Genomic DNA, 57671 nt, shown 5'->3' on the forward strand with positions numbered 1-57671 from the left:
CTTATGTAATTAACCTGAATTCTGGATAAGAAATTGACGAGAGGCCTGTTCCAGGAGCAAAGTTTTGGTGAAAGCCTAAAACGACTCCGGGGAGGAACAGGCCATGGACAAGTTAGTTGAAATTTTCTGCGATGTCGACGACTTTTGTCGTCTTTTCATCCCCCAGTGGGCGCAGTTTTGTCTCGATAACGGATACCGCCTGCGCCGCAGACAAGGCCGCATGTATCCCAGTGAAATCATGACAATTTTAATCCTCTTTCAGCGGTCGCATTACCGTGATTTTAAAAACTTTTATTTGGAGCATATCTGGCAATACCATCACCGCGACTTCCCCTCCTTGCTCAGTTATACCCGTTTTATCAGCGTTGCCCCGTCCGTTTTGGTCCCCTTATCCAGTTATCTGACTCAATTAAAAGGAAAACCGACAGGCATTGCTTTTATCGACTCCACGAGTTTGCGCGTTTGTCATAACATCCGTATTCCTCGTCATAAGGTCTTTCAGGGCATAGCGCAACGCGGAAAAACCTCAATGGGATGGTTCTATGGGTTCAAATTACACCTGATTATTAACCATCTGGGCGAAATTTTAGCGCTTAAAGTGACCCCGGGTAATGTGGATGATAGGGAGCCTGTACGCGAATTATCAAAAGATCTCACGGGTTCTCTTTACGGCGACAAAGGATATCTGAGTCAGGAATTGGCGGATGATTTAGCTAAAACGGATATCACCTTTATCACGAAAAAGCGCCGCAACATGAAAGCGCTTGCACTGGCTGAGTGGGATAAGGTTATGCTTAAAAAGCGTTTTATCATTGAAACGATTAATGGACAATTAAAAAACGGCTCTCAATTAGAACATTCTCGTCACCGAAGTATAACCGGTTTTTTGTTAACCATTTTAACGGGATTGATTGCTTACTGCCTTAAAGAGAAAAAGCCATCACTGAAAATTTTCTACTCAGAAGAAGATATTTCAGTAATAGCTTAAGCGGAATTGGGGTTAATTAAGCTTAGTGTTGCCTTTTTCGTCAAGCCCAACATAGCTGATAAAGTTATCACCCGCGTATAGATTGTCGTAATCGGCTGACAATTTATAATATCCGCTCTGTTCACGCTCTAACTGTCCAAAACATAGTTGTTTCTTATAAATGTCTTTGTCATCGTCGGTCACAAACCCGATGATGAAATCACCGGCTTTCGCGCCCGGGTAATTTGGAATCATGAAATGGAAATTATCCGTTTGGTCCGGCCTTGTTAAATTAGAAGATGAGTATGTTTCCTCAATAACAGGCGGTTCAAAGCTATCGGATGTATTAAGCTTAACAGTGTTAATAAATATGGTTTCTTTTTGACTGTATTCTATCTGGCTGAAGATCGTCTCAATCCCGACGAACCGACTGATACTTTGAGTTGCGTATATTTTTAGGTTAACAGCATCAATTGATGGTTTATTAACCAGATAGTAATAATATTGTTTTTCCAGATCAACCTCATAAGCAGGAATTTCTTTCATGTCCTCCGCAGTGAATATTCGCAGGGGCGCTGTTGCACGAAGAGGAATATCATAGCTTGAAATTGCTCCTCCCTTTTTCATCATCGGATTGATTGACGCTGAAATGAATGGGTTGGTTGTTGGGGCTGGACCAGTAAACGCAACGGGACTTGGATCGTACAAATAATCCGAGGCTCCTCTCAGTACACAAGTGTCTCGTATCATCTCTGGATTGTCGATAGAGTGATAGGTCACCTCCCCTTTTAGTTTGCTCGGAGAATTTGTGGTAAAGCTGATTTGATGATCCTTGCTGCTTTCATCGGCCAGGAATATCAATTGCTGGGAAAATACTTTCTTATAAACTGAGCCAGGGAATGTCTTTATTAGTTTCAGACCCAGTGAAGAAACAATACTGACCGTCACCGCATCCGTAATATTTGATTCACCAGTTATCGTAAAAACTACACTGAATGGTTGCCCTTTGATAATATTTTTCTTATCATTAGGAACTGTCGTGATTTGTCCAGCCATTATATTATCCTTTCTATAAAGTTTACTCTTAACTGAATAACCACTCCTATGGGTGGTATTCAACAATAGGTTTTAACTATTTTTCGAAAGAAACAAAAATTACAGCATTTATATCTAATACCGCTTTATGAGAAGGCTATTTTTACTGGGATTTCCAAGCCAGATTACATTCAAACAAATAAATGTCAATATACATTACATAAAAAATATTATTATATTTAACCTCCTTTAATACTACCTATGAAAAAATATCTTTCTTAGAGATAATTACAGTCAATTTTAAATTAACGTCATATAAATAAATAACTTATAACACTTTATCTTTTAATTCATCACGCTCATATGATTCCCACAGTAAATTAAGAATAATATTTGCAACTGTCTTTTCAAGAAAACGTTCGTCAGCATGTTAATTCGGTTCGCTTATTATATTTATGATCAATAAGATTCCCTGGTAAAAAAACAACTATTCAATAGCTACTATTAAATTAATTTGATTTTGGAATAATTTATTTTGTTATTAGTACACTCATCAAATGAAAGCAAACCTTTCATGTAAGTAAGTCTTACTTACAGCACATTCTGAAACAATGGTAAAAAAGAGTCAAGAGTAAAAATGTATAAAAATTATGTTGCCTAAAAGATTGATATTTGCGAGAAAAAACAAGGGGCTATCTCAAGTAGAATTAGCAAAATTGCTCGCACTGGAGACAGAAGACATAGGAACAGTTCGTATCAAGATCTCTAGCTATGAGAGAGGAGTTCATGTTCCAACTTATGAGATGGCTTGCAGGATAGCTAAATTTTTAGATATCCCAGAATGCTATTTATACACGTATGATGATATTTTCGCTGAAAAAATCTTAAACTTACATAAAAAAGATAATACCTCTAATATAGAAGATTTTTTAGCAAAAGAATTAAATGATGCAAAAAATAAACTTTCAAAATATGAACAGGCTATGGACGCATTTAAAAAGATAATTTCAGATAAGTTAATTAACTATCAATACGTAAAAATATTATAAATCATTAAGAAACAAACTTCTTGTCATCTATTAACACCGAACAGCATAGTCAGACTAGGACAAGTGGGTCTAAATTATACTGACGTAAAACCTACCGTGAAAACTTTCAGCATATAGTCATTATTTTATTTTGCTTTCTGACGTTTGTTCTTCACCCCCACCTTAACTATTTTCTCATCTTTTAGCAGGTTTAAAGTCTATTTAATTCATTAATGCTATATTTTCAACGACATGACCACTTCTCTAATGCTGTGCAAAAACATTGCCATTTAGCCCTTTTGGTATTATATTGATAGCTATCAGGTAGCTGAATAGTCAGCAGCCATCAACCCCAAGAGGATGAGAAATGTCAACCATCACTATGAATACACACAATGCAATTAAATCTCTAAAAGAATCAGGCATGAATGAAGTTCAAGCAGAGAAAATTGTAGAAATTATTGCTGATTTACAAAATGTGAGCGCAGCGACAAAAGAGGATTTAAAACAAACTGAAAATACTCTAAAAACTGATCTTGTGTCTATCAAAAGTGATCTGGATTGGTTGAAAAAATTGATTTTTGCTGTTGGGGTTGCCGTTGTTATCGCAGCGATAAAGTATATTTTTGTAGGTTGATACACACATGGGGCAAATTGCCCCATTTTTCTAAATGGTATACATTTATGCGGCTAATTGAAAATTATATTCCTCCGTCAACAAACGATTTGGCAGACTTGAAATTCAGATTAAATTCAACAGGTCAACAAATGGCTGAACTGGCAGGAGTGTCTAATGGTAACCAATGGCGAAAATATACAGGCGGTGAAAAACCCAGAGAACTAAATCAACATATACTATTCTTCATAGCGGCTCAATTGACACTTGATGATAAAACTTTATCCCGTATTTTAAATGAAATGATAAAGTTGGGTGCTGAATTTGAAAGTCATAAGTTTAATTATTTGGAGAGACAAAAATGATGAATAAAGTTAATAATCATGCACTAAATCATACGACCATTCCAGAAATGACTCCGCATGATCGTTTTTTTTTCATGCTTGCCGATAAATCCCAATAAATAAAATAGGAAAATAATATATGAGTGTATTAACGTTAAAAGAAAAAGAATGGTTAGATCAACTGCAAAAAGTGTTAGATGAATGTCCATCAGAGAGATTGGGATTTTATACAGTTGGAGATAATTATCTCTCTAGTTATGATTTAACACATTATGAAGAAATATCTAAACAAGTGAATGAAACGGGAAAAAGTTGGTCTAGAGTTGTTTATGAACTGCAAGCTGAATTTAGTTATTTTTTAAAATTTCCGGCACCTGTAGATAATGCGAAAGAATAGACACTCATCGTAAACGGATTACCGATCTCCAAGCGCACCCCTAATGTCATTTTCACTACACTGGATGATTGGTAACATAGCTCCAGCAATCGAGTGTAGACGACTTTTGACATTCCGTGCAATCGTCTTCTGAAAATGACAAGCCGGTGATATGCGATCTTTTACAAAGTGAGTTGCCCGTACTGTTGTGGTCAACAAAAATTGGTCACTGGCTTAGCGTTTTTCCAAAATAATCGTTCTGACTCATTGGGTGTTAACCCGTTGTTATACCAGTGAGGACGAAGCTGACTGTAATAACCTGTTATATATTGGGTAATAGAGTGGTGAGCCTCCCTAAAATTTGCCTATCCCGCCAAAGGGACCCATTCGCTTTTTAAGCGCCGGAAAAAACGTTCCATCGGGCTATTATCCCCGCAATTTCCCCGCCGGCTCAGGCTTTGTCTGATACTATAACGCTGCAATAATCGTCTGAACGCTTTGCTCGTATAGTGACTACCTTGGATGCCCTTCTAAGTGTCAAGTCATTATTTGTATGCTATTGATCTGACGATTGCGGTTACGCAATAGCGTAAAGACCTCCCTTGATATATAGCGTTTTAAGCAACGTATTGGGGGTTTGGGTGAGAGAGCTGTCCGGTCACCCAGACAGCCCCCTCCTCAGAACCGGACGTGCGGAACTACCGCATCCGGCTCCCGACAGACCTGTGCCCCTACACCTATTCAGCGAGAATTGAACATTGAATGTGTTTTCCATCGGGATGGATAATTCAGCATTTTCAGGATTAGATTTAGCTTTTCCCACGTTAGCCGGTGACGCCCACCTTTCCGGTTAAACCATCGATAAATTATCCACTTGCTTTGGTAGATAAATTGCTCAACTCTTCTCTGGTTGTCAGAAACACTGTGATAGTTTATCCAGCCTCTGACTACCCTGATGACAGTATTCAGGATTAGCCTTATATCAGTCGTGTTCAGGTTCTTCCGGAGAAAATCCCTGAGTCCCTTCAATTTAGCTGCGAAACGGTCTTTTCGGCTGGTCAATTTCAACCGCCAGTATCCTTTTCGCGTTTTACCCCAATAGCAGGTAAAGCCCAGAAAGTTAAACGTGGGTAACCGTTTTCCTGACAAATCGGCTCTCATTGCTGCAACGTGTCCCGCAGAAATTAACTGCGATTTGTCATCGTGCAACTCCAAACCATATTTATTCAGTCTTTTCGGTAAAACTTCATAGAAACGCTTTGCTTCTTTGGGATACTGAAAGGTAAACACCATGTCATCGGCATATCTTGGACTAGCGGGAGCATTCGCGCAGAAACTTACGGTTTAACCTTTTTGGGGCGTTATATAACGTATGAAATTTTACTGATCTGAAACTACTTTGTTTTCATTCTCAAAACTCTCATAGAGGGAAAGTAATCGAGAATATAATTTCGAGAATGGATTTTGATAATTGTAATGCCTGAACGAAGCGTAGTAAAAATCCAACTCAAGCAGTTCTCATAATCCACCGTTTTTGCGAAAGAATTACATGGCATGGAGGGTTTAAAATCCCAAACCGTAAGTTTCTGCGCGAATGCTCCCGCTAGTCCTATAAGTGTACAATGTAATGATGCAGGATATTTTTTAGCGATTTTTTCAGGGAGATCTACTAAATCAACTAAACATAGAGCTAAAGAGTAGAATCCTTTGATTTGAGATTCATTCTGAGATGTAGTTAGGACAAATGTACGAGCTAAATCTTTTTCATTGTGTTGTCCTGACACTGTTCTTAAGTAATTGTTTAGTGCATACTGGGGTCCGCTTGGAAAACGGAAAATATCCTACGCTAAGCCTATTTATTGCACAGTTCCGCATCAATACTAAAACTCATTATGTGCATTTCGGCGTTTCCGGCGTGCAACCCCACTAAATTTCTTGATTACACCCATTCATCAACATTCTCCCAGACGGTGCGAAAAGTCCCTGTTGTAGGAACTCTGAACTCAAACCAATTTGTTTGAAAAACTGCCTGTTGGTCGATATCAACACTTCCCAAAGGAGATATAACGACTTCACTACCTGGAGCTTTAGTTTGTTGGTTAACAACTATTGAATTTAATGGTGGTAAATCATTCAACAAGCACAAATTTCCAATAATGCCTAATTGACGACCTAATGTCCTTCCTGCTTGCCTTGAGCTATGCCCCATTTGTTCAGCTAACTCGCCATAAGTAATGGTAGATAAACCATTAGATTTATTATGCTCAACGAACGCCACAAGAATCAGCCAGATTTGTTGTGCTTGTACATAAAGGCGATCTCCGCGTTCAAATTTTTTAATCGTTGGCTTACTTTGCATTAAAATCCTCCGTATTGTTCATTTCTGCGCAATCAGTTCAATAAAGAGCGCGTGGTTCACAATGGCATGGATTGCTCAAAAATGCAATGTGTAAACATTGGCATGACATTTATGTATAAAATGCAATGTGTAAACATTGGCATGACATTTATGTATACTTTAATGTCATGGACTTAAATTCCCCCTCCATTATTTAATGACATAACTTAAATGACATAGGATAATATGTCATAACTCTAATGTCCTATTAAGGCTATCTTGTGTACATATTTGGATATCTTCGCGCTTCTACACATGATCAAGATGCTCTACGTGCAAAAGAGCGTCTGAAATCTTTCGCTTTAGAATACGGCCACCGTGTAGCTGGTTGGTACATTGAAAACGCTTCAGGAGCATCACTTCATCGCCCAGAGCTAATTCGATTGCTGAATGACGCAGAATCAGGCGACCTTATTCTGGTCGAGCAGGTAGACAGATTATCTCGACTTGATGACACAGGATGGTCTTGCCTGAAAAATATGATCCAGGAAAAAAAACTGGCGATTATCAGCTTGGATTTACCGACAAGTCATATGGCACTGACTCAGCACGGGGCCGATGACTTTACACGCAGTATGCTTTCTGCCATTAATAGCATGATGCTAGATATGCTGGCTGCGATTGCTAGAAAAGACTTCGAAGATCGCAGACGCCGTCAACAAGAGGGAATAATTAAAGCAAAGCAAGCAGGAAAATATCAGGGCCGTTCTCCAAATTTACAAAAGCACGAGCTTATTAGAGTATTACGTGCTCAAGGTAAGTCTATCAGCGAAACAGCCCGTCTTGTTGGTGTTTCTGACCGAACAGTCACGCGAGTGAGTAAAAGAAGTAATTAATTAATGGCTAAGTCTTAGGTTATGTTCACCCATAAATACACTAATCCGTTAAATCGCAGGCACCTTTAAGGCTATCTATGAAAAAAGAAAATTTAATTTAGTTTTGATGCGATGAAATTGCATTTATTAAACTTTATCACTTCAACACGATTTTTTGCATCCAGCATGAGATAAGATGCAATCACTTCAAATTTATATGCCACATCATCATTTAGCATTTCCCATGTTTCTTTTTCTTAGTCTAATACGCCATCCTTTATAGATGAATATAATATATGTATACATATTATGCAGATATCATTACTACACTCATTAAACGAATGAATAATATCTATGATTTTTTTATATAGTGTAGATATTTGGTCTTCTTTCCATGAAAGAGACATTATTCTTTCTTTAATTACATCATCAATATGAAAATTTTTTTCGCTCATAGTAAGCCTTAAAAAAAACCTTATAGAAGGGATATAGGTAGCGATAGTGTTATTTTGTTATTATTCAGTATGTATTATTCCCTGATGTTACAGACATAATTAGGTGAAAAATTAGGCTTTGAAGATGAGGATGTAGCTAAAGCTATTATATCTAGATATGAGCGTAGGATTATTGCCCCGGCTTACAATACTGCTTGTCAAATGGCAGCCATTCTAAACGTTCCTCCATGCTACTTTTACATAGATGATGATATTTTTGCTGAAGAAGTTCTAAAGTTACACAGAAAAGACAATACACCATTAGAAGAAGAATTGATGTTAGCTAAAAAAAGAATATTGCAATATGAAAGCGCTTTAGAAACAGTATTAAAAACAACGGAAAACGTAATGCTACAGCTAAAAAAAGGGGCGTAAGCCCCTTTTTGTTACTTATGTTTTTTGATATTTGCTGGCAGATCAATAGTAATGATTAAAGAGTTTATATCTATAGATATGTTGAACATATCAGATTTTAAGCGTTGTGTATCAGAGGTTCTCTGAAAGTAGCTTTCAGTGCATCATTAAAATCATTTTCATTTGTAATCTAGTTAACTTTATTCATTATTTTTTCCTCTCCAATTAAATTATTTTTTTATGGGCTATTCTTTCTACTACATAAATTTGTTGTAGCAGGAGAAATTGATGAAAAAAAGTATCGATTGGCATCCGGCTGATATTATTGCTAAAATACGTAAATCAGGAACATCATTAAGTGCGTTATCTCGTCAAGCTGGACTAGGTTCAAGTACTTTACGGAATGCCTTAAAACTTCCTTATACTAAAGGTGAATTTATAATTGCCGATCATCTAGGTTTGCACCCGTCGGAGATCTGGCCTAGTAGATATTTTGATAAGAACGGTAATCAGAAAAAAAGAATACCGAATTCTCAGAAATAGGGGTTATCGGATCGCGCAAGGGAACTTCCCCCCTGCGCTCCCACGAAATATGACTGGCTATACAGTCCATTGCTGACCGATAAAAGCGCCCATAGTACTTAACCCAGCCTCGCAACATGGGATTGAGCCAATGGGCCATTACTTCCAGCGACAACGGGGTTTTGTGACTCAAATCCCAGCCCCGTACTGTCTGCCGGGTTGCCTTCGCAGCTCTGGCGCTCATCGCTGGCAGGAAATTCACCGATAGTTTTCCTTCTTTCGAGACCGACTTTCTTGGCCTGAACGTGTAGCCCAAAAAGTCAAAGTTGATTTCAGGATATGTCTCCGTTCTTTCCCTGTCCTTGCAGTAGACGACTTTCGTCTTACCCGGGCTTATCTCCAGTTTACACTCAGCCAGACGCTTTTCGAGCTTGTCACGCAACATTATTGCCTGCGCATGACTCTTGGGAGAGCGTAAAAAAATGTGGGGCATGGATTCGATGAAAGCTGGATAAAATAGTTTAACCACTCAGGTTACGGGGAATTGTGACGATTGAGTGGTTCTCACCGCTATCTGATAAGCACGCTTAATTGCTTAATTTATAGTGAGTTAAAAAAGTGCCCCACACTAATGAGCAACTGTCTTTCGCTTTAAACCGTGTGGAAAGATTGATCCCACGGTTTATTTGTTTTTATCATTGCATTGAGAATGACCAGTAACTTACGCATACAAGCAACGATAGCGACTTTATTTGGCTTGCCTGCTTGAATTTGGTATCAGCATGCCCAAGGGGATTGCCGTGATAAAACGGCTCTCTGCTGTGCTGGCTGAACATGAACTTCCCCCTTATTTGGTGCAGGTATTACTGCGGTTACAGGCACATTATCACTATCTGGTTGAGCAAATCACCGAGATTGAAACTGCTCTATCACAGGAGGTTGCTCAGGATGATATCGGACAACGGCTGATGACGATCCCCGGCATTGGCCCCATCACGGCGAGTGTGCTTTCCTCACAACTGGGCGATGGGAAACAATACGCCCACAGCCGGGATTTTGCAGCCTCGACGGGATTGGTGCCCCGCCAGTACAGTACCGGAGGAAAGACAACCTTATTGGGGATCAGTAAACGGGGTAACAAGACACTCCGACAACTGTTGGTGCTCTGTGCCCGAACGTTCATACTGCATATCGAGCATAGAAAGGGCAAACTGGCTGACTGGGTTAAGCAGCAACTTGAACGAAAACATTCTAATATTGTAGCCTGTGCATTGGCTAATAAACTTGCCCGGATAGCATGGGCTATTACAACACAACACACGGTATTTGAAGCTTAAATCAAGCCTGTTGTGAACAAATTTGAAACGAGACCCCACAGGTTTTGCGAAGACTGATAATTGATGACATGAACGGCCTACCGGCCTGATGAGAAACCTCGCGTAAAAATTGGCTCCTTGAAGCCGGCACACTTTTAAGGTTCATCAGGCGCGGAACTCATCGAGGCGCAGGCTCCTTGCCTATAGTGACGCCGGATAGATTTAAGCAAGCCCAAAATTCATCAAAATGAGTGTTGCAAAAACGAGGGCTACCATAGATTTTACGCTCTCCAGGATTATCCAGACCTAAGAAAGTATAGCTGATTTAGTCAACGGGTGAGTGGTACTGCGAGTTATCGGCACATCAGGGATGCTTATGAGGGTAATGACTCGAAGGATAAGATGTACTAGTCGCGACTTGATCTGACAGTTACCCACTTTGTTATCGGCGACTGTCAGATTATATTTGGGTCAGATTTTTTTCTGCCCAAATAGATTTCCCATCCTGAAGGGTTTCTATTGGTGTCCGGCCGCAACACATTTTTCCTTGATGAGTGCGGTGATTGTTGTAATTGTCCAGCCATTTGTCCAGATCTTTTTGTAACTCATCCAATGAGCCATACAATTTCTTTCTGAACGTCACTTGGTAAAATTCATTCAGGATGGTTTTGTGAAACCGTTCACAGATGCCATTGGTTTGCGGTGACATCGCCTTTGTCTTGGTATGGTCGATATCATTGACAGCCAGATACAGTTGGTAATCATGGTGCTCAACACGCCCGCAATATTCGGTGCCTCTGTCTGTCAGAATACGTAACATCGGCAATCTATGAGCGCTGAAGAACGGCAGCACACGGTCATTCAGTAAATCCGCCGCCGTAATGGGCGTTTTACTCGTATAGAGTTTCGCGAAAGCCACTTTACTGTAAGTATCGACGAAAGTTTGTTGGTACAAGCGTCCCACGCCTTTAAGATTACCGACATAAAAGGTATCTTGCGACCCTAAATAGCCAGGATGAGCGGTTTCAATTTCGCCACAAGCTTCGTCATCATGCTGCTTACGTTCAAGGGCGGCAACCTGCTCGTCAGTCAGGATAATGCCTTCGTCAGCCACTTTCTTTTCAAGGGCTGCCAGACGCTTTTTGAAGTTCTCAAGATGATGTCTGAGCCAGATAGAACGGACACCACTGGCAGACACAAAGATGCCTGCTTTTCTGAGTTCATTACTTGTTCTGGCTTGCCCATAGGCCGGGAATTCGATGGCCGAGTTGATAACGGCGTGTTCAGTCTCCGCATCCACACGGTTCTTCAAATTAGGGGTTTTTCTGCTTTGGTTGATTAACGCATCAATCCCGCCTGTTTCAACGAGTTCCTGATAACGATAAAACGTATCTCTGGATACACCCATCACTTTACAGGCTCTTGAGACATTACTGAGTTCTTCAGCGAGATTAAGCAGACCCGCCTTGTGTTTGATGATTGGATTGCTAGTATAAAGCATGAGAGTTACCTCTTAATCTTTGATTATGGATTCATCACCTTTAATCAAAGTCGGTAACTCTCTTCTTTTCAAATCGAAGTGTCAGATCTAGTCTGAACTAATACACGTAAAACTACCCCATGTCACACCGTCAAAATCCCGACATCTCAACATTAAAGTCATATTAAGTATCCCTACTTTATCAAAGCCTAATTTTTTCCAAATTGGATAAGTTTGCATACTATTGATTTGCACTGTTTCAATCGGAAAACCCGCGCACTCAATACAGGCCCGGAGATACCCTTTCTGACGCTCCGGTTTTGGGAAACCAGCAAACATTATAGAATGGAAAAGTATATGTCCATTTTTATCGCGCCAGGCATCGGTGATCACCCCGCCTTCAACATCCTCTACATAAATCAAATGCAACGTTTCAGGGCGAGATACATTTAGGCGCTCATCACCAAAACCGTCACCGTCCTGATTATAAATATCAACGATACGCTGTGCCTTGCTGATAAAATCGGGGTGTTTTCCCGTGATAACCTGCACTTTCATTAAACTATCCTCACAAAGGGTAACAGACATGTTTTTTACTATAAATCACAGAGAACAAAAACACTTAATAAACAACGCCAGAGCAACGGGGTATTTTAAAGCAAAGTAATTTGATGATTTGAGTGCAAAGTTTTGTACTCATTCCCCTGATTTTTCACATACCTACCAATCATATTTTCATCACCATGCTTACCTACGGTGCTTGCAAAGTATCCATCTGTCCAAAACTCACCTCCCAATAATATCTTTTTCACTTCTGGGCACCTTTTGAAGATTTCGCGCGCTGTGAGTGATACTTTTTTTCAAGTTCGGTGCATACATCTTTCAAAGCTGCATCGACTTGAGAATCAAAAACAGACCGCCGATATTTAGCTGATAAAACAATATTATAAGTCAGCACCATAACGTTATGGCTTTTATTTTATGAAGATAAATACTTTTCATAATAAGGGGTTTCGGGAGCAACGGAACAATAAACGCCGTTAAGCGGTCAATTTAAATAGCCAAAAATTGGGCAGCCAACTTACATCGTGCATTGCTATTGTTAGCTAGTCCTTCTACGATAGCCAAATGACCTATACTCATTTTGACCAAGGTTACGGCGAGAGCATCATAAAACTTATAACAATCTGTTTTTAATGATATTGCCTACTCTATTTAACCACTTAACCGTATTTACTGTTCCATTGCTCCCCAAACCCCTAATAACTAAATATCTTCGAATAAGTATGAATATCTTCTGGATATCTGAACTCTGGATATACCCGTAATTCTCGCCACCTCAGTTTTGCTTACTTTTTTTCCAATACGTTTCAACGTAGCAATGGATTCAGTAATTTTCTTTTCACTTTCTGATGTGCGTAATTCGTGAACTCTGTAAGCAGATGCCTGTGGATTCAGTAATTTTCTTTTCACTTTCTGATGTGCGTAATTCGTGAACTCTGTAAGCAGATGCCTGTCTTTTTGTCAGATTTTCATCTGTCGTTATTTGAGTAACCGTTTCCCTGTTGGCTATTTTTGCCCATCCCCCGATAAGGTTCAAAGTTGATGAGGAAAAAAATGGGTACTCAGTTAGCGCTAAGATTTTAATACTCTTTTGCCGTGTTCCCTGAGTTCCCCATCTGGCCCTACATACTTATAGAGAGCCTGTCTGCTAATCCCAAGCTCTTCACATAATTCAGATACGCTACAATCTCTACTCTTCATGGAAGCTTGTGCCAGGCGAACCTGAGATTTTGTGAGTTTAAAAGAACGTCCGCCTTCACGTCCTCTTGCTCTGGCCGCTGCCAGCCCTGCTTTTGTTCGTTCACTGATCAACTCCCGTTCAAATTCGGCCAGCGCGGCAAAAATCCCAAAGACCAATTTGCCACTGGCCGTCGTCGTATCAATTTCTGCACCTTGCCCGGTCAGTACCTTAAATCCGATTTTTCGATCCGCCAGATCATGGATAGTATTCACCAGGTGTTTTAAGCTTCGGCCAAGCCTGTCAAGCTTCCATACCATTAACACATCGCCGGCCCTGAGCGCTTTCAAACAGGCATCCAATCCAGGACGTTTGTCTGACTTCCCTGATATTTCATCCTGATAAATGTTTTCTTTATTAACACCGGCAGCAAGTAAAGCATCCAGTTGGAGATCCTGCACCTGACTTCCATCAGATTTGGAGACACGGGTATACCCAATTCGCATGAATGACCTATTTTAATTGTTTAAGTTTTTCAATGGATTTGTTTTCTATCAGGATCTTCATTTGACTGACCGCAACGCGATTCAGCTTTTGGAACCTGTCGTTTGCAGAGAGGCCTTGCTCGATAAGTTCAGCATTGAAGCTTTCTAAATTAGATAACACGACAAGCTGTTCCAGTGTGGCATAGTCCCGTATATTGCCTTTTAGTTCCGGGTTCTCTTTACGCCAGTCGCTGGCTGTCTTGCCAAACAAAGCCAGATTCAATATATCGGCCTCATTAGCGTAAGCAAAGTTTCTTGCTTTTGGGTTAAGCTCCAGGGCGGGAATAATGTTCGTTTTTATTGACTCTGTATGAATATGATAGTTGACCTTGGCCAGAGTGCGCGAAACATTCCATTCCAGATTTTTCTGTTCATTTTCTGCTTGTTTGAGCCGTTGGAATTCTTTTAATAGATAGAGCTTAAACTCCGCGCTGATCCAGGAAGCAAACTCAAAAGCAATATCCCGATGCGCATAAGTTCCGCCATATCTGCCCGCTTTCGAGATGATCCCGATTGCATTGGTGGTTGAGATCCAGCGTTTTGGCGTGAGAGAGAAACTGTTTGCACCCGCTTCATGTTTAAATCCATCGAATTCGATGGATTTAAAATCGGGATTATGGAGCTGTTCCCACAAACCGATAAACTCAATGGTACTGCGGTTTCTCATCCAGTTTTGCAGAATGTAATCACCGCGGTCGCCATCTTTGTACTTAGCGATGTCAGATAGCGATATATAGTCATCTTGTTTGTCGGAAAAGACAGAGACTTTTATACCCCGAACATCAATTTTTTGCGCCATAAACCTTTCTTCTCGCTTTTGGTGTGTCAGTTAAACGAAGGTTTAAATGACCGCCTTGTTTTAGCCTAAATACGGATGGAAAGATGTAATATAAACTGTATATAAATCTATGTCCATTAAAGGTGGTAAGGAAAAGATAAAGTGACATACTCAATGTCACCCTGCCATATTAAGAATTAAAAAAATGAATACCAATAAAAAGCGCCTGACTATACTGACTCAACCTGAAATTCAGGACTATTTTGTCCTGCCTCGATTTACTTTGGAGGAGCGAGAATACTATTTCACCTTATCCGATAAGGAGCATCAGATAATACCGCAAGGTTGGTCTGTTAACTCCAGAGTGAACTTCATTCTTATGCTTGGGTATTTTAAATCCAGGAAAATATTCTTTACCTACACGCGGGAAGATGTTATCACGGATATCTCTTATATTCTGGCTTGCCATTTCCCTGATCATTCTGCCGCCAATATAAAAGTTCCAGGCAAGACGACCCGGATACAATTGCAAAGACTTATTTGCCAGCATCTGAATTATCAACGCTATGGCAGTGTCATGGCAGAACAATTAGCTGAACTGGCCGCACGGGTTGTTAAAAGGTCAGCTAAGCCTGTGTTTATCTTGCGGGCATTGTTAAGTCACCTCAATAAAAATCAGATCATTCCCCCTGCGTACAGTACTTTTCAGGATTTGATTGGACGATGTTTATCGGATGAGAGGAGGCGTATCTGTGAGCAATTAAAATCAGATCTTAATCCTGATGTGGAAGAGGCACTCACAAATTTATTATCTGAAGAATCAGGGGGTCTGCACTGGATAACCCAACTAAAAAAGGCACTAAGGGACTTTAGTTATACCGAAATTGTCAGAGAATCCACCTGGGTAAAGCAACTCAGTCCCCTTTATGAATTTGCCTGTCAGTGGTTACCCTCACTTTGCATATCAAATGAAAGCATCCGCTATTACGCAACACTGATTGAATATTATTCAGTTTATAAACTTCGGCGATTTGACCCTTTGATCGCTTATTTTTATCTTCTTTGCTACACCTACCATCGAACGCATGTCATCAATGACAATCTGGTCGAAGCCTTTATTTGCCATGTCCGCCAGTATGAAGAAGCCGCTAAACTGTTTGCTAAAGATATGGTGTATAAAAGGAAGTCTCAAGCGAATGAAGATATCAAGGCCACGGGTAAAATATTGGGCTTTTTCTTGAACCCCGATATCACTGACAATGTCTCTTTTGGTGAGATACGAACCAAAGCATTTCAGTTGTTGAACAGGGAACAAATGGAGATAGTAGCCCTCTTTATCGGGTCATCAGGCTTTGATGAAGAGGAGTTTCATTGGCAACACTTGGATACCTTATCAGCCGCCTTTAAAAAGAATCTGCGTCAAATTATCCGGGTACTGGACTTTAGTAGTCATACCGATGAGTCAGGACTTCTTGAAGCCGCAATCTTTGTCCAGACTTGTCTTAGGGACGGAAAAATTTTGCGGCGAATACCCGACAAAGATTTCCCTGTTAATTTTTTAACTAACCTGAATTCTGCGGAATTGGGGTTAACTAAATCACTTCAAAAATACCTTTACAGCCGGGCAAAATCACCTCAACTCATTCCTGATCGATATGAATTTGCCGTATACAGGATGCTTAAAACAGCCTTTGAATCAGGGGACATTTTTAACCAGAACACCACTAAATATCGAAGTTTTACAGACGACTTAATTCCCATGAACAGGTGGGAAGCCGACAAAGAAAGTGTCCTGAATGACCTAGATCTGTCCGTATTACAGAGACCAATATCCCAAACTTTGCAAGAACTTAAAGATGAGCTTGAAGAAAAACTACAACATGTAAATCAAAGGATAATTAGCCGAAAAAATAAGGACGTTAAATTTAACAATTACCGTAAAGGCCGTACCGTTAACTGGACTCTGCCTTATAAAAAGGAAGAAGACGAAGATAATCATCGTTTTTATCATCTTGTGCCAACGATCAGCATCGCTAATTTATTAAGCTATGTGGACAAAAAGACAGGATTTTTAGCGGGTTTCAATCATGTTTTAGGCAGATATACTAAAGGCAACCAGGATAAAAAGTCACTTATTGCCTGTATTATTGCCCTTGGCACCAATATGAGCCTGGGCAGGATGGGCGAGATTTCTGACATAAGTCATCAGGTGCTACAAATGACATATCAAAACTTCTTCCGACTGGAAACGTTAAAGGAGTCCAATGATATGGTCGCTAATGCGACCGCCAAATTATCTATTTTCCGACACTACGATATTGAGTCGGATGTGATCCACTCCAGCAGTGATGGGCAACGGTTTGAGACCCAAAGAAATACAGCCAACGCAAGATATGCATCAAAATACTTCGGTCTTAAAAAAGGAATTTCAGCGTTAACACTGGTCGGTAATCATGTGCCAATCAATGCAAAAGTAATAGGCACCCACGAGCACGAGAGTTATTTTGTGTTCGACCTCCTTTACAATAATACGACAGAGATAGATCCCGATCGCCACTCTGTAGATACCCACGGCACTAATCAGGTTAACTTTTGGATTTTATACGCGTTTGGCTATCAGTTTGCTCCACGTTATAAAAATTTTCCAACAAAAACAGAGGGTATCATTGGGTTTGAGCCGCCAGGGAAATACAGTGAAGAGTTCCTTATTAAGCCTATTCGTAAAGTGAATGAAGAACGGATTATCGAAGAATGGCCAAATATTCAACATATAATGGCTTCTCTTGGTCAGAAGGAAACGACGCAATCATCCATTGTTAGGAAATTAAGCTCTTATGCCCGACAAAATAAAACAAAAAAAGCGTTGTGGGAGCTGGATAATATTATAAGAAGCATCTATATGCTCGACTATATTGATAATAAATCCCTGCGCCAATACGTTGCCAAAGCATTAAACCGTGGTGAAGCTTACCACCGATTGAAAAAAGCGATAGCGCATGTCAACGGGGGCAAAATGAATGTAAAAAGTGAAAATGAACAACATATTAGCCACGAATGTACCCGACTCATAGCCAATGCAGTTATTTATTTCAACGCAGAACTCTTGTCCAGTTTGCTTGAGAGAGGTGATCCTGACGGTTTATTTGAGATGGGACAGATGGGTAAAAAGCTGGGTAAAATATCGCCGGTGGCGTGGCAACACATTAATTTCTACGGTCGATTTGAGTTTAATGACATAGCGACAACATTTAGCGTTGGTGAGTTCGTCAAGTCGGTTGACCTGACGACATTATTGACAGATTAAAGTCATAAACAGTGGAAGGGCTTGAAAAGTAACTTTGAACCTTATCGGGGGATGGGCAAAAATAGCCATTCTCGAAATTATATTCTCGATTACTTTCCCTCTATGAGAGTTTTGAGAATGAAAACAAAGTAGTTTCAGATCAGTAAAATTTCATACGTTATATAACGCCCCAAAAAGGTTAAACCGTAAGTTTCTGCGCGAATGCTCCCGCTAGTCCTGTCCATTTCATTAATTAAGGAAGGCATCAAAAGTTTGAGCGCCAGAGTATTGTCCGTAAAACTTATGGACTTTGATCTCGTAGCGGCAGAGCCAAAACCTGTTTCTGACCACCTCCGCAGGAGGTGGTTTTCAGTTAAGAATAAAATCAAATTTTATTTGATTTATAAAATAAGAAATTAACATGCTTGATTTATTTATATAAACTATAAATGACTAAAAATAGAATGGTAGATAACCAAAATAATGAAAAATTAGATTTGGCTTACCTTCTTAAATTGACAATAGAACCCGTAAGATAAAATGAGGTAAATAATATGACAGATGGTTATAAAGTTCCAATTAGCAATATAGAATCAACAATGAGTAAATGTGATGTGACACAAATAGAAATTAATTCGAAAACAGGAAATGCTACCGTTGTAGTGAAAAATTCAGACTTAAGTAAAACAGTTACTATCATTGATCTTTCTGGCATAGGTATGTCAAAATACATAACATTCTTATCTTGTTTTCACAATAACAAAAAGTTAGATATACACTTGGCTGACAATGTAGTTAGCAACGTAAGTCTAAATATGGATCAATAAATATTTTCAAATTTCAATACACTTTACAATACTAATTGTTGTGTGTATTTTGAAAAAAACACCTGGTAGACATGGAAGAGTAAATTTTCTCCTATGTCTACACTGTAGTAGTTCAGACTTGATCTGATGAGATGGACGTCCCGTATGGCGTCAATTGTACCAAAATGAAATAAGTATATTCATTTTATGGGAGCGTCCATCATGTATCATAAAATTCTCGGTATTGATCTCGCTAAATCTGTTTTTCAGCTTTGTTTGCTTAACGATAATCACATTATATTTAATAAAAAAATGACCCGAAGTCGATTACTGGATGCTGTTAGACAAATGGAATCAGGGACTTTGATTGCTATGGAAGCTTGTAGTACCGCCCACTATTGGGAGAGCATAAAAATCTATGGTAGCCCTCGTTTTTGGGGTTTTGTGCACATTCCCTCGAAAAGTTCACTGGTCTTCATAGTCAGAGTTTTGAGTATCATAATTTGTAAGTTTTTTATGATACCTGATAGTGTCAATATCGATTTTTGATACCGAGAGCGCTGCAAATGGCATTACTTGTAGCGGCTCGCGTTTATAATCCGGCGGACTCACGTTAACTGCAAATGAGCTTGCATTTATCTTTTCCGGCTTGCAATCCATTTCATCCGGCTCACACTAACTGAAAATGAATTTCATCATATCGGCAGTCCAACCGCCAACATTCTGTCACGCAAGCCGGACGGTTTTTTTCGTCGCCGGGGATTTTTTTTCTGTGAGAAAATTTATAAAAATAAGATGTTCGTCACAATTTCGTGACGAAGCTGATTTGTGGGTGATGCCGTGCATAATTATTCATTCTTTAAAAAATGTCTGTGCGCGTTTTTGCGCGTTTTGGGGGCAGGAGAGAGGGACTTAGGTGAAAACTGTTCTGAAGGGCGTACAGGTGGTTCTGGCAACAGGTGTTATGTTGAATAAGGTGCTTGTACGCCTTAAATGTTATCTTCTGTTTGAACGACAAACCCGCCCAGTATCATCGGATCAATCACATCATTACGTTACTTTTGTGACGTAAAGAGTTGAGATAAATAAATTAATATTGTTTGTTCGGTGTATGAAGGATGCCCTTTAGGGCATAGAAGTCCGGCTAAAGTTGAAAAGTACAAAAAACAGGCTTAACGTACAATAGTTTCCGGCCTCCAAGCTGACCCCTACATTTTCAATCAGCAATATGTCATGTTGGGGCACCGTGGGAATTTCTGCAACAATACACGGTAACAAAAGTTGGCTCACAGAAATTCAATGAGTTAACCAGATCCGATCCTAAACATTCGAGGTTATGCTGAATCTGAAATGTACGGAAAACGTCAGAAATCAGTTTGTCGTACCATTCGATTATCCGATGGTGTTTGTCGCATACAAAAACGCCATATTTGGGCAAGAATATTCATCTCATTAGCCCTTGAACGGAAAACAGGTGATTTCCGTCAGGGTGAAAATCGCTTAGCTGGTGTTATTGCAGAAATGACCACGGAACCCCTTGCCGATAATCTTTCAGAAAACGAAAGAATTCAAGGCTCTTAAACCGTGAACTTGATTCATTTTCAATATAGTAATTATGCGTTCACTGGTGAAAGCATCAATGGTTCCGTGTGCACGTGTTGTGTCCTGTTCAGACATTAAAGCCTGTAGATATGCAAGGATAAATGATAATAAGCGCGGTAAAATTCTGGACAATTCCGGCTTACAACCTCAAATTGCAGCGTAAAGATTGTTGGTTTTTTTATGCCCGTTAGGACATGGGAGGCTACTCTTTGGAGCATTAAAGATCAATCAGTTGATGAAAAGGGGAACTAAATGGGAGCACTTTAACTCTTCTTCGTCCTGCTAAGCTGTGAGTGTTGACTCCAAACCCCATTTTATGGGGTTGATTTGCGAAGCAAATATAAGGGGCGAAAGAATGCCTAAGAATCATTAGGAGTTGGATCGCCCCGAAGCGGAGCATTAGACACTCTTGCGTAAGAAAGTGTGTCTAATGCGACTACAAGAGTTATAGGGGGCATCGAACCCTTTCCGGTTCCTATAGAGCCATCGTAATTCAGTGTGTTAAGGGTGGTTGATTTGAGCCTTCAAAGAACGCAGTTAGCCGACAGAATAGCGTTAGCTATGAATGTCGGATGTACTGCGAGTGTGAGCGTAAGCGAGCTACGGGCGAGACTGTAGTTACTAGACTTATCACTAGTCTGAGCGGCAGCGGTAAAACCGCTTGCAAGCGAAGTCATCTTTTTTATTTTTTGGAGTAGCAGGGGGAATAAATACCCCTGCTAACTCCCTATTTATAGGGTCGTTTAGTTCAGAAATAAACTTCGAATTTAATAGATTTCAAGTAAATTAAACCGAAGTTAAAAGAATGCTATTTATACAGCTCGAATTTAATTGTATGTTTTAACAGCAATCCTATGAAAGATACTCTCAATATAGAAATTATTCTCTCTGAACTTAGTTAATTAAGTTTAAAAAACGACCAGATATTTAGTTTTAATAACACGAAAGCCGCCAGTCAAGGCGGTAATTCAAGAATAAGAGAATTTACCTATCAGGAAGGTGCTCTACATATACCTGATATAGTTCTTCATTTGAAAGTTCAGGATATTTGCTTTTAATATTGTTTTCAAAAGATAATCTTTGGGCTAATGGCTGTTGTTGCACCCAATTTTGGTATTTCTGCCAATAAATTCTTTTTTCATCAGGAACAGGCTCTGTCGCTTCAATCAGTTCCTTTCGTTGTTCTGCTGATTTTATAGCATGCTGACGTTCATTCTCTAACTCTTCATCATTTCCTATCACTAATCGTTTTAGTTTTTGAAGTAGCTTCTTTAGAGAGTGTTTATTATCAAGCGATGCCACATTAGAACGAGCTAGACGTAAAACATGTTGAGCATAGACCTGATCATAAGACTTTCGTAGCCCTTTTTTCTCCATCCAGCGCTTAAAGCGTTTGAGAATTTCCTTCATTTCAGGTGGAGAAAATCCAAGCCCCATAAAAAATTCAGGTCGAATCCATATACGCATGGCTTTATGCTGTCTACTTTCATGATCAAAATCACGATCTATGGTAATTAACTCGGCTTTTTCCCAATCATTCAGGGCGTGTAATATTGGATCATAGCTCTTACGGCCGCTATCATAACGGTAAAGTTGGCCGCAAAGTTCAGCCAGCTTTTCAACTGAACACATGACCTCAAAGAGATATTCATGATTTGGATTGTAGTCAGCATACGCAACCATTGCTAAAGCTAACTCAGAAAAGGTTTCTCGACGTTCAGAACGTATAGAAATACGCTGATTACGATTATAACGTAATTTACGCAAGAAGGAATTACGATTCCAATCGTGCACTTTTAAAGCTCCCGCCAGACGGCGAACAGGAACTATATTAGGTAATCCCCCTGAATACTTAGGTGTAAAGTGGCGATGGACTTTTGCTTTTTTATATTGATGATTTTGTTTTTCAATCATATACACCGACACTTAAGGCGGTGGAAAAGGGTTGTGTTAGAAAATACATTTGCTATAATCCCTCACAAGCACGTCGCATTTATCGAATATCGAACGTAGCCTGCTTTATGACCCCCTGAATATCCTTCGTTCCGCCAAGTTCGTCAGGATTTCAGGGGGTTTTGCATTCTGGGGTTCGGCTTTCACTCTCTACCCCATTCCTGGACGCTATTACCGGGAACGTCCCCCCCGTATGAATTTGTAAACCAACATAATTTATCACGCTCGGTTAAAAGGATCAATTCATACAATTCTTTTCTGGCAGTGCTAACAAGTTGTTTTAACACACTAATTCTCATTTTTCATAAGAATTACTATTCATAAATCTTATTTTTGCGCCAGTTTCGGCAACTTCAACACGTCGCAAAAGATCCTCATACACTTTTACCGGTACGCAATAGAAAACAGGCTCATTACGGTTCATTATGGTAATGACTTCTCCCTGACCGGCTTCAACTGTACCCATTGGGTTACGTTTTAGCTCGGTAATAGTCGCCACCCTCTTACTATGAATCACATGTGCCATCAATTTTCCCCATTGCTACAGTCTTAATGGTGCTGAGTATAGACCACTAAAGAATGTTATTTCAAGATCAAAGATCGGTGCTTCGTCAAAAAAACAAAAAAGGCTAGGTAGATACCCGGCCCTTGAAATAAGTTGAAATGGGTAACTTTTACGCCAGTTCCGGTTCGTTTGTGTTGTTGCCCAAAACCGGTTTCTTGTTCGTCTTACTCTTGCTACTTGGGATGGTAGACAGCTTGGTTGCTTCCCATACGTTACGAACGGCATCACGAATAGAGACATTACCATTTTCGTCCCTTGTTCGAACTTGCACCGGCTTAGACTCTTTCAAATCCAACGCCACTTCCTGCCCCCTCCGGAAACCTTTCAACGCTTCTTTCAGGCCAACACCCCACAGTGTAGTTTCTTTTCCATCTTTTCCTTTCAGAACAACATAGTAATTGTCGCTATTTCCTTCCTTGTGAAGATACGGGGCTGCACCATGTTTAACGATCTTACCTTCAAGTTGAGCGACTGAACGGTATAAAGGTTCGTCGTTCACTGTTGACTTATTTTCTGTCCCATCACTATACGATTTATCGTTGACCGGCATATCGGCATCGTGAGAAGCCCTATTGATAGCAGTTTCAGCCCCCTCTATGGTAAATGCCGTCTCTCTATCAGCATTGTTGGATTGGCGTTCCTTAGCCTTCAATAACTCTTCACGCCGTAGTTCAAGGGCCTCATTCATCTTTTTATCAGTAAAGTGAATGTCCAGACCTTTCTCCGCGACGACATTAACAACCATTTCTTTAAATGCTTTTGAACCCTTAATGTTAAGGGTGCTGCCAAACCGTCCTTGAGCAAGCTCCAGCGCAATGGCAACACTATCGGTTCTTAAGCCGTTTTTACGCATCGTTATCAGCTTGCCGGTATCGACGAACAGGGTTTTATCACTCGTCTTATCAAGATAGTGAACATGACTCTTACGGGTTCTTTTGGTGTAGATTTTGCTGGCATCGAGTTGCTTTTCTACTGACTTCCTTGACTCATCAGCAGCTTTAGAATATTCGACAGGATTCCTGATTTTCTCCATTACACGTGCAAAACGATTTTTAGCCCCTTGATTTTTTTCTGGCTCAGGGGCGCTGATAGTAAACCCTGACATTTTTTTATTATTACTGCTCATCAATTTCCGAATTTCTTTACTACCCATAATATAACCCTCATTCTTATTCAAAGCCGCATTCTTCCTTTTCAGTCGCTCAAAATGAATGACTGAAATAAGTTGGTTCTTTTCTTCATGGCTAAATCGTTTATCGGATAGTACCTCCCGTTTGATATCATGAAAATCTTGGTCAATTGTCTTCAGCAATTTATTAATGCCTTGATGCGGAGAGTTGTCTTTAATTCTCCGAATTAACCAAGCGGACAATGAAGATGAATTAACGTCTGCATTAATGGGTTTAGAAAAAACACCCTTTGGTTTATTAGTCGTAATTATCCCCGCCGAAAAAAGAAAATCCGCTCTCTTATTTACATCAGCAAGTGTTGGTATCTTGTTTTTAAATCGTGGAATTACAGGGTAGGGGGTTAGTTGTAATTTTCCTGATCGCTTGCGACTCCCGGCCACATATCGTTGCTGATACCCTGTTCTTCCTGGCTCGGCATAAGCATAACTTGAGCTGGAAACTCTTCCTCTTCCGCCTGATAAAGCGCGTCGCAATCCAGAATTTCTGACGGTCTGCTTGTTTCCCACGAGAAAGCGTGCATCACCCGGCAATAGCACTTGATCTCCTTGCCGGCTGCGTGAACTTGCCACATTGCCATCGGACAGGCTTTGCAAGCTATCGGAAGATGGGGAAGTAATTCCTCTTTGAGTTTCAACAACACTTCGCTGGTTATTTGTCTGTCGTTTATTTCGTATGCCATTGGAACCTCGATATGCGTTATAAAATTCATTGATGCTTGAGTTCAGTAACTTGGATTTCATATCATCACCGGATTCATAATATTTATCCCTGAATCGAGGCGATGCAATTTTATCTATATACTTAATTTCTGCTGAACGTCGTTCCCATTCAGAGAATCGACTTTTAATTATATTCTGTTCAAGCGGAGGTTTTGTTATCCTTCGATGAACAATGAAATCATCACTGAAAATACTTTCTTTTAAATTAGTAAATTTTTTATCACCGTCTAATTTTACCGCAATATACTCATTAAGCTTACCGGCGTTTCTAATTTTAATTTTCCCATATTGAGAAACGAGATCATAAAAAAATTGCCTAGACTTGATATCTTCATTATAAACCCGTTGTAATATTTGTTTTTTAAAGTCTTTATTTTTCGGCATGAAATCATCCCCTTTATAGCGGGAAAGCATATCAGCATAACTGGTTGGTGTAGCTCGCATATTATCCCTAGGTGATTCCAGTTCATATTTTTGATTGATGTATTCTTGAAAAGCCTCTAAGTATTTCTCATTCTGCTTGTAGTTTCCTACAGGATTCATTTCATTTCCAGACAACAAGTTTTTTCTGGGGATAACGATATGAATATGAGGTTTCCGGTCTACTATTTCCCCCGTCTTACGGTCTTTCATCGTTTTTATCTTTGGAAGATGAGCTTCTGCGTAGAAATTAAATTCATCAGGAGAGTACGCCTTCATCAAAAATGATTTAAATTCTTGTGTAATAGAAGAAAGCATTTCCTCATCAACCAAGTCTTCCTTGAAGGATAGCGTAAAGGTAAGATAGCGATCTTGGCCTTTATCTGGAATGCTTTTATAAACCATTTCAGTTAAATCAAGATTGCCATCTAATATGACACGTTCATCCAGTTCATCACGAGAAAATTCACGTCCAGTCTTTTGACCTTCTTCTAAATATTCTTTTACGCCGGAATTATAGCCCCGGCACCTAATCAGCATCTTCCACCGCCTTTTTCATCAGTGATTCGATATTGAGAAGGGCATTAAGAAACAACGTATATTTTTTATCTGATATTGTCCCATTTTTATGAGCCACGTTAACTTTAAAAGCCAACTGGTTTATATTATTGCTGGACTTATTAAAAAGGTATAATAGTTGTCGGGTATCTTTTATTTCTATATTGATAAAATCTCTTTTATCCAACACCAATTTTCTAAAAAATGCTGAACGACTGAGTTTGGATTCATTTATCTTTTTTTCAAATAGGGAAAACTCATCGAGAGTAATACGCAGTGAAATTACGATCTCTTTATTCTGTTTAGCAGCCATAAAGTACCTTCCAGTACTGGTAACGATGTTCCCGCTATTCGGGGTTTCAAAGGGGTTTCCCCTTTGGCACGCGACGTATGCAAAGACCGCAGGCATTTGTATACAGTCGGTAACGTGCCTCTGTCGGGTTTTGCATATTGCATTGAATTGCATTATATTGCATTAAATTTCACAAATAAGCTTGACTATTGCACTAAATTTCATTAAATTGCATTATAAAAGGATGGATATTGCACTGATTTGCATTGAGTTGCATCAGAAAGCAGTAACCATCTACAATGGAGCCATTCTCAACACATGGGGTAAATCATGTCAGACTGGCGTACAAATCCTAGACAGGGGAGAAGTCAATTTTTGCCGTTACTGGACGAAATAAAAAAGCGTCTAACTCTCGGTGAAACTATTAAGATGATTTTTGAATCATACCCTGAACTTAAAATGAGCTATCCACAGTTCACACGTTATATAAAGAAATACTGCGTAGATGAAAGTAAATTGGTGGCTCATGAAACAAGATCCAAGAAATCAGTTAACAAAGCCGAATCGATGGTAGTTCCGACAGTAGAAGCAGTACGAAAGTCAGTACAAAACCCTGCTGATTTAAAAAGGCTGAGAAACCAACCCATTGACTTAGAAGAACTCAGAGACTCACTAGGAGATAAAAATGAAAGTAGCAATTCTTAACTATACAGGAACTGTTGGCAAAACTACCGTTGCTGCACATTTACTGTCACCAAGAATGAATAATGCGCCAATCTTTGCCATTGAATCAATCAATGAAACAGCAGAAGGATTAGGAGTTGACGTTGAAAAGATGAACGGAAATAAATTCCGTGATCTGTTCAAAAAAATAATGCTTGAAGATGATGCTATCATTGATGTTGGTGCATCAAACATCGAAGACTTCATGAATAACATGATCAAATTCGATGATTCCCATGAAGAGTTCGATTTTTTTGTCATTCCTGTCACATCTGGCACTAAAGAGCAAAAAGAGACAATATTAATGTTGGATACACTCGCAAGTATCGGCATTCCGCAAGAAAAAATAAAAATAGTATTCAATAGAGTTGATTGTGATGTTGATGAAGAATTTCCGTTCATTTTAGCTCGTCATAAAAAAGAAAAAAGCTTCACACTAAATAAAGAGTGTGCAATTTTCGAAAATGAATTATTTGATGCGCTATCAATTAAAGGTTTAACGGTTGACGCTTTACTTTCTGATACAACTGACTATAAATCTCTGTTGAAAAATAATAAGGATGCAAGCACTAAAGAACGTAATACTTGGGCTGATATGTTTGGATTAAAATCACTAGCTAAAGGCGTGAAGCGTAATCTTGATGATGTTTACATTAATCTATTTTGAGGAACTATATGCAAGATGAAGAAAGAATCCCCAGAACAGCTCGTGACGCATTAATAATTGAACTTCTGGGTGATCTAGGTATTGTCCACGACAAGATAAAAAATTTACCAGAAGATATCGATAAAGCCATAAGTGGGTCACTTAATCTTGTAGCAAAAGCCGTAGAAGATGCGGAGAATACCGCATCTTTACTGGCAAAAGGTATCGATACAAAAAAAGAATCAGTAATTAAAGATATTGACACAGCAGTTAAAAACTGCCTCGATAAACATGCTGCTAAAACCTTTTCTGATATAGATGAAAAGGTCAAATCTTTACAGCATAAAATTAATAGTTTTGATTTAACCGACCCCAAAGGACGCCGCTTATCATTTATTCTTGCTACGACAATAGTCTTGATAACCATCTTCTCAGGAGTTGCTATATACGGTGTATATACCGGAGCAAATTATAGAATTGATGAACTTAATCAAATTATTTTTGCTCAAGAAAAAAAGGAGAGAAGAGGGCTTTCAGCTTTATCACCACAGGCAAAAGAACAATATAAATCAGCAACACAAAGTACGCCATCCAATTGATCCCCCCAAATTAGCAGGTTTTTTACCTGCTAATTTTTTTCTTCTTCATTTCCTCATACTAATTACCTACCAACGATAACAACATATTATTTTTGTCTCCGACCATCAAACTCCTGAGCCGCTATAATATCCGTGCGATTGGTTCGCTTCGCTCACGGCTTAGCAGGGTGTAGGGTAACGCCCGCCTAAACCCCCAGGCGGGCTGTTGTCACTGCTCCCTGCGAAAGTCCCCTCTTTGTATCGGCGGTTCAACTCCAGTGTCCTCGGTTGCTTCTGTGAGCCGCCTTCCATGCGCTGCGCGCATAAAAACCAGTGATAACCGTATATTAGACTGCATCACTTCCTCCAAATACATCAACAAACGTCTAATGCGGTGGAAAGTGCATAACAATGTCTTTGACTAGGCGGCTTTTGCTCTCGAACCATGTTACATTTCTAAATATTACCGTAGTATCTTTTATAAACATTTAACCAAATTCAGGACATAGAAGCGACCATCTACAACATTTTGCCGACGTTCTGGTGGGTGGCAAAAGATGTCTAAGATGAACTCTAGAACGGTATATCATCTGATTGTTGTGACTGCACACCCTTCCCTCCAGCCGAAGCACTTGAATCTCCCCCCTGACGGACACCAAGCATTTGCATCGTCCCACCGACATTTACCACTATTTCCGTTGTATAGCGCTCCACTCCGCTTTGCTGGTCTTGCCATTTCCGCGTCTGCAAAGCCCCTTCAATATAGATCTGCGAGCCTTTATGGAGGTACTCTCCCGCAATTTCTGCCAGCTTTCCGAAGAGCACAACCCGGTGCCATTCCGTTTTCTCTTTTGTTTCACCTGTTTGCTTATCACGCCAAGACTCCGAAGTAGCCAGCGTGATGTTAGCAACCGCCCCACCATTAGGCATATATTTAACTTCTGGATCTGCGCCTAATTTACCAACAAGAATGGCTTTATTTATACCGCGAGACGCCATTTTATTTCCTCTTATTATTGAATACAGGGGTGATTGAACCATCTTTTCCAAGCTGTAAAGTAGCGTCAAATTTCTTACCCGCCTTAGTCTTAAACCCTTTTATTTCTCTCGTTTTTCCTTTGTTCAAAAGGTCAGAAATTTGAGTAACAGTGAGTGCTTTATTAAATTGAGTTCCCCACACAACGTATTTGCAGTTTTCATTGCTACAGTTGCAGGCTCTCGAGTTTAATTCCATTTTTGAGCTACATTTAGGGCACTTGGCCTCAAAATTCTGAGCGGTAAAATCTGGTTGGCCATTGCGATCTGGTACAGCATTGCGACATTCAGGATAGTTATTGCATCCCCAGAAAGCACCGTTCTCGCTTTTGCGGCGTACATAACGTCCACTACAATCACAAGGGTACACCGTTACTTTCAGGCCGGAGACGTCTACATTTTCTACTTGGAAAGCTACGAACTTTTCCAGTTCATCCAAGAAGTTGTCCACTTCGAGTTCACCTGTTTCTATCATTTTTTGCTGTTCGTGCCACAGAGCTGTCATGTCCGGCGTGGTCATGATTGGCGGCAAAGCCTGAATAAACGACAAGCCTAATGGACTCGGTATCACCTTCTTTTTATCAATGAAAAAAAAGCCTCGCTCCTGTAAGAGAATTAAGATAGCTCCCCGTGTAGCCGGTGTTCCTATGCCACCTTGTTCCTGATCGTCCTTTCCTCCATCCCTGTCTAACAGGAGCTGCTTAATCCGCAGGTCTTCAACATATCGAGCTACGCGCCGTAGATCTTCGAGCAGAGAAGCGATGGTATAAAGAGGCGGAGGGGTTGTTTTCTCTCGCTTACTATCAACACCTGCACATTTAAGAACATCACCCTCGTTGAGTTTAGCTAGCTCATCAAAAACACCTCCGTTGTCCTGTTCTTCGCTTTCATTTTTATCAGTGAGAAGTACTGACCAGCCAGGCACAGTGTTACGAATGGCTCTCTTCCTGAATTGATTCCCTGCAATGTCAAATTCAGCCAGCGCCGATTTAAAGCCCTTTTCAGGCAGGAACTGAGCAAGATACTGCTCGACAATCGCCCTGTAGACCTTTTGCTCATCACCAGTTAAAGAATTAACATCGATCTGTTTGGCTGTCGGGATAATGGCCGTATGTGCTGTTATTTTGCTGTCATTAAAGGCACGACCTTTCTTCGCACTGTCAGTCTGTTCAAAGAATTTTGATAACTCCGGGAACGTACCAGATATTGCACTGAGCGTTTGGGGAGCTTCTACAAATTGCTCTGTAGACAAATAGCGGCAATCAGAGCGGTTGTATGTGATTGCTTTGTACTTTTCGCGTAAATCCTGAGTGATTTTCAGCGTTTTTTCAGGGCTAAAGTCATACAGACGGCTCATTTTTGCCTGGAGATCAAGAAGTGCAAATGGCAACGGAGCTGCTTTGGTCTTATCTTCCACTTTCGTGCTGATAACAGTGGCATTTTTGCCTCGGCACAATTCTACTAATTCCTGCGCGTAACCTTCCTGAATAATACGCCCTTTATCATCCACGGGGGCATCCTCCGGTACGACCAAAGGTGCCGGAATAGTCATGTTTGTACCGGTGATTGTCGCCTGAACTTGCCAGTACCAAGATTCTTTGTGATTCTGATTGGCTATATATCGCCGGACAATCATCCCCAGAATAGGGGTCTGTACCCGGCCAACAGAAATAATCTCGTTATGCCCCTTTTCTCTTCCTGCAATCGTATAAGCGCGTGTAACCTGGATGCCGTACAAATAATCAGCTACATTCCGTGCGTAAGCCCTTTTATAAAGTCCAGTAAAATCGTCGTTATCACGCATATTACGCAGTGCCTTACGTGCCGTTTCCAGATTCAGGTCATTAATGAGCAGCCGCTTAACTGGCGAGGTATTGCAGCAATACTGCAATACTTCATCGACAATAAGCTGCCCTTCTTCATCCGGATCTCCAGCATGGACAATTTCATCAGCCTGAGAAATTAACCGAGCAAGTACCGCAAACTGATCAGCCGTTTTGTCATGAATAACTTGTTTCACCGGACGCAGCTTCATTGGCAATGTTTCCCGCCGCCATTCTTTATAGGCTGAGTTATATTCTTCCGGTGGAGCTATTTTAAGTAAATGTCCGACACAATAAGAGACAACATCATCACCACACTTAATATAGCCCTCTTTGTGTTCATAATTACCCAAAGCCTGAGCAATGACCTGTGCCAAATTTGGTTTTTCTGCGATAAATAAACGCATTTTATATTTCCCTTTTAATTTATGTGTGAAAGCTTGAACAATCCATAAGGCGCGTCAGGAACTTTTATAATCACAATTTCACCCTGCCATATTTTCTCAAAACCTTTTCAATGTACTGACTTACATCGTAGGCATCGGGGCATTCCTTATGTAAAAAATTTTTCCTGGCATCAAAAGTATGGTTAGGAAGAAATGAGCCACGTTTTTTCTTCACGATATTAAAAAAGTCTCTTTCCGGCTTACTGCACTCATTACTCGATGAACCCTTCATCTTTCCCCACAGGCATAAAGTCACTTTGCATGGGTCGTCGGCTAAAGCTGTCGTTGTATATAAAGAACAGAATAATAGGAATACTGCGTAAATTGTTTTTCTTTTCATCACTTTTATCCTTTTGATTGCAGATAGGCACAGACTATATTTAATTAATTAAAATTTATAGGGTTCTTATGCCATAAAAACCCAGAACACAGAGAATAATAAAATAATAGTTTATATATGTTATTTAGATGCATGAAATGAGTATTTCAATATGGGAATTTTTTATTTTTATCTTTTTTCTTAAATATTAATGATATTTATTTTTTTAATTAAGAACAATGGTTTTATTAAATCTCCACTCCAAGAATATAATTTATTCTCTATTATTGCATAACACACTTTGAATACCTAATGGCTGCCAGTCAAAATCAAATATCGCGCATAAACTTTTTTAGCATATTTCATTCGAAGTGGAGCATTAGCATTTTTGAATCCAGAGTTATATGCGCCGACTGATTCCCAATTAATCCCGTTTGCTGAAATATTACTGGCAAGTATCCACGCTCCTACATGTATATTTTGACAAGGATTTTCCAGTAACATTCTACGGGTAATCCCCATACTCTCTAGCTTAGGAAACCATGAGGAATTAATTTGCATTAACCCGACATCCTCGCTGATTATTTTATCATTTTCTTTATTGTATCCAATAGCCCCCGGATTCATATTACTCTCCACCTCAGCGATAGCAATAAGTAGGCGGTGGTCAATTAGGAATTTTTCAGCGGCCAAATTAAAACAACTTTTATAATTGTTGAATGAGGATTTTGGCGTTGCAAAACTGAAAAGTGGTATTAAAAAAAAAGAAACTACAACAATTCGGATAAATTGCATATTTGATATCCTGAAAAGATGAAGTACACAACCGTTATAAGAGGAACTTTTTGAAGCCAACGAGTTAAAAGCAAGGTAAACAATAATACTAACAGCATCATTCCCGTTGCATACTCTGGTAATATCATCATACCAATTGATGGGAATAAATAGTAATCGCCAGAGGCGATCCACTTTTCTCTCTTAATAATATAACCATAAGCACTTAGAAATAATGCAGGGGCAACAAATAACACAGAGGCGTATAGTGAAGAAGACACATCTTCCAAGTGTAATGAATAAACAGAAAGCCCCAATAATAGATATATAAAGATATCATACACCGAAAGCAGTATGTCATTTGACAGAAAATAAATTAATACTGGCAATAGAAACATCAACATAGAAATAAGTGGAAAAATTCCAACATTGTCATTTTCTTCTTTCAATTCTTTATATTGTTGCAGTGTGTTTTTCTTTATCCTCAGATAGATAATAGGAAAAATGAGTGAAAGTATATACGAAAACACACACATAAGTGCCATGTATAAAATCATATTTATCTCACATAAACAATATAGTTTGTAGGAATAAATGATGGCTTATTTAGTTTCCCGGATAATGTTGTAATTGATGTATCGTCTGAGAACCCCACCCATGCACTATAATCAGTTCTTCTCATTATTTCGGACAATACACCGCTTGTTGATGGCATAAAGATATAACCGGTTCCTGAGCTAATGTACATTCTTATTGAACTATCAACAGGCAGCCATGAAGGTAACGAGACAGAGTTTGTCACATCGCCATTAGCCCCCCCATTTGCTACATAATAGGCGTCAAACGCAGAAGTATAACTAAGGAACAACGAAGCCTTATTTAGCTTTAAGGTTTCATTGTATTCCTCTCTTCCTCCAAATAAATTTTGGTAGAAAACAATAAACAACATACAAAGAATCACAATTAACCATGATTTCATTTAGGCCTCCTTAGTCTTTTATAGATGATTGTCACAAGACAATATATTGATACTTATATCAACGACAACAAGTGATGACATAAGCAGATTCCCTGCCCTGATGACCTACAAACTGAAGACCCGCAGCATACCAACCAACAGGACAACGATATTCATTAAAATCACGCCCGCCCCAGTTCCCCATTTTCGTACATCGGTTTTGTCTTAGGGTTGCTTCTGTTTTTGTCCATCTCCCAGACTGGCAGAAAAGCGTTGCTCCGGCTGCATCACGCCCCAGCAATCCGTTTGGTGAGCAAGCCGCCCCAGCGGTAGCTATACCATTTATTTGCAAAAATTCATTTGCCGTCATACGCCCATTGGATTGGATTGTCCCCGCCTGAACCTGACCGCCTGTGTATATTGACTTATCCTGATAGGCACGTATCCAGGTGTTGTCACTCATGTACAACCCACCTCCCCATTTCTCACTATACCAACCCGTATCACCCGTTGTTCTAAACCATCCTCCAGTAACAGTTTCTCCCGTAGTACGGGTAGTCTCAGAATTAACAGTTGTTGCGGTGACAGTCGTTGCGTTCGTATTAGTGGAATTAAGCGTGGTCGTAGTTGTTGTTGCGATATTTGTGATGTTATTACCGCCCATATTGAGCGATGTACTCATAGTATTCAGTTCTGGATGGCCAGGAACTGCTTTACGGTAAAGATAATCACTAATGTTGACGCCATTCTCGTAAAATCCAGCGATAACTACGCTCCCATCACCGGGGTTATACCCACCAAAAGAGGATAAGTTCATAGTCCAGCTTCCTAACGCCCCTTGTGCCACGTTGCCATCAATGATCCCACCATCAGCACCGATGCCAATGGCGATTTTTCTGGCTAAATTTTTTGATAGCTTTACGCCCCCATTAAGAAAAGTCATAGAGTTTAATTTATGGGTTATCGGTTCAAATACGCGCGTCTGGTATGTCGCAGAAAACCCATTTTGTGCAGAAAATCCCGATGGCAAGTAACCGGCAGAAATCAACTCCGGTACACCAAAAATATAAGGTGTCGTAGCTGTAGCTGTGGCAGCAATCGTATCATGGTTGTCTTTAATATAAATAGTTACGGCTTGCTGTACTCGCTTAGCATGGGTTGCTGCCACAGTGGCTCTAGTCTGATCAATCATCCAGCTACTCAGTGGAATGATAATTACTGCCAGTACAATAAGAAAAAGTCCAACAGCAATCACTGCATCGCTGATCTGTGCGACACCTTTTTTCATGGTCATATTTCCTTAAAGGGTATAGGCAATAGCATTAAATTCATCTGCAAGCGCTTTATAATTTCCTTGCATTATTTTTGATTTTATCGCCTGATTTTGAGTGCAATTAACCAAGTTATAGGCGTTGATATCAATATCACGCCCAATGATAACTCCTTCTCTTAATATCGGCGTCATTTTCTGATGTGCGATAATATAGAGAGTATTTGCAATATGTTGTCCCGCGTTTGGGTTGACCTCTTCACAGAACATCACATAGCGTTCTATGGCCTCAAACACCGACGAGGCGTGTATGGTCGATACAACAAACATCGTGAGAGAAGCCTTTAAAACTTCGTGTGCCGTTTGACCGTCACGTATCTCACCTAGCAGTAAACATGAAGCGCCCGTTCGCCACGCTTTTTTGGTTGCTGATGAGTAGGTTTCATCCTGCCCTACTTCAAGTTGCATACAACGCCCCTCCCCATGTCTCCCATTCAGTAACGTTTCTATGGGATCTTCTATAGAAACGCCAAAACTCGCTGTGGTTTCAATTCTATGGCGAAGAACTGAGGCAGCAGTCGTCGTTTTCCCACAGCACATTTCGCCAGCGATCAAGCAAAGGCCGGTTGCCCCAGAATATGCTACAGAACGTCTTAGATGCGTGGTAAAGGGAATATCACTGAATTGGACGTTACTTGCGGGAGTTTGACGAATAACAAAACTTACGCCATCAAATATATTGCAAATAACAGTAATCCGATAAAGTCGGGTGTCATATTGTATGGAAAATTCGGTCTTATGAGTGCTGATATAAATTTCGTTGCATTTATTTTTAAGTGAATCGGCATCTTTCCGGTAGACTTCAGGTAAATCTACCAAAAATGCGGCAACTCCTTGCAGCCCTTTAACCTCGGCAAACCCATCACCAATATATAAATCAATAAAACTAAGCTCTCTTAATGTATTCATTTTTCAACCTGAATTCATGCCCTGTTATCCGGGCATGAATTATTATGTTTACGTTATGATTTGGTTGTAAATGTGACGCTATTGCTATCAGTTGTACAGGCGGAAGTAGCCATTACAGCGGTGACTTCACCCGTGAAAGACTGAGAGTTAATTTTTGTTGATGCCATTTCAGAAGTCCCTAACTTCTGTGCCAGATTGATACAATCCTTATTGGATAACATGGTATCAGTAATAGAAAAGCCGACACCTGCACCTTTTACAATAATCTCCCCACCTGAACGATTGTTGATAGTGTTTCCCGAAAATGAAACGCTGCTGGGTAATGCACCGGCATTAATTAAAGCCTGGTTATAATCGGATGTTCCATAACCACTGCTTGCCCGCATATTTTTAGTTTCGTTGATCAGGTTGCTGATTAATGTCACTTCATTTGCAGCATAAAATTTAGTGTATCCCACATAAGACAGCGCCATTACCACCGCAATAATAACCAGAGTAATGCCGATTGATACAACGGAATCAGTAATGTTAGCTATACCACGTTTCATGTTCTTCAAAATATATCCTTAAAAAAATAAGTTTAAATTTTTACAAATAGCATAGAGTACAAGAATAATCTAAACGGCTAGGGGTTGTTTTGGAATTTCGTCATATTCATAATTTTAATATCTGTATTCTTTATCTCCGTTATCCATTGAATACTTTTAGTGGAAAAATGCTTGTTGAATTAAATCAGACATAATTAAGATGAGTAATGTAATTGAACTTGCACAACCAAAATAACCTAATATTCTAAGTAAGTTCCCTGCTCTCTCTACAGAACTAACCGTCTTATCCAACCATTTACCGGCAAAGCGTTTAAGAGAGCCTTCTTCATTAGCAGTTTCAAAAAGACTCTGCATTTTGATAATGGCATCTTCACCGGGAAATTCGTAACCGGTAGCATCCAGCGCTGTACCCAAATTTTTCTCACCTGCTTCGATAGCCCTCAACGTGGATTCCAGTCGTTCCAACAACCAAGGCGATTTACACGTTTCCACCATGTTGTTGATTGCCGTTTCCATCGGTATGCCCGCGGAAAGCATGGCATTAACATTAAGGATAAATGTGGCTCCGTGAAGACGCCGGTAAATTGAATAAGGAGGAAGTCTGTCAAAGAAGAAGCGCAGGTTCCCCGTCCATAACGACAGTGATTTATATACTGAGAAAATAAGCAATATGATGAAGCCAAGTATCACATACCAGTACTCCGTCACTACCACGTAAAAATACCAGACCCCCAACTGAAGAACGTTCCACTTTTCGAGCGGAATATTTTGTTTAAGAACAGGGACAAGCAACACACAGAACATGATGACAATACTGAAAGACAATGCAAACATATATGTCATTATCATTAATGATGATTTGATTGAGCGCAGTATTTTGTCTGAGCCTTCCGCAATGAACATGGCATTTAAAAATCCGTCTGCAACTCTGCCTGCCACATCACACGATTCGATGATGCTTAATTCCTGTTCTGGTATCCACTCTTTCAATGACTCGGAAAGAGAGAATCCGGCCTTTAAATTTTGACTACATTCTGTGAGAATTTTTCCGATTGGACTACCTGGGTTTTTTCCTCGCCTTGTGTAGTTATCAATAAGTTTATTAAACGTGTCTTGCGCACTCACACCATCCAATAGATACTGCCTAAAGTTATCATATATCTCTATTCGGTCGGAGGCACTGAACGTTTTAAGATAAATATAACGCTCAAAATTATTCATTAAATTTGACATCCCGATCTAGGTTACAAATTTTCTTATGCGCCATCACGGGATCTACCATACCTTGATTAATCAGGTTGGTTATATTCTCACATAATGTCTCACCCCCGTTTTCACGCCAGTATTTCCATGCCGAAAACTTCCCCTCCTTTTCATACAGAGACATGAATCTGTAATCGGTTTCTATGACCTCAAATACCCCAGTACGACCTTTAATACCCGTATGCTCACATTCGCCACAGCCATTATCATTACGAAGATAGATAGCTTCCTGATAGGTATGTTCCTCTATCAACGCCCGCAACTCTGTCTCAATTTCTGCTTTATATTCTGAGTAAGGCCTTTTACAGGCTGGACATAACAACGGGGTTAGACGTAATCCAATCAAGCAGGTTATTAATGTTGCATCCGTGAGTAGATCCTGCTCTACACCAAAGCGGCGCAGGCGCTGAATAATATCTATTGGATGACTGGTGTGTATCGTGGTAATCACGTTATGACCTGTTTGTGCCGCTTCAATCACACCGGTTGCGGAAGTGCTGTCACGCACTTCACCGATATAAATAAAATCCGGGTCAAGACGCATCAGGTTTGAAATAGCTCGCCCCCATGCTTTCCCCATTAACTGCCGATCACTACGATCAGCAATGATTAGGGGAGTCTGTACCGCGCCACGAATAGGTGACTCAATAGGGTCTTCGACAGTGACAAGGTTTATACCTGAATTATCGCGGGTAACACTCTCGGCCATACACTGCGAAAGCGTAGATTTTCCGTGTCCCGTCGGCCCACTCGAAAAAATCACCCCAGAAGGTTTCGACAATACCCGGCGGATAGCTGAGGACTGCTTTACGGTCAGACCTAAAGACTCTAATTCTAATTGCTGTTTACGCTTCGTAATCAGCCGTACAACAGCCAAGAGCGTTCCAGCACTACCCGGACGGCTTGCAAAACGGCCGGTACTCAAACCGAAGTCGGACACGAATTCTTCTTTTATTCGGGCATCACAGGGTTCGTTATAGCTCAAAGTCCCCATACTCTGTTCTGTACTCATCGTATTGAACAGCGTCTGCACAATCTTTTTTCCATTTTCCGCAGACTCTTCAAATTGCGGGATATTTCGTTTTATTCCGTCAATTCTGAACGCCACCTGAAAGTAAGAAGAATCGATACGAAAATGTATATCCGACGCTCGCAGTTCAACAGCTTTCTTTATAATACTGATAACCGTATTTTGTGCTTCACTCTCATTCTTCTGTGAAGGTGTACTGGTTGTATCAAATGCATCAGATAATTTTGCTATTTCTTCACGTGTCACCCAATTAATCGCTGGCCTGAAATTTTTTTTCCGCAAGTTTTTTGTTAAGTCGAAAAGCAGAGGGTTTCCCGTCAGTTTATCCAGCACAAATAACTGATAGGAATCTTCTTCATTATTTTTTAAAAGTCTGACACTATTCTTAACTTCTTCTGACAGGTTTATTCCCTCTAAGACGTGATAAATATTAACTAAGCTATGGGTTTGTTCAGAGTATTGCATTTGCCACTCCTTAATTGAGTACCTGTGTGCGTTGTGTGGAAATATTTTTTATCTTTACGCCACTTAAGCCTATGCTTAATACCTGCCAGGTTCCTCCCGGCAGCATGTAACCGGGACTGACAGTCGTTGTGTTACCCTCAGACAGGCTGATAACAGCCTTCTTTCCGTTAATTTTTACCAACTGTGGAAACAGGGCAGCGGTTGACGTCTGTATGCCCCCGCCATTGGATGTTGAGTACGGGTTAACGGGAGTCATGGACATTCCTGAATCATAATCATGCCCTTCAGCATCAGCTTTAGCTCTATTGAGTGCGGCTTTTGCTTCGTACAAAACTCTCTGTTTTTGAAGATTATCTAAATCCCAGACCGTCCCGGTTTCTGCACATGCACCAAATGTCATAAGCAACAAAGTAGCAAGAATCTTATTAACGTATGCCATACACTGACCCCGATATTTTATAGATGACTGAACCCTGATCTTGTCCGATTTCATAGATGATGCTGTTAATCCTGATCCCAGTGTAATCCTCACCTTTAAATACAAGCTGAGGTGGCACATGGGTTTCAACATGGAAGGTGTATTCTTTCCAGTCCTGTAGTGGTAAATCCTCTCCTTCTTCATTTTTCGTTATGTCCTTAATCGAAACCTCAGTCAGAGAAGCCGATATATTCACAGACTGAAATAATGAGATAACCTTTAGCAATTGCTGCCCCATGTTTTGCATGGGATCATCACCGTTCGGATGTAATTTATGCGCAATACTCAACGCCGACATTGAGGTTTGCGTAACATTAAAATCGGGTTCTGTACCATAGATTTTTCTTACAGCTTTAACGAATTCTTCTGACGTCACAGCAGAATTATCTGGCCTGTTGAAATTAGCGCTCATTCCTTTTTGGCTACATTTCACCATTGCAAGCGTCCAACCTGCGATGGAGATAGGTAGTTTTCTTAATCCCTTTTCGCAACCTTGCAAAAATACAGGTATTGAAGAAGATGTTATCCAAGGATGCTTCATCTTATCCAAGGCAGCCTTATATCTTGCTTTTTTATTTATTTCCTGCTGTTTCAATAGCATAGATTGAACAGCAGCTCTTTTTATCCTGTCCTGCTCATCAAAATAATGAAGAATAAAAAATACAGTCACACCCGACATCACCAACGCAGCAGTAAAACCGATTAACTGGCCTTTAGTCATTCCCCAGCTCAGGGGCTTAAGCCGAAAATCCTTGCTCATATTAGGAGGTTTTAATAGCGCTTTAAAATCCAGAGACTCAGTAATCCAAGTAAACAGCGCCGGATCACCATAAACAGGGATACTAATATCTTGCTGATTTCCACGAAGCTCCTGCTTCAAATCCAGTACAACTTGCTTGATATCCTTTCCGGTATGGATCGTATCTGAAATAGGGTGAATGGAACCTTTCTCAGTACGACCAACCAGGGTATATTCTTCCTCATTGTTCTTATTTTGACCTAACTGGATTACGGCAATACAGCAACCTTTTAGCAAGGAGGCTAAGGCAACAATGAGTGAGTAATGACCACGCAATTTTTGTCGGGTTTTGGGGGCAAAACCAGCCTGTGGCGATGCGTCAACGTCACGAATAGCAACAACATCGAGATTACGCGCTTTCCCTATTTTCTTCACTTCTTTCATGAAATTTCGTTGAGCCTTGATCGTTTCCCATTCAAGACCAACAACAAAACGATAATGATTAATAGTTAAAATGCGAATTGGGGTTTCCTTTATAGCGCTGTCAATGTTTTTCCTTTTTATTTTCTGTCTAGCGTACATATGGCGTCACCGTAATTACAAAAATTTGTTTAGATTTCGCGCCGGACAATGCCCCACCCAATAAAATATTGTGGGGTGAACCTATACCTTGCCTGTTTGAGTTATTTATATTTTGCTCAAAGCCAGACATAATTAATGTTTGGCCTGGTTTAAGCCATACACGCTGTTGTAGTGAGCGGGTATCAATATCCGGGGCCTCAATCTTTTGAGTATCTGACGTTATTGTGCGAATTTGTTTAAGGCTGGAGATATCCATAAACATATTAAGCATCAGGCGATCAGAGCCTTTCAGTATCTTTGGTAAGATCGTGATATTTGTGCCAGTAGTAACACTGCCAGGCATCAGTGATTGAGAAGGAACCGTCGCATCACCTTTCGCGTAAGCCGTTGTAGTCACATCTTTAAGATAAGTCGTTTGTTGTCCAACTAATACAGGTGCAGCCGCCATATTAGTCGTCATGATCGTGCTGGTCTTCACATCAGATACTTGTGCCTGTTTAGAGAGCGCATCGAGCAGGAACGATGAACCTGCAAACTGAGCAGCGTAACCTGTTGCCGTATCGAGCACGTTAACTCCCCCTGAAATAGCGTCACTGGACATCCCGCTATTCGTATTCGCCAGTGAGATACCGTATTTCCCATTCAAAGACTTCCAGACCAGACTCCAGTCTATGCCGACCATATCACTTACATCCGTATTCACTGTGTAGGTAACCACTTTAAGGATTACCTGGCGGCTTAGCGCATTATTTTCGTCTTCAAGGTATTCCCCGATACGGCTGACAACATCCGGTACATCCGTCACCATCAAAGTGCCGGTTGTTGCATTAAGACTGAGACGACCAACCCCAGGCGTTAACATACTCTGTACGGTTTCTTTCAGGTCCTTATAAAGCGCGTTCTCCATTTCCACCGTTGATGACATGGTAGAACCGCCTGAGCCTGATACTCCGGTGCTGGAGCTACCACCACTACCGCTACTATCAGTGCCGGTAGCATTGGACAGACCGCTTATCACCGCACCTTTAAGTGCATATTTGGCATCGGCTGGCTGTATATCAAACCGTTTCGTTTCAAGGTAATAGAACACTACATTTCCGTTGTCGTATTTCCATGAAATACCTAGCCGACCCGAAACGAGATCAAGAAGGCCACCCAGCGTCCCTGAATAACTAACGTCAGTAATAGTACGTGCAATGGCAGCAATTGAAACGGGGTCATTTCCGTTAGCTTCAGCGCCAAACATAGCCAGAGGCTTAATTTCGTTGCTGTTAATGACAGGCGACGGCACAGAGGACAAACGCTGAGTTTTTGAACCCTTTTCAGCGCCAGTGTTGAGGTATGAAGCAGCATCAGGAGTGACGCGGATACGAAGACGACATTGTTCACTGATATCCTGGCTAAACTGAAAAATATCCTGTGGCCTGACTGCCTTATAAATAACCTGACAATTAACCACCGGTCGGGGAGCATCATATTTAGGCTTTGGCAGTGGGGTTGGGTTGATATACTGACCGTTCTGGAACTGAACTACCGGATAATTATCTTCCATTTTTTGTATCAACGAAGAGGCTTTGTTTTCTGTTTCTTCGGCATCTTTCTTAACTTCATTCATTCGTTGCATCGCGCAGCCAGAAAGCATTAAAGCTGCAATAATAATTGACAGTGTTGTTTTCATATTTTCACTTTCTATCACTGATTACGATGAGGCATTGATGGCGATACCCGCTGACATAAAGCGGGGCTTGTGCTTTACGATAGAGATTAAAGAGTTGGCTGGTCGCATCTTCAAAAGATGCACTACTAAATGAAAGCAGATAATCAATTGCGTAATCGGTATCCGTATCCCACCTAACGTTCCACTTTCCATTTCCTGTCGGACATTTTTCTTTTGATACCCACGATTCAAATCCTTTTTTCAGAGAAGTTCCCTTATCAATTTTCCAGACCTTAATTTCAGGTGCCGATTTGATAATGAGTTTAGGTATTTCTGGCGTGATCTGCTTGGTCGATTGAGTAACAGCAGGTGTTACAGGTGGAAGTCTTGTTTTCCCCTCTTTACCGATTGTTGCTAGTATCACTGGTTTATCAGATAAAAGTTTCCCTGTTGCCGTCGTGACTGGCGCTGCCGTTTGTGTACTATACTTAACAAAAACCGCTTTTTTTGTTTCGCTAATATCAGCTACAAGACCATAACTGGTAAGCATTTTTCGGAGCACATGAGGCCATTGATCATTGCCAGTCCATGAAACATTGCTCCGGAAATTCTGAGAAACATCAGGCGAGAGTTTTACACCCCATGATACAGGTACAATCTTACGCACGGCTGTGTATAAAGGAATGTGTTTCCCATCATCGGTAACGAAAGACGTTTTACTGTAGTTCCCTTGTCTTGTTGTTAATATTGTTACTGGCATCGGCTGCGACATAATGTCTACCGCACTACTTTGATGAATTTGCCTGGAAGGTATTTGAGATACGACAGGTTCAAAACTTACCCAGTCTCCCTCTGGTTCAGAGAGTTTAGGCGGTAAACTACACGCCGATAATGCATTAGTAATTAAGCCAACCAAGATTATTTTTTTTGTTCGCATACCAAAGCCTTTTTTTAATTTCATCGTCAATGACGGCTGAAAAACTTTCGTTAAACTCAGCATTGAGATGTTGTTCCTTTTTGCGCATAGGGATAACGATTCCGTCCAATTGTTCCCGACTCGCCAAAGGTATATTAGGCCGAGGCATATTTGCCCTTAATTTAAAAACATCTTCTTTATACCAAAAGATTTTCCTTGCTTTTATATTTAAAGGCTTAGTGTCTTTATTACCTTGGATAAAGACAATTTCCTCATCATACGGCATATCGAGTATTTCTTGTGGCAACATTAAGGGTCTGGGTTGTACGGTTCGGTTACGACTTCGACTTTTTTGTTTTCCACCGACATTATCAGAATACGTTGTTACAGGAACTGTAGTTGTTCCCAGCGCTTTACTGTATTCTTCTGCGGCTGGAAAATCTTGTTTTGCCGGCGCGTAAACAATTTCAACATGAAAGGCATTCATCATTGCATCTGCGGTTTCCCTACCATACATATTCCTGGCCCGTAATTGTGCTTTATTCTGGAATATAAAGTTAAATCTAAATCCATAACCGCGTAAAAGTGCAGGCGCATTTTCAAATGCTTTAATTCGTCCCATGACTTTTGTTTCATCCATAAACATACCTATCTGGTATTTAAGACGAGGTTTACCATTTTCATCAAAGCCGCCATCCTCTGGTAAAACCTTTGAATTAGCCCCCATTAATTGAGTGAAAAACAAATTCATGAGAGTACCAAATTTATCTACTGCATCATTAGTGACGGAAAAATAAACGCTCATTTTTCTTTCACGCATTTTAGAAAAATCGATATCGTTTCCTGAAACAGCCCATGCCACTTTCTTCTCACCAAACATCCCCAAAACTTCGGAGAGGATATCCATATAGATAGACCACGATTTCGGGTTTGAAGATATGGATATGATATTCATCATTTCCCGAATGCATTCAGAAGACAGCGCCCGATCTTCGTTATCCCTTGCCTCAATGGTATCTTCTACCCACTGAGGCAAATCTTCCCCCAAGCTGGTTATTTCGTACACCTGTGGAAGCGTGAGTGGCAATTCAGGTGTTTCCATCAGGTACAGCACCAGAGCTGAGAAGATCTTACCGGCGTTATTGTAGAAAGCCTGGTTCTCAGGGTTTGGTGAGACAAAAAGCGTAGTGGCTATGGTTTTGATATCGGCGAAACGTTCCAGCTCATCACTAGAGAGATAAAACAGCGGGTTCCAGCGATGAGTTTCCAGTAGTTCAGGAGAAAAACGATAACACTCATGGCCACAGGCAGCACGAAAACCCGATGTAATGTTCCAGTTTTCGAATTTAGGGTCATTCACCGCAACTGAATCAGGAAATGACAACAGATTAGGAATAACAAAACTCACCCCTTTACCACTCCCCGGTGGGGCAGCCAGAAGAATAAAGGTCTGACCGTATGATGTAAGAAAAATGTTTTTAGTGGGATGTTTACCAATGATGATACCTGGATATTTTTTCTTTTTACCTTTACTCATAGCGGAATCCTTTAATCCGATAAAATTTAGTTGTAATCTCCTTTATAGTGAAGAGGTTCAAGCTCTCGGTTATTGGCAAATCGGGCATTACCATAAAGTGATTTTGTTTTTGGCATGAAGTACAACCAAAGAAAAATAATTGCCACAAACACAGGTAAGAACACTATCCATGCAGCCAGCACACTGCCCCATACAACACTAGCGAAATCTGGATGTTTAAAAGGTAAATGTATGCCATTGTATAATGACCACCATGTTACTTGACTGACTGACACATCGGACAAATAAAGATGTAGCGCCCCACCGGAATAGTTACCAATCACAACACAAACGATAACTGCCAATATCCATATAGTTATACCAAAGAAGAATGTTTTCATGATTATTTCCCAGAGACACCATTTAAAAGTCGGTTCTTAATTTCAGGTTCATAACGAACTTCTAATATCCTTGTATGTTCCATATAAAGGACGATATCAAATGACGTTCTGACTCGCCGCTCTATATAGTCATAATCAAGCCCCATCCCGACCGGAGACTGCTTGATCATCCCGCAAACACGACCATAGCCAGAAAGCGTGTCGTTGGCGTGAGCCGTTGTTATAGTGCCGGGATGCCCTGTATTCAACAGTTCCATAAAATCCCAGGCTTCATCACCTGTTAGCTCGGACAGAAAGATATGATCCGGCTTCATGCGCAGTGAACACGAAACAAGCTCTTTTGGGGTAATAATATCGCCGTAGATTAAATGAACATGATTTGGATGAAGTGGTAGTTTTAATTCATTTACCGCTTCAATAGTTAGCATTCGACGATGAATAGGGAATAAATCAACTAATGCTTTAGCAAACGTTGTCTTACCAGAACCCGTTCCGCCAAAAATAATAATATTCAGTTTCCTTTCAATCGCCAGAATAAAGAAATTTATCCAATCTTTCTTTTGATGGTAACTCTTCAATATTCTTTGCCATTCTTCTAATTCCTGCCCTTTATTCTCAATCGCACGAGCATTCTCAAATCGCCCACTATCTACATACCCCTGCAAAGTAAACCTATCCAGTGAAGGTTTACGGAATGTCATAGATATTGTTCCTTTCTCACATGCAGGAGGCATGACAATCAAGCCACGTTCGTTATCCGGTAATTCAATAGTTTTGATTGGCGATTTAGTTGTAAGGCTTTGGTTATTATAAGCAGCTAGAGAATTTGCCAACTTCATACAAAGGATATAATCAAGATTAGGTTTATCTTCCCTTACCCATCCAGTTTCATCTTCAAGCCATATTTCCCCTGGTCTATTAATTGCCACATCCCTAATACCCGGCCGATTCAAACACTCATGCACACCGCTTTGATTAAGGAAATCTCGTGTCAATGCGGCATGATCAAAACTCATGAATTACCATCCCTGCATTAGTATTAGCTGATATTATCGTGTCGGAATGTCCTGCAATCAGGCACTTCATAAAAATCCAAGTTTCGATAACATCTTCAAACATAAATTTTCTTGCGTTGTATTGTGCCATTTAAATCACCTTACCGATCTTGTCTTGAATACTGATGAGAAATTTACATCCTGCGCAACGATCACATTAATAACGGTTCCAGGAAATACATAACCCGTCGGCGGAATATTAATGCTATTTTCCAGCGCTTTGGTTGCCATGTTTTCAGCATTGCGCTCGCTATTATCAAAAGAGTAGGTAGAGTCGTTGCGTTTAGTGGCATTGGCGGCACTCGCGAAAACATCCTGGATAAAGGACAACATCACCGCACCACCAAAACGTTTCCCATAATGATTATCGACATAGGCTTCTGTGCCACTTTCCCCCATAGCACCAGTACCAAGAGCATTAAGGCTAGCGCGAACCCCTGAGGTTGTTTCGAGGTCTGTCCAGGTTGTAAATACGCGGGTTTGTCCTGGCCTTATCTGAACCTTCTGTTCACCATCCAATTCGGCCCCGGCTTCAGCAATGATCACGCTACCGTCTGACGAGTAAAGCGGTTGTGTGAGTATGCATTTAACAAACCCAGGGTGATCCGTTTTTACTGCGGTATACAGCGCACAGCGCAGGTTTGATTTACGTTTCAGAAGAAATTTACGCTCTGGCGAGAGATACGCGCCAGTCGGGGTATAACGGGAACCATTAAGATCAGAGATATCGCCTCTGGTATTATCTTTTGGAACGCCCAGGCTTGCAGATCCATCCACATCAGGCATCATCGGTGCGGCCTGAGCATAAGAACGAATACGCTGCTCGTCAGCATCACTACTGGTTAATTGTGACTGGCTGTTTCCACCTCCGCCAGTTTCCTGAACAGCAATACCCCCACTGAGTTTTCGTAAATATGCAGGGCTTGGTTGTTCTGGATCTGCTATTGCATTTGCCTTACCGATTTGCGAGGGATTGGGGGCTGAGTCTTCCTGCTTTTTCTGTTCCTCTTGCTGTCGCCTTTTGAGGATCTGCGCTCTTTTCTTTTGAATATCATCATCGGTGATAGGCTTTGCCGCCAATGCAGCATCAGCTTTAACTTTTGATTCATCAACTTTATTAGGATTATTTGCTTTCATAGCCTGAAATGCAGAATAGAAAATAACGCCAAGCGCCATAAAAAGGAAAAGTACCCCTCCACCAATAACGAGCAAAACTTTAGCTTTAGGTTTTCGGTCTTTTTTTACTCCCAGAAGATTAAAATCGCCACGAGGTGTATTCTTTGTGGATTCGTCAGCATTATTGTTTTCTGACACTTATCGTCTCCCTAACTTCACCAGTAGTCGTGCCGTTATAATTATAAAAGCCAGTATTGTTAACATTAGTCCTTACAGCGAGCACCAATTTATTCAATCGCAATTTATACATTGCACTCACGCTGTGAATAACCAAAATGTCATTTACGTTGTGGAAATTAACAAGCGTTTCAGTTCCATCAGGAAGGACTTCATAAACAACGGGACGAGGTGCATTTGTCGGGAACCTCATGCACGTGAAAGTACCATTATCCCAGACCTCAGAAGGGGAAATAATGAGGTCGCCTTTCTTCTCATAACGCCGGTTTTCTCTACCAGAACATGGATTCTGATTTAATTGACGATCAATAAATGGGCTTTCACCCACTTTCGGGGGTTTCGGATAATTGAAGCGTAATAAGTAAGTTGTTTGTGCCACATCCTTCACTAACTTTAATTCCAGAATATAAGTACGTCTGTCAGTATTAATAATGAAGTTTGTATTAGGGTCCTGGTCAGTCTTAGGCTTTATCGTCACTCTATCACCTGATTTATTCGGACCGACCTCCCATGCGTCAGGATCGCCCATCGCCATCATCCCCGTATCACGTCTGATGGTTTCTCCGGGTTCAAGTTGCACTATCGTTGCCCGACCAACCGAAGCATTCACCCGAAAGACGTTATCTGGCGAGTAGGTCGCCGTCTGAATGCGTTTATCCAACTGAGATCCCTTCCCAACAGTTTCAGCATGAATCACAGATGCATAAGCCGTGAGAATACAGAACACCAAAAAGTGTATTTTCATCGTTAATATCCTACCTCCTGGCTTAATTCATACGAGCGCACAGCAAAGCCCCTAGGGTTAAGCCAATCGTCTTTTTGCACTTTTGGCGGTTTGCCGTAATCAAATGAGAGCGTAGCAAGCCATTTTGTTGCAGGTATTTCCTGAACAGGAATGCCAGCATCATCAAGAATGGTTTTCGTAAATCGTATTTGAACTGTTCCGTTATGCTTGTCTTTATCTCTTTGAGAAAAAATGATGTTGTTTATATCGACTCTGATTTGCCGCTTATCACCCAACTGTTCCATATATCCTTTTTTGGATAACTGGAAGTTTTTATACTCGGTAAATGTTCCCGGATAAGACATTAAATCGACAATATGGTAACGAGAATCTTGCGTAGAAAAATTATAACTCTCGCTGCCGCACATAAGTTGTAGTCCAGAATGAATCATCACGTTCATTAGCATCATTATCTCCTCCGTATTTAACAATATCGGTATAACCTGAGTTGTTATCGACACGAAGAAGATATGGTTCTACTGTTTTTAATGGAGTCAAACCAAGAACGGCACCAATTGACATGAAAGTAATAACACCAAAAAAGATACTTAATCGTTTAGCATTTTTAGTTTTTTTCTTTTCCTCTTCTGCCACATGCTTCTCAAACCATAGTGCGGCTTGCGCGTAGGCACGACTAGCCTCTCCTATATTTCTGCCTTGTTCGGGTGAGAGATTGTCTTTTCCTTTTTCAATATCATAGGCTTCTTTTATTACTTCCTTTTTTCTATTTCCAAACATATCAATCTCCAGAATGGTTATTAGCCGTGAACTTATTAACATTAATCCATTCATCAGCATGTATGTTTTTATCCATATGCGAACTACAGCCAGATATAATGAATAAAGATGCTAACAACCATAAACAAAGTCTATTGGTCATAATAAAATTCACTATTCAGATTAAGATACAGAATAACTGTTGATATTAGGCGGGACGGATACGATTTCTAAACGCTCTAGACATTCGGGTTGCAGCTCCTAATCCAGTACCTTTCATTAGCAATTTCTTGAGTCCATGAACGCCACTCGGAGAGCCACCCATTACAGTTGCTGCATAGTTTGGTATTTCCGATGCTATAGCACTAAACGTACCAAAGTAAAATAAGAGTGCAAATGCACCACCAAGAGAACTATCTACTTCTCCATTCGTTATAACAAAACTATTCAGGAAGTTGATCTCAAGTGTAATAGCCACGCCAAATATCAATTGCGTCAACATAAAACCACCAAGTAAAGATACCCATCCCCAAAAATACTGTCTTGTTTGATCAAAAAGGCCAAATGCTATAAATAAAGGACCAATAATAAGAAAAAGAGATGTAGATACTTTCAATGTCATTAAAGTTGCAACGCAAAGTGCTAAAAAGGGGATACCACCAATTAGCATAACTAATATCGTTATTACTGCAACAGCCGTAGTCTTAAAATTGGTTATAGAAAAATCAGTGACATTTACATAATTAATAATTCCATTTAAGAAACTATTGATTAAAGTATCCACTTGATTATTGCCTATTGCTCCGTTTGATAATTGTTGTATAGCCCAAGTTGGCATTCCATTAACAAATGGGACTACTACATTCATGTACCAATCAACATTAAAGGCACTAAATATAATAAAGGCTGATTTTATAGCGTTAAATATTTCGTCTTGAAGAACACTATTAAACCCTTTGAAATACCATGACAGCACATTAAGCGTTCGATCTATCGCCCAGAACGCCCCAAAAAGGGAACCGACACCAATCATTAATAATGTGGTGCCGGTTGATATAGTTCCTGATAGAGAGTTATCGACTGCCTGGTATAGAGTTTCTGCAATGTGCAACTCTATCGCCATATCTACTCCACTGTTTTTCATAGATCCTATTAGATTTATGAATTTTGTCTTTTTCTAAATACATGGTCTCAATACCGTTTGCCGTAGAAATAGTCGAAGCATTATCAATTTTCCAATCGGATTCCTGAGTAAACCAAGTACCGTTGTTCAAAAACTTACTAACAACATGGCAGGTACTATCTTTACAAGTGATGGTCATTCGTTCGTCCATCCACTTCAACAATGGCTTTCCTTCTGAAGTACTCACCGCTTTCCAGTTGCCAATAAATTGTTCACCGCTATCGTTACAACCGGAGAGCGCCAGTGTCCCTAACAACAGTCCAGATAAAAGAAATGCTTTTTTCATCTTTTTTTCCTGAGTTATGTATATAAAGTATAGGGGATCACAAATCGGCTCATGGTGTCAATTGCCAGTAGGTAATTTTTTGGTATTCCCTACGGCGTAATCCCATAAATCCTGTGCTCTCTTCTTATCAGCGAGTTTTTCTTGCTGATCCATCAGCAATTGCATGTTTTGGAGTTGCATTTGTTGGTTCTGCAACTCCACCTGCTCCTGTTGTAGCCGCAACGCTAGTTCTCCACGTTGTTGTGGCGTCTGTACTGTGTTGAGTTTCTGACGGAGCTGTTCAGCGTTTTTTATACGCTGTGAGGCCGCATTATACATATCTTCAAACGCTCCAGCTTGGGATAACAAGTGATCAAACGATTTCTGTACGTTGGGGTCACTGGACGTTAGGCCATAACGATTGCGCAAATCAGTCAAGTTCTTTGCATTGGTGTATATATTGTTCCAATCATTAAGCGGCAATACTTTGTTAAGCAGCGGATCATTCAAGAAGTTACCCAACTGGTCGTTACCCGTTACCAGACCTTTGTAATGATCATACTGATTTTTAGCCTGCTGAATCGCCTCCTTCGTTTTATTCAACTGTACTAGAGCTTCATCTGCCTGCTGTTTAGCATTTACCACCAATTGAGCGATATTCGCCACATCGATAGTTGGTATACCCGATGCCGTAGTGATAACTGGTGTTAAGCCTATTCCCAATGCGATCGCTATTGCTATTAGACTTTTTTCCATTTTCATCCTTATTTATTATTAATACGCTGCATTTCGTCCAAAAACTCACCAACCCATATTTTAGGGTCATTCGTTCCCAATTTTTCCCTAATACTGGATGCAATATAGACGTTACCTTCCTTTCCTATTGTTGTTGATAGAAGAGGAAGCCAGTATTTCAAATCATCTGTCATATCAAATGACAGCACAGTAGATTGTTGACCTTGTTTGATAAGAAATTCACGCGCTAACGGGTTCAGCCTAGACACTATGTCAAATTCCTTACCCTTTATATTAAACTTTTCATATTCTTTCGCGTCTGCCTGGTCATTTGCTAACCATATTTGAGTGACTACCTGCTGAATTACAGATGCACCATGAGTTGATTTACTGAGATCATCAGGTTGCTGAGTATCCATAGTCAGTATTTCTCCTCTGGTTCGACCTGCTTTTAATATTTCCTTGATTGCATCCGCTGTACTGTCAAACGAGAGAGGAATCCAGCACTCAGCAATAATATTTAGGAGCATATTTGCCGATTGATATTGATGCATAAGTCGTTTTAGGAAAAACATTGTGTTCAGAAATATCTCCATCATTTCGAGATTTTTCGTGAAAAATGTTTTCTGCATGATACGGGTACAATCAAAAGCAAGTCTGCGGAATTTTTTAGGGTCAAAAAGGTTCACTGGTGCATCACAAACCCATGCATAGCGTCCTTCCGAACCATCAGGGCAGACACGGCACCATTTCCGCAAGCGTACATGAAGACAATTCTCATCCTCTGTCTGGGCAATGTTTTGCAAAAGCAGCGACATTCCTCGGTTCTCAACCACAGAGTGTGAAAGTACGGCCTCAATAGACTGTTTAATCTGGTTCTCTTCGGCATCGTTACAGTCACCAGCCATTGTCTGAACCATATCGAACAATTGGCTGCGCAGCTCTGGGGTGTCTTCCAACTGAAACAGGTTAATGCCTGTCGATACCCCTGGCCTTATCACATAATACTCTGTCGATAATGCTCGCAATAGGTTTTCAAACGAACGGTTGTAATCCAGACAAAATAAGAGAGGATTCCAACGACTAGCGAAGACAATTAATTCAGCTTCAAGAGTTGTTTTACCCGCTCCTGTCTTACCAACAACGGAAATATGGCCAGGCAGACGCTCACCTGTATTATTCTTTCCTACCGGGCTGTTATGAGCGTTAAAGAAGTACAAAGCATCATTCGCTGAACGAAACGGCATCCACGCTTTACCGTCACCAGGCGGGTTCCCTTCTGCTTTCCCCACTGGAGAAGCATGTAAGGAAAAACCGCAGGCCAAGTTCTCTGTTGATTTGGGAACCGGGTACATTGCAATAGTACAACCAGGAAACAGAGAGTAATAAGAATCGTCGTTCGTTACTGTGGAACGGATAAAACGGGTATCTCTCGCGGAAAAAATGGAATCCAAAGTAGCGCCGTTATCAATGGCTTTTTGTGGGGTATCGCCATAAACGATAAGAGCCGCATGATAGCGTCCGAACATCTTCTCGCCCTGAGTAATGCTCTGAGTTGCTTCCTCCAATGCTTTAGTTTGTTTTGTTTCACCTTCTGCCGAGATCAGATCCACTGTCTGTTTGGCAAAATTGACCTTAGATTTGTTTCTGTCTTCAAAAATGAAGGTCTGTACTAACGAAAAATCAAACTGCTCTTCAATAGCTTCATCCCACATTCCCGGAACCGTCTTTGAGGGGTAATCTCGCAGATCATATGTAGTGGCATACCTCACCCCACCACTATTGGGACGATTTTCAACATAATCGTAGGGAGCAAAGTTGGTCACACTGTCAATGATAGCATCCCCAAGTCGGGTATCAGAGAGCATGACATCTCTCTCTTCACCGTTAATTAACAGAGAAAAATACCGACCAACCTGTGAGTAAACCGATCCCGCTGCATTTTCCTCTACCCCCAGAACCGAAGGTTCAAATGCACTCAACATCTTCTCAACCATAATGAGAATTTCATTCATACGGCTGATACCCTCATCTAGTTCTTTATATTTCAGAATGAAGGCCATTGTATAACCGACTTGTCGGTATTTCCCTTTTCGGAAAGGTGCTGTGTAGGTATCAACAAAATCCTGCAATACAGGCAATTCGATTTGGTATTCCGCATCAAGTGATATTGAAGATTTTGTTGTCCATGTTTGAATCATCAAATTTTTTCCTTCTTTCTTTCCAAGAGAAAGAAAAAACCGATTTTCATTGGTGAACATTCTATTCAATTCTGGCTTTTCTTTTGTTTCGTAAGAAACACCTTTAAACCTGACGACACTAATCAAACGTTGCCCCGAAAGCGTAACCATATTTTCATGAACATGGTAATTCATCCACGGCACTCTAATCTCTGGATATAAACCTTTTTTGCGCAATTCGCCTGCCATAAAATTGATTCCATCGTGGATTGCAGGGAGTTATCAATAAAGCACGCCCGTACACCATATTTCGTATGTAACGCCTCAGCATAAAACGGAGGCGTGTCAGAAAACGACTGTCAGACTCACAAATAATTCTAACTACAATAAATAAGGTGACGGGGATAATTAAAGCAATCAGACCATACCAGCTAAAAATAGAACAACTGATACCAGTGATAATAATCCCAAGAAAGATAATTCCCAGAAGCACGAACTGCGGAACTCCTTGATAGGAAGCCGTTCGTCCCATTGCATTATAACTTTCAAAGGATAAATCTTCACCATCCATATTATCCCCTGTAATTATCAGGAAGTAGTACCAAACACCTGCCACATCGCAGTGAAGAAGATGACAGCCCCACCGATCCAGATAGCCATACTGAGATCACCGATATAGTCCCAGAATGTCTTCTCATTGTTTCCTGACATACGAGAAATCGCTAAACGGATACCGGAAATAATGACACAGCAAAGTACAATCACGCCTGCTAATGTATATAACCCAATCTGAATATTCTTAGCATACTGAATAAGTGTATCCAGCCAGCCTGTACTGCCACCGGCAGCAAGTACATAGGGTGAAAATGCGAGCATTGAAATAGCCAGTAAAACATATTTCTTCATGGACTTTTCTCTCGCGTTAGCTTTTATCATCTGTTTTTTCCTCATTAATTTTTTCAGCCGCAGGCTCACTATATTTAGGATATTGCTGTAAAACGTCCCAAGCGTCATAAACAGGTGTATCACCTAATGCAGGAACTTTTATATTCGTAGTATTTGCTGCAATGACTCTTTCTACATAACTTGTACTGTTATTTTCTTTCTTAAATCCCCTTGTATAGTTTCCACTGTAATAACATGAAAATGATTTCCTCAATGCCTGTTGCTCTGAATCACCGCTCTTTAATGCTCGTGAATAACAGTCTTTTAAAATATCAGACCCCATTTTCAAGTTCGTACATGGTGAAAATATAGATTCAGCATCTTTTACATCAAAATATTGTCGATTAATTTGTGCCAGACCAATGCTGAAATTGGCATTTCTTTTATCAAGCTGCTTAATTGCATCTAACGCTTCTTCTTTCGTTCGTGGCTGACGACTTAATGGTTTCCCTACAACCCCGATAGCCCAAGGGTTAAAACCGGATTCAGTTTTAACAATGCGGCTTAATGTATCGGGTGCCACATCGGGAGCACACTGCATCGCCAGCGCCAGAAAAGCCGCCGGTGATATCATAATTTCTACCCATTATTGAGAATTTTCTTTTTAGCCTCATTACCGTAGTTCTCAATCAAATAACGCACAAATGCAGAAGCAGCCATAACCTTGCCTCTTTTGTATCCAATTTCTGTGATTAACTCTTCCAATTTTTTACGCGGTTCAGCCGAAACATAAATGTTATTAGAATACTCATTTTTCTTTTCTTGCCTGGTAGGTTTGGTTGACATTTTTACTCCATAAATACGAGAACAGTAAGTCGATACGAACAGCGGATTCTTCTGAGTTAAAAATCTTTTCAACCCGTTTTAAAAACTCATCAGATAAATGCGTTGACTCCATACGTACTGTTCCCAGTGACGGATGGTGCTGTACAATTTTCAATGCTTCAATTTCGTCCTGGTTAAGGGTTGCAACACGGTTTCCGAAACGTACAAAGTCCATTGCGCCAGGCATCTGTTTTATTGCGGTTGTATGAATCTGAGCAGGATTAAACTTTACAAAGATATAGCCAGGAAATGCTGGGGAATTAATTAGCCGGTATGCATTTTTTTTATCTCTCCGTCGTCGTCGTTCTAAAAGAATAGGGCAACATGTTTTAAGTCCGGCTTCAGTAAGATTTTGCAGCGTAGTCTTCCAGGTATTTTCACGGCAACGCAGAAGATACCAAGCAGGGCGCCATTCCTGCATAAAGATCTCCTTATGAGATAAGATATTGAATTACTATAGCTAGCGCACTACATCAGCCCCCTGAGTAGTCATTTTTTTAGTATATTTAAGATTGTTAATTTTTTAATTTTGAGGGTTAACAGCCTTTCAGTCTAATCGTTTTGATAGATCAATTCATGCATTATTGATCGGTTTAAACGATCAAACCTATCATGCATTTTTGTCGAAAATCCCCATTCTTTATTAGAGAATCAGTAATTTATTAGTTTATCTATATAAAATAATAAAATTAATATGACTAAACTTTATAAAGACCAATTTCGGAGAAATGGCATGATTGGCAAGCGATTAAAAGCCGCCAGAAAAGCAGCGAAAATGACCCAAGCTGAACTGGCACGGTACGCCGGAATCGATGAGCTAACCGTCAGCAGGATCTCTCACTATGAGACGGACACACATAGTCCTAATTTTCAGCAAGCCTGTCGTTTTGCTGATGTTCTGGAAATACCGGAGTGTTATCTGTACTGCCGTGATGATATTCTGGCTCAACATCTTCTATCGATATACAAACGCCATAAGAAATTTAGGCTCAATCCTTCTGAAATTACGGAGTTAGAAAGAGCAGAAGTTCAGTTACAAGCTCTTATTGAAACCATTCATTCTTTACTTAATCGACGAATAGAGATTACACTTGATGAAGATTTACCATCGTCGTTAAAGCCATAAAAATCTTTCGGTAATTTGAATGTAGCCCGTACTCTATAAACAGTTAGCATCAACGATAGAATATTTTTTATAACTTATTGACAGAGGGTACGTTAATTATTTCGTTTTCATTATTTTTTTCAAATTCAAATTTTACAATTGGATCTTTGATGTAATAAAACCCGGTTTCCGGGTTTTATTTTCATTGCCAAATTCTGTATGGCGAACTACCAGAATGTGTATGTCTTTACCATGAACTTTTTTTGCGGCCTCAAATCAGTAAAATACAACGGGTCTCCGTCAGTTTAAAAATCATTCGCTGCACTGGTGAACGCCAGCAAATGCAGCGTGGCAGTTTGAGTTATCCACGGGGTTAATTTTATTGAGTAGAACTATTCAGCCCTCAGAAGCTGAATAGTTCGTAGCGGATGGGTAGGTGAAAGCGGAGAGAAGCCGTACCCACAATAAAATTAAAACGGTGGGTAACTCAATTTAGAATGATTGGTCAATGCCAATCATTCTAAAAAAGCTAAATTTTTGTAGTCTGTCATTTATCTAATTTAGCATATATTGCTTTCACCCGTTCAGTGACTGGGTATCTGATTCGATGAGCATTACCATAGAAATATCGATTTACCGCCTCCCAAATATCCTCCTCTCTGCCCCCGGCGGGGTTCATCAGCCACCAAGCTGCGCCCCGGTAGTTCTCACAAGTCTTGCGTAGAGAGCATTTGCGAAGCAAAGACCGTTAGAGTAGTGATTGCACATTTTTACAAACGAAATCATTTTCATCTTTACGATTTTTTAATAAATATATAGAGTGTTTTCCTGCCAGCAATAATAAAAACTCATATTCTAGCTTATTAATCTTCCCACTATTGCCATCACTAATTTTATTAAGCCAAGTTTTCAATGAAACACCAAGTAAGTTAGCCATTTGTTGATTTGAGCATTCAATATCATTTCTTAATTCAATAAGCTTTTCTTTTGTAATTAATTCTTTATTAAACTTCATATCAAACCTTATATCCAGCTAAATTACAGTTAATATAAATACGTTTAAAAAATAGTAATATATGATGAGGGTTAAAAAATAAAGGGTTATCGCTAAGCTTCTCTTTGCACATTAGCTTTGCTGCATTTTCAGCGTCACCATAAAAACCGTTTGCGCCGTTGATACCTAAATCATCA

58 protein-coding genes and 8 pseudogenes (1 of these 66 running past the window's edge) are annotated in these 57671 nt (G+C 40.3%); 18 read left to right on the forward strand and 48 right to left on the reverse strand.

Annotated features, from left to right (window positions below):
* The first annotated feature begins 103 nt into the window (after window positions 1–103).
* A complete protein-coding gene (locus AAC852_RS15950; RefSeq protein ID WP_340619422.1) occupies window positions 104–988 on the forward strand; it encodes an IS982 family transposase in 885 nt (294 codons plus the stop codon).
* A 12-nt stretch (window positions 989–1000) separates the two neighbouring features.
* On the opposite strand, the gene AAC852_RS15955 is transcribed toward AAC852_RS15950, so the two are convergent.
* Complete coding sequence (locus AAC852_RS15955) at window positions 1001–2023, reverse strand: hypothetical protein (RefSeq protein WP_340621850.1); 1023 nt, start codon at window positions 2021–2023, stop codon at window positions 1001–1003.
* A gap of 629 nt (window positions 2024–2652) precedes the next feature.
* On the opposite strand from AAC852_RS15955, the gene AAC852_RS15960 reads away from it, so the two are divergent.
* The 4 genes from AAC852_RS15960 (at window position 2653) to AAC852_RS15975 (ending at window position 4387) form a co-directional block, all read left to right on the forward strand.
* A complete protein-coding gene (locus AAC852_RS15960; protein WP_340621851.1) occupies window positions 2653–3051 on the forward strand; it encodes a helix-turn-helix transcriptional regulator in 399 nt (132 codons plus the stop codon).
* Between the two features lie 346 nt (window positions 3052–3397).
* The gene (locus AAC852_RS15965) at window positions 3398–3667 is read left to right on the forward strand and encodes a CCDC90 family protein (protein ID WP_340621852.1); all 270 of its coding nucleotides are present in this window, start codon (window positions 3398–3400) and stop codon (window positions 3665–3667) included.
* 47 nt (window positions 3668–3714) lie between these two features.
* Window positions 3715–4011, forward strand: coding sequence for an XRE family transcriptional regulator (locus AAC852_RS15970; RefSeq protein WP_340621853.1), 297 nt, complete (start codon window positions 3715–3717; stop codon window positions 4009–4011).
* Between the two features lie 118 nt (window positions 4012–4129).
* On the forward strand, window positions 4130–4387 hold the full coding sequence (locus tag AAC852_RS15975; protein ID WP_340621854.1) for a hypothetical protein: 258 nt from the start codon (window positions 4130–4132) through the stop codon (window positions 4385–4387).
* 191 nt (window positions 4388–4578) lie between these two features.
* On the opposite strand, the pseudogene AAC852_RS15980 reads toward AAC852_RS15975, so the two are convergent.
* The 3 genes and pseudogenes from AAC852_RS15980 to AAC852_RS15990 all read right to left on the reverse strand — a co-directional run.
* A pseudogene (locus AAC852_RS15980) lies at window positions 4579–4887 on the reverse strand (integrase core domain-containing protein); the annotation flags it as partial.
* Window positions 4888–5107: 220 nt separating this feature from the next.
* Window positions 5108–5674 (reverse strand): annotated as a pseudogene (locus tag AAC852_RS15985) (reverse transcriptase domain-containing protein); the annotation flags it as partial.
* Window positions 5675–6305: 631 nt separating this feature from the next.
* Window positions 6306–6725: an MGMT family protein gene (locus AAC852_RS15990; RefSeq protein ID WP_047964937.1), complete on the reverse strand. Its 420-nt coding sequence runs from the start codon at window positions 6723–6725 to the stop codon at window positions 6306–6308.
* A gap of 260 nt (window positions 6726–6985) precedes the next feature.
* Between AAC852_RS15990 and AAC852_RS15995 the strand changes: the two genes are divergently transcribed.
* The 3 genes from AAC852_RS15995 to AAC852_RS16005 all read left to right on the forward strand — a co-directional run bounded on the left by AAC852_RS15995 (window position 6986) and on the right by AAC852_RS16005 (window position 8970).
* Window positions 6986–7600, forward strand: a complete 615-nt coding sequence (locus AAC852_RS15995; protein WP_340621855.1) for a recombinase family protein — start codon at window positions 6986–6988, stop codon at window positions 7598–7600.
* A gap of 635 nt (window positions 7601–8235) precedes the next feature.
* Window positions 8236–8448, forward strand: a complete 213-nt coding sequence (locus AAC852_RS16000; RefSeq protein ID WP_340621856.1) for a hypothetical protein — start codon at window positions 8236–8238, stop codon at window positions 8446–8448.
* A gap of 267 nt (window positions 8449–8715) precedes the next feature.
* Complete coding sequence (locus tag AAC852_RS16005; RefSeq protein ID WP_340621857.1) at window positions 8716–8970, forward strand: helix-turn-helix domain-containing protein; 255 nt, start codon at window positions 8716–8718, stop codon at window positions 8968–8970.
* On the opposite strand, the gene AAC852_RS16010 is transcribed toward AAC852_RS16005, so the two are convergent.
* Both AAC852_RS16010 and AAC852_RS16015 read right to left on the reverse strand, forming a co-directional pair.
* Entirely contained in the window at window positions 8909–9391 is a 483-nt protein-coding gene (locus AAC852_RS16010; protein WP_340621858.1) for a group II intron maturase-specific domain-containing protein, read from the reverse strand. The two genes, AAC852_RS16005 and AAC852_RS16010, sit on opposite strands and share 62 nt — an antisense overlap.
* Window positions 9392–9600: 209 nt before the next feature.
* A pseudogene (locus tag AAC852_RS16015) lies at window positions 9601–9714 on the reverse strand (IS110 family transposase); the annotation flags it as partial.
* Between AAC852_RS16015 and AAC852_RS16020 the strand changes: the two are divergent.
* Window positions 9705–10286, forward strand: a pseudogene (locus tag AAC852_RS16020) (IS110 family RNA-guided transposase); the annotation flags it as partial. The pseudogenes AAC852_RS16015 and AAC852_RS16020 overlap by 10 nt on opposite strands.
* Before the next feature lie 439 nt (window positions 10287–10725).
* Here AAC852_RS16020 and AAC852_RS16025 read toward each other — a convergent pair.
* From AAC852_RS16025 to AAC852_RS16045, 5 genes and pseudogenes are all read right to left on the reverse strand, one after another.
* Window positions 10726–11766 (reverse strand): IS481 family transposase, encoded by a 1041-nt coding sequence (locus AAC852_RS16025; protein ID WP_340621859.1) that lies wholly within the window; start codon window positions 11764–11766, stop codon window positions 10726–10728.
* Between the two features lie 87 nt (window positions 11767–11853).
* Window positions 11854–12303 (reverse strand): hypothetical protein, encoded by a 450-nt coding sequence (locus AAC852_RS16030; protein ID WP_340621860.1) that lies wholly within the window; start codon window positions 12301–12303, stop codon window positions 11854–11856.
* Window positions 12304–12398: 95 nt separating this feature from the next.
* Window positions 12399–12706 (reverse strand): annotated as a pseudogene (locus AAC852_RS16035) (transposase).
* A 674-nt stretch (window positions 12707–13380) separates the two neighbouring features.
* Complete coding sequence (locus AAC852_RS16040; protein ID WP_023043657.1) at window positions 13381–13992, reverse strand: recombinase family protein; 612 nt, start codon at window positions 13990–13992, stop codon at window positions 13381–13383.
* Between the two features lie 7 nt (window positions 13993–13999).
* A complete protein-coding gene (locus AAC852_RS16045; RefSeq protein WP_047678222.1) occupies window positions 14000–14830 on the reverse strand; it encodes a KilA-N domain-containing protein in 831 nt (276 codons plus the stop codon).
* Window positions 14831–15014: 184 nt separating this feature from the next.
* Here AAC852_RS16045 and AAC852_RS16050 point away from each other — a divergent pair, with 184 nt between their 5' ends.
* The 5 genes and pseudogenes from AAC852_RS16050 to AAC852_RS16070 all read left to right on the forward strand — a co-directional run bounded on the left by AAC852_RS16050 (window position 15015) and on the right by AAC852_RS16070 (window position 20479).
* Window positions 15015–18113, forward strand: a complete 3099-nt coding sequence (locus tag AAC852_RS16050; protein ID WP_340621861.1) for a Tn3 family transposase — start codon at window positions 15015–15017, stop codon at window positions 18111–18113.
* A 533-nt stretch (window positions 18114–18646) separates the two neighbouring features.
* Window positions 18647–18919, forward strand: coding sequence for a hypothetical protein (locus AAC852_RS16055; protein WP_340621862.1), 273 nt, complete (start codon window positions 18647–18649; stop codon window positions 18917–18919).
* Between the two features lie 201 nt (window positions 18920–19120).
* A pseudogene (locus AAC852_RS16060) lies at window positions 19121–19300 on the forward strand (IS110 family transposase); the annotation flags it as partial.
* Between the two features lie 514 nt (window positions 19301–19814).
* Window positions 19815–19970: a hypothetical protein gene (locus tag AAC852_RS16065; protein WP_340621863.1), complete on the forward strand. Its 156-nt coding sequence runs from the start codon at window positions 19815–19817 to the stop codon at window positions 19968–19970.
* 278 nt (window positions 19971–20248) lie between these two features.
* Window positions 20249–20479, forward strand: a complete 231-nt coding sequence (locus tag AAC852_RS16070; RefSeq protein WP_340621864.1) for a hypothetical protein — start codon at window positions 20249–20251, stop codon at window positions 20477–20479.
* 1005 nt (window positions 20480–21484) lie between these two features.
* On the opposite strand, the gene AAC852_RS16075 is transcribed toward AAC852_RS16070, so the two are convergent.
* From AAC852_RS16075 to AAC852_RS16090, 4 genes are all read right to left on the reverse strand, one after another.
* Complete coding sequence (locus AAC852_RS16075) at window positions 21485–22414, reverse strand: RepA family replication protein (protein ID WP_340621865.1); 930 nt, start codon at window positions 22412–22414, stop codon at window positions 21485–21487.
* Window positions 22415–22748: 334 nt separating this feature from the next.
* Complete coding sequence (locus tag AAC852_RS16080; RefSeq protein WP_340621866.1) at window positions 22749–22979, reverse strand: type II toxin-antitoxin system prevent-host-death family antitoxin; 231 nt, start codon at window positions 22977–22979, stop codon at window positions 22749–22751.
* 148 nt (window positions 22980–23127) lie between these two features.
* The gene (locus AAC852_RS16085) at window positions 23128–25887 is read right to left on the reverse strand and encodes an LPD7 domain-containing protein (protein ID WP_340621867.1); all 2760 of its coding nucleotides are present in this window, start codon (window positions 25885–25887) and stop codon (window positions 23128–23130) included.
* Window positions 25877–26218, reverse strand: a complete 342-nt coding sequence (locus tag AAC852_RS16090; RefSeq protein ID WP_340621868.1) for a plasmid mobilization protein — start codon at window positions 26216–26218, stop codon at window positions 25877–25879. The genes AAC852_RS16085 and AAC852_RS16090 overlap by 11 nt, the downstream gene beginning before the upstream one ends.
* A gap of 309 nt (window positions 26219–26527) precedes the next feature.
* Here AAC852_RS16090 and AAC852_RS16095 point away from each other — a divergent pair, with 309 nt between their 5' ends.
* Genes AAC852_RS16095 through AAC852_RS16105 form a run of 3 tightly spaced genes read left to right on the forward strand, consistent with a single transcriptional unit; the run spans window position 26528 to window position 28165 of the window.
* The gene (locus AAC852_RS16095) at window positions 26528–26902 is read left to right on the forward strand and encodes a hypothetical protein (RefSeq protein WP_340621869.1); all 375 of its coding nucleotides are present in this window, start codon (window positions 26528–26530) and stop codon (window positions 26900–26902) included.
* The gene (gene stbB, locus AAC852_RS16100; protein ID WP_340621870.1) at window positions 26883–27587 is read left to right on the forward strand and encodes a StbB family protein; all 705 of its coding nucleotides are present in this window, start codon (window positions 26883–26885) and stop codon (window positions 27585–27587) included. The genes AAC852_RS16095 and stbB overlap by 20 nt, the downstream gene beginning before the upstream one ends.
* Before the next feature lie 8 nt (window positions 27588–27595).
* Complete coding sequence (locus AAC852_RS16105) at window positions 27596–28165, forward strand: hypothetical protein (RefSeq protein ID WP_340621871.1); 570 nt, start codon at window positions 27596–27598, stop codon at window positions 28163–28165.
* Between the two features lie 582 nt (window positions 28166–28747).
* On the opposite strand, the pseudogene ssb reads toward AAC852_RS16105, so the two are convergent.
* The 31 genes and pseudogenes from ssb to AAC852_RS16265 all read right to left on the reverse strand — a co-directional run.
* Window positions 28748–29143: pseudogene (ssb, locus tag AAC852_RS16110) on the reverse strand (single-stranded DNA-binding protein); the annotation flags it as partial.
* A gap of 1 nt (window position 29144) precedes the next feature.
* A complete protein-coding gene (locus AAC852_RS16115) occupies window positions 29145–31409 on the reverse strand; it encodes a type IA DNA topoisomerase (protein ID WP_340621872.1) in 2265 nt (754 codons plus the stop codon).
* 70 nt (window positions 31410–31479) lie between these two features.
* A complete protein-coding gene (locus AAC852_RS16120; RefSeq protein ID WP_340621873.1) occupies window positions 31480–31788 on the reverse strand; it encodes a TrbM/KikA/MpfK family conjugal transfer protein in 309 nt (102 codons plus the stop codon).
* Window positions 31789–32076: 288 nt separating this feature from the next.
* On the reverse strand, window positions 32077–32562 hold the full coding sequence (locus AAC852_RS16125) for a lytic transglycosylase domain-containing protein (protein ID WP_340621874.1): 486 nt from the start codon (window positions 32560–32562) through the stop codon (window positions 32077–32079).
* Window positions 32538–33098, reverse strand: a complete 561-nt coding sequence (locus AAC852_RS16130; RefSeq protein WP_340621875.1) for a hypothetical protein — start codon at window positions 33096–33098, stop codon at window positions 32538–32540. Before AAC852_RS16130 ends, AAC852_RS16125 begins: the two co-directional genes overlap by 25 nt.
* A 2-nt stretch (window positions 33099–33100) precedes the next feature.
* Window positions 33101–33520: a type IV pilus biogenesis protein PilM gene (pilM, locus tag AAC852_RS16135; RefSeq protein WP_340621876.1), complete on the reverse strand. Its 420-nt coding sequence runs from the start codon at window positions 33518–33520 to the stop codon at window positions 33101–33103.
* 58 nt (window positions 33521–33578) lie between these two features.
* Window positions 33579–34787, reverse strand: coding sequence for a shufflon system plasmid conjugative transfer pilus tip adhesin PilV (pilV, locus tag AAC852_RS16140; RefSeq protein ID WP_340621877.1), 1209 nt, complete (start codon window positions 34785–34787; stop codon window positions 33579–33581).
* A gap of 12 nt (window positions 34788–34799) precedes the next feature.
* Complete coding sequence (locus AAC852_RS16145; protein WP_340621878.1) at window positions 34800–35738, reverse strand: ATPase, T2SS/T4P/T4SS family; 939 nt, start codon at window positions 35736–35738, stop codon at window positions 34800–34802.
* 53 nt (window positions 35739–35791) lie between these two features.
* Window positions 35792–36286 (reverse strand): type 4 pilus major pilin, encoded by a 495-nt coding sequence (locus AAC852_RS16150; protein ID WP_340621928.1) that lies wholly within the window; start codon window positions 36284–36286, stop codon window positions 35792–35794.
* Between the two features lie 156 nt (window positions 36287–36442).
* Window positions 36443–37507, reverse strand: coding sequence for a type II secretion system F family protein (locus tag AAC852_RS16155; RefSeq protein ID WP_340621879.1), 1065 nt, complete (start codon window positions 37505–37507; stop codon window positions 36443–36445).
* Window positions 37500–39044, reverse strand: a complete 1545-nt coding sequence (locus tag AAC852_RS16160; RefSeq protein ID WP_340621880.1) for a GspE/PulE family protein — start codon at window positions 39042–39044, stop codon at window positions 37500–37502. Before AAC852_RS16160 ends, AAC852_RS16155 begins: the two co-directional genes overlap by 8 nt.
* A 10-nt stretch (window positions 39045–39054) precedes the next feature.
* Window positions 39055–39483 (reverse strand): type IV pilus biogenesis protein PilP, encoded by a 429-nt coding sequence (gene pilP / locus AAC852_RS16165; protein ID WP_340621881.1) that lies wholly within the window; start codon window positions 39481–39483, stop codon window positions 39055–39057.
* A complete protein-coding gene (gene pilO2 / locus AAC852_RS16170) occupies window positions 39470–40843 on the reverse strand; it encodes a type 4b pilus protein PilO2 (RefSeq protein WP_340621882.1) in 1374 nt (457 codons plus the stop codon). The genes pilP and pilO2 overlap by 14 nt, the downstream gene beginning before the upstream one ends.
* Window positions 40833–42521: a PilN family type IVB pilus formation outer membrane protein gene (gene pilN / locus AAC852_RS16175; protein ID WP_340621883.1), complete on the reverse strand. Its 1689-nt coding sequence runs from the start codon at window positions 42519–42521 to the stop codon at window positions 40833–40835. Before pilN ends, pilO2 begins: the two co-directional genes overlap by 11 nt.
* A 4-nt stretch (window positions 42522–42525) precedes the next feature.
* Entirely contained in the window at window positions 42526–43461 is a 936-nt protein-coding gene (locus tag AAC852_RS16180; RefSeq protein ID WP_340621884.1) for a TcpQ domain-containing protein, read from the reverse strand.
* Window positions 43397–44953, reverse strand: a complete 1557-nt coding sequence (locus AAC852_RS16185; RefSeq protein WP_340621885.1) for a type IV secretory system conjugative DNA transfer family protein — start codon at window positions 44951–44953, stop codon at window positions 43397–43399. The genes AAC852_RS16180 and AAC852_RS16185 overlap by 65 nt, the downstream gene beginning before the upstream one ends.
* A 26-nt stretch (window positions 44954–44979) precedes the next feature.
* On the reverse strand, window positions 44980–45333 hold the full coding sequence (locus AAC852_RS16190) for a hypothetical protein (RefSeq protein WP_340621886.1): 354 nt from the start codon (window positions 45331–45333) through the stop codon (window positions 44980–44982).
* Window positions 45334–45335: 2 nt separating this feature from the next.
* A complete protein-coding gene (virB11, locus tag AAC852_RS16195; protein WP_340621887.1) occupies window positions 45336–46349 on the reverse strand; it encodes a P-type DNA transfer ATPase VirB11 in 1014 nt (337 codons plus the stop codon).
* Window positions 46339–46479 (reverse strand): hypothetical protein, encoded by a 141-nt coding sequence (locus tag AAC852_RS16200; protein ID WP_340621888.1) that lies wholly within the window; start codon window positions 46477–46479, stop codon window positions 46339–46341. The genes virB11 and AAC852_RS16200 overlap by 11 nt, the downstream gene beginning before the upstream one ends.
* A 5-nt stretch (window positions 46480–46484) precedes the next feature.
* Window positions 46485–47702, reverse strand: a complete 1218-nt coding sequence (locus AAC852_RS16205) for a TrbI/VirB10 family protein (protein WP_340621889.1) — start codon at window positions 47700–47702, stop codon at window positions 46485–46487.
* Window positions 47686–48486, reverse strand: coding sequence for a TrbG/VirB9 family P-type conjugative transfer protein (locus tag AAC852_RS16210; RefSeq protein WP_340621890.1), 801 nt, complete (start codon window positions 48484–48486; stop codon window positions 47686–47688). The genes AAC852_RS16205 and AAC852_RS16210 overlap by 17 nt, the downstream gene beginning before the upstream one ends.
* A 2-nt stretch (window positions 48487–48488) precedes the next feature.
* Window positions 48489–49323, reverse strand: a pseudogene (locus tag AAC852_RS20065) (VirB8 family type IV secretion system protein).
* A 127-nt stretch (window positions 49324–49450) separates the two neighbouring features.
* Entirely contained in the window at window positions 49451–50365 is a 915-nt protein-coding gene (locus AAC852_RS16225; protein ID WP_340621893.1) for a TrbL/VirB6 family protein, read from the reverse strand.
* Complete coding sequence (locus AAC852_RS16230) at window positions 50316–50711, reverse strand: hypothetical protein (protein WP_340621894.1); 396 nt, start codon at window positions 50709–50711, stop codon at window positions 50316–50318. The genes AAC852_RS16225 and AAC852_RS16230 overlap by 50 nt, the downstream gene beginning before the upstream one ends.
* 57 nt (window positions 50712–50768) lie before the next feature.
* On the reverse strand, window positions 50769–51446 hold the full coding sequence (gene virB5 / locus AAC852_RS16235; protein WP_340621895.1) for a P-type DNA transfer protein VirB5: 678 nt from the start codon (window positions 51444–51446) through the stop codon (window positions 50769–50771).
* Window positions 51447–51454: 8 nt separating this feature from the next.
* The gene (locus AAC852_RS16240) at window positions 51455–53854 is read right to left on the reverse strand and encodes a VirB4 family type IV secretion system protein (RefSeq protein WP_340621896.1); all 2400 of its coding nucleotides are present in this window, start codon (window positions 53852–53854) and stop codon (window positions 51455–51457) included.
* A complete protein-coding gene (locus tag AAC852_RS16245) occupies window positions 53811–54176 on the reverse strand; it encodes a hypothetical protein (protein WP_340621897.1) in 366 nt (121 codons plus the stop codon). The genes AAC852_RS16240 and AAC852_RS16245 overlap by 44 nt, the downstream gene beginning before the upstream one ends.
* A gap of 17 nt (window positions 54177–54193) precedes the next feature.
* Window positions 54194–54541, reverse strand: a complete 348-nt coding sequence (locus tag AAC852_RS16250) for a hypothetical protein (RefSeq protein WP_340621898.1) — start codon at window positions 54539–54541, stop codon at window positions 54194–54196.
* Window positions 54528–55124, reverse strand: coding sequence for a lytic transglycosylase domain-containing protein (locus AAC852_RS16255; protein WP_340621899.1), 597 nt, complete (start codon window positions 55122–55124; stop codon window positions 54528–54530). The genes AAC852_RS16250 and AAC852_RS16255 overlap by 14 nt, the downstream gene beginning before the upstream one ends.
* A 5-nt stretch (window positions 55125–55129) precedes the next feature.
* Complete coding sequence (locus tag AAC852_RS16260; protein WP_340621900.1) at window positions 55130–55336, reverse strand: hypothetical protein; 207 nt, start codon at window positions 55334–55336, stop codon at window positions 55130–55132.
* The gene (locus AAC852_RS16265; protein ID WP_340621901.1) at window positions 55299–55796 is read right to left on the reverse strand and encodes a transcription termination/antitermination NusG family protein; all 498 of its coding nucleotides are present in this window, start codon (window positions 55794–55796) and stop codon (window positions 55299–55301) included. Before AAC852_RS16265 ends, AAC852_RS16260 begins: the two co-directional genes overlap by 38 nt.
* 312 nt (window positions 55797–56108) lie before the next feature.
* Between AAC852_RS16265 and AAC852_RS20070 the strand changes: the two genes are divergently transcribed.
* Window positions 56109–56501 (forward strand): helix-turn-helix domain-containing protein, encoded by a 393-nt coding sequence (locus AAC852_RS20070; RefSeq protein ID WP_422824313.1) that lies wholly within the window; start codon window positions 56109–56111, stop codon window positions 56499–56501.
* 727 nt (window positions 56502–57228) lie between these two features.
* Here AAC852_RS20070 and AAC852_RS16275 read toward each other — a convergent pair.
* Both AAC852_RS16275 and AAC852_RS16280 read right to left on the reverse strand, forming a co-directional pair.
* Entirely contained in the window at window positions 57229–57495 is a 267-nt protein-coding gene (locus AAC852_RS16275; RefSeq protein ID WP_340621902.1) for a hypothetical protein, read from the reverse strand.
* A 1-nt stretch (window position 57496) separates the two neighbouring features.
* A protein-coding gene (locus AAC852_RS16280; RefSeq protein ID WP_340621903.1) for a hypothetical protein crosses the window boundary here: on the reverse strand, window positions 57497–57671 show its 3' portion. The gene runs 104 nt beyond the window's last position; only the last 175 of its 279 coding nucleotides appear in the window; its start codon lies beyond the right edge, outside the window; it ends in the stop codon at window positions 57497–57499.

The sequence above is a fragment of the Xenorhabdus siamensis genome, from assembly GCF_037996745.1.
Taxonomy (GTDB): domain Bacteria; phylum Pseudomonadota; class Gammaproteobacteria; order Enterobacterales; family Enterobacteriaceae; genus Xenorhabdus; species Xenorhabdus indica.

What these genes read in the sequence shown, in the direction of transcription:
- AAC852_RS15950 (WP_340619422.1), top strand. Translation starts at nt 104, where the DNA reads ATGGACAAGTTAGTTGAAATTTTCTGCGATGTCGACGACTTTTGTCGT.
- AAC852_RS15955 (WP_340621850.1), bottom strand. Translation starts at nt 2,023, where the DNA reads ATGGCTGGACAAATCACGACAGTTCCTAATGATAAGAAAAATATTATC.
- AAC852_RS15960 (WP_340621851.1), top strand. Translation starts at nt 2,653, where the DNA reads ATGTTGCCTAAAAGATTGATATTTGCGAGAAAAAACAAGGGGCTATCT.
- AAC852_RS15965 (WP_340621852.1), top strand. Translation starts at nt 3,398, where the DNA reads ATGTCAACCATCACTATGAATACACACAATGCAATTAAATCTCTAAAA.
- AAC852_RS15970 (WP_340621853.1), top strand. Translation starts at nt 3,715, where the DNA reads ATGCGGCTAATTGAAAATTATATTCCTCCGTCAACAAACGATTTGGCA.
- AAC852_RS15975 (WP_340621854.1), top strand. Translation starts at nt 4,130, where the DNA reads ATGAGTGTATTAACGTTAAAAGAAAAAGAATGGTTAGATCAACTGCAA.
- AAC852_RS15990 (WP_047964937.1), bottom strand. Translation starts at nt 6,725, where the DNA reads ATGCAAAGTAAGCCAACGATTAAAAAATTTGAACGCGGAGATCGCCTT.
- AAC852_RS16000 (WP_340621856.1), top strand. Translation starts at nt 8,236, where the DNA reads ATGGCAGCCATTCTAAACGTTCCTCCATGCTACTTTTACATAGATGAT.
- AAC852_RS16005 (WP_340621857.1), top strand. Translation starts at nt 8,716, where the DNA reads ATGAAAAAAAGTATCGATTGGCATCCGGCTGATATTATTGCTAAAATA.
- AAC852_RS16025 (WP_340621859.1), bottom strand. Translation starts at nt 11,766, where the DNA reads ATGCTTTATACTAGCAATCCAATCATCAAACACAAGGCGGGTCTGCTT.
- AAC852_RS16030 (WP_340621860.1), bottom strand. Translation starts at nt 12,303, where the DNA reads ATGAAAGTGCAGGTTATCACGGGAAAACACCCCGATTTTATCAGCAAG.
- AAC852_RS16040 (WP_023043657.1), bottom strand. Translation starts at nt 13,992, where the DNA reads ATGCGAATTGGGTATACCCGTGTCTCCAAATCTGATGGAAGTCAGGTG.
- AAC852_RS16045 (WP_047678222.1), bottom strand. Translation starts at nt 14,830, where the DNA reads ATGGCGCAAAAAATTGATGTTCGGGGTATAAAAGTCTCTGTCTTTTCC.
- AAC852_RS16050 (WP_340621861.1), top strand. Translation starts at nt 15,015, where the DNA reads ATGAATACCAATAAAAAGCGCCTGACTATACTGACTCAACCTGAAATT.
- AAC852_RS16055 (WP_340621862.1), top strand. Translation starts at nt 18,647, where the DNA reads ATGACAGATGGTTATAAAGTTCCAATTAGCAATATAGAATCAACAATG.
- AAC852_RS16070 (WP_340621864.1), top strand. Translation starts at nt 20,249, where the DNA reads ATGTACGGAAAACGTCAGAAATCAGTTTGTCGTACCATTCGATTATCC.
- AAC852_RS16075 (WP_340621865.1), bottom strand. Translation starts at nt 22,414, where the DNA reads ATGATTGAAAAACAAAATCATCAATATAAAAAAGCAAAAGTCCATCGC.
- AAC852_RS16080 (WP_340621866.1), bottom strand. Translation starts at nt 22,979, where the DNA reads ATGGCACATGTGATTCATAGTAAGAGGGTGGCGACTATTACCGAGCTA.
- AAC852_RS16085 (WP_340621867.1), bottom strand. Translation starts at nt 25,887, where the DNA reads ATGCTGATTAGGTGCCGGGGCTATAATTCCGGCGTAAAAGAATATTTA.
- AAC852_RS16090 (WP_340621868.1), bottom strand. Translation starts at nt 26,218, where the DNA reads ATGGCTGCTAAACAGAATAAAGAGATCGTAATTTCACTGCGTATTACT.
- AAC852_RS16095 (WP_340621869.1), top strand. Translation starts at nt 26,528, where the DNA reads ATGTCAGACTGGCGTACAAATCCTAGACAGGGGAGAAGTCAATTTTTG.
- stbB (WP_340621870.1), top strand. Translation starts at nt 26,883, where the DNA reads ATGAAAGTAGCAATTCTTAACTATACAGGAACTGTTGGCAAAACTACC.
- AAC852_RS16105 (WP_340621871.1), top strand. Translation starts at nt 27,596, where the DNA reads ATGCAAGATGAAGAAAGAATCCCCAGAACAGCTCGTGACGCATTAATA.
- AAC852_RS16115 (WP_340621872.1), bottom strand. Translation starts at nt 31,409, where the DNA reads ATGCGTTTATTTATCGCAGAAAAACCAAATTTGGCACAGGTCATTGCT.
- AAC852_RS16120 (WP_340621873.1), bottom strand. Translation starts at nt 31,788, where the DNA reads ATGAAAAGAAAAACAATTTACGCAGTATTCCTATTATTCTGTTCTTTA.
- AAC852_RS16125 (WP_340621874.1), bottom strand. Translation starts at nt 32,562, where the DNA reads ATGCAATTTATCCGAATTGTTGTAGTTTCTTTTTTTTTAATACCACTT.
- AAC852_RS16130 (WP_340621875.1), bottom strand. Translation starts at nt 33,098, where the DNA reads ATGATTTTATACATGGCACTTATGTGTGTGTTTTCGTATATACTTTCA.
- pilM (WP_340621876.1), bottom strand. Translation starts at nt 33,520, where the DNA reads ATGAAATCATGGTTAATTGTGATTCTTTGTATGTTGTTTATTGTTTTC.
- pilV (WP_340621877.1), bottom strand. Translation starts at nt 34,787, where the DNA reads ATGAAAAAAGGTGTCGCACAGATCAGCGATGCAGTGATTGCTGTTGGA.
- AAC852_RS16145 (WP_340621878.1), bottom strand. Translation starts at nt 35,738, where the DNA reads ATGAATACATTAAGAGAGCTTAGTTTTATTGATTTATATATTGGTGAT.
- AAC852_RS16150 (WP_340621928.1), bottom strand. Translation starts at nt 36,286, where the DNA reads ATGAAACGTGGTATAGCTAACATTACTGATTCCGTTGTATCAATCGGC.
- AAC852_RS16155 (WP_340621879.1), bottom strand. Translation starts at nt 37,507, where the DNA reads ATGAATAATTTTGAGCGTTATATTTATCTTAAAACGTTCAGTGCCTCC.
- AAC852_RS16160 (WP_340621880.1), bottom strand. Translation starts at nt 39,044, where the DNA reads ATGCAATACTCTGAACAAACCCATAGCTTAGTTAATATTTATCACGTC.
- pilP (WP_340621881.1), bottom strand. Translation starts at nt 39,483, where the DNA reads ATGGCATACGTTAATAAGATTCTTGCTACTTTGTTGCTTATGACATTT.
- pilO2 (WP_340621882.1), bottom strand. Translation starts at nt 40,843, where the DNA reads ATGTACGCTAGACAGAAAATAAAAAGGAAAAACATTGACAGCGCTATA.
- pilN (WP_340621883.1), bottom strand. Translation starts at nt 42,521, where the DNA reads ATGAAAACAACACTGTCAATTATTATTGCAGCTTTAATGCTTTCTGGC.
- AAC852_RS16180 (WP_340621884.1), bottom strand. Translation starts at nt 43,461, where the DNA reads ATGAAATTAAAAAAAGGCTTTGGTATGCGAACAAAAAAAATAATCTTG.
- AAC852_RS16185 (WP_340621885.1), bottom strand. Translation starts at nt 44,953, where the DNA reads ATGAGTAAAGGTAAAAAGAAAAAATATCCAGGTATCATCATTGGTAAA.
- AAC852_RS16190 (WP_340621886.1), bottom strand. Translation starts at nt 45,333, where the DNA reads ATGAAAACATTCTTCTTTGGTATAACTATATGGATATTGGCAGTTATC.
- virB11 (WP_340621887.1), bottom strand. Translation starts at nt 46,349, where the DNA reads ATGAGTTTTGATCATGCCGCATTGACACGAGATTTCCTTAATCAAAGC.
- AAC852_RS16200 (WP_340621888.1), bottom strand. Translation starts at nt 46,479, where the DNA reads ATGGCACAATACAACGCAAGAAAATTTATGTTTGAAGATGTTATCGAA.
- AAC852_RS16210 (WP_340621890.1), bottom strand. Translation starts at nt 48,486, where the DNA reads ATGAAAATACACTTTTTGGTGTTCTGTATTCTCACGGCTTATGCATCT.
- AAC852_RS16225 (WP_340621893.1), bottom strand. Translation starts at nt 50,365, where the DNA reads ATGGCGATAGAGTTGCACATTGCAGAAACTCTATACCAGGCAGTCGAT.
- AAC852_RS16230 (WP_340621894.1), bottom strand. Translation starts at nt 50,711, where the DNA reads ATGAAAAAAGCATTTCTTTTATCTGGACTGTTGTTAGGGACACTGGCG.
- virB5 (WP_340621895.1), bottom strand. Translation starts at nt 51,446, where the DNA reads ATGGAAAAAAGTCTAATAGCAATAGCGATCGCATTGGGAATAGGCTTA.
- AAC852_RS16240 (WP_340621896.1), bottom strand. Translation starts at nt 53,854, where the DNA reads ATGGCAGGCGAATTGCGCAAAAAAGGTTTATATCCAGAGATTAGAGTG.
- AAC852_RS16245 (WP_340621897.1), bottom strand. Translation starts at nt 54,176, where the DNA reads ATGGATGGTGAAGATTTATCCTTTGAAAGTTATAATGCAATGGGACGA.
- AAC852_RS16250 (WP_340621898.1), bottom strand. Translation starts at nt 54,541, where the DNA reads ATGATAAAAGCTAACGCGAGAGAAAAGTCCATGAAGAAATATGTTTTA.
- AAC852_RS16255 (WP_340621899.1), bottom strand. Translation starts at nt 55,124, where the DNA reads ATGATATCACCGGCGGCTTTTCTGGCGCTGGCGATGCAGTGTGCTCCC.
- AAC852_RS16260 (WP_340621900.1), bottom strand. Translation starts at nt 55,336, where the DNA reads ATGTCAACCAAACCTACCAGGCAAGAAAAGAAAAATGAGTATTCTAAT.
- AAC852_RS16265 (WP_340621901.1), bottom strand. Translation starts at nt 55,796, where the DNA reads ATGCAGGAATGGCGCCCTGCTTGGTATCTTCTGCGTTGCCGTGAAAAT.
- AAC852_RS20070 (WP_422824313.1), top strand. Translation starts at nt 56,109, where the DNA reads ATGATTGGCAAGCGATTAAAAGCCGCCAGAAAAGCAGCGAAAATGACC.
- AAC852_RS16275 (WP_340621902.1), bottom strand. Translation starts at nt 57,495, where the DNA reads ATGAAGTTTAATAAAGAATTAATTACAAAAGAAAAGCTTATTGAATTA.